42 protein-coding genes and 1 pseudogene are annotated in these 53,626 nt (G+C 63.5%); 23 read left to right on the plus strand and 20 right to left on the minus strand.

Annotation, left to right across the window (positions count from 1 at the left end; translation table 11 throughout):
* Window positions 1-2,998: Ig-like domain-containing protein (locus FJ958_RS31710; RefSeq protein WP_181176531.1), on the plus strand; the 2,998-nt coding region annotated here is incomplete at its 5' end.
* Window positions 2,999-3,097: 99 nt separating this feature from the next.
* Here FJ958_RS31710 and FJ958_RS26895 read toward each other — a convergent pair.
* From FJ958_RS26895 to paoA, 5 genes and pseudogenes are all read right to left on the minus strand, one after another.
* Window positions 3,098-4,444: an HlyD family type I secretion periplasmic adaptor subunit gene (locus FJ958_RS26895; protein ID WP_140747635.1), complete on the minus strand. Its 1,347-nt coding sequence runs from the start codon at window positions 4,442-4,444 to the stop codon at window positions 3,098-3,100.
* Window positions 4,431-6,191, minus strand: coding sequence for a type I secretion system permease/ATPase (locus FJ958_RS26900; RefSeq protein WP_140747638.1), 1,761 nt, complete (start codon window positions 6,189-6,191; stop codon window positions 4,431-4,433). Before FJ958_RS26900 ends, FJ958_RS26895 begins: the two co-directional genes overlap by 14 nt.
* A 282-nt stretch (window positions 6,192-6,473) precedes the next feature.
* Window positions 6,474-8,636, minus strand: coding sequence for a xanthine dehydrogenase family protein molybdopterin-binding subunit (locus tag FJ958_RS26905; RefSeq protein ID WP_140747641.1), 2,163 nt, complete (start codon window positions 8,634-8,636; stop codon window positions 6,474-6,476).
* A pseudogene (locus FJ958_RS26910) lies at window positions 8,633-9,603 on the minus strand (xanthine dehydrogenase family protein subunit M). Before FJ958_RS26910 ends, FJ958_RS26905 begins: the two are co-directional and overlap by 4 nt.
* The gene (gene paoA / locus FJ958_RS26915; protein ID WP_140747644.1) at window positions 9,600-10,217 is read right to left on the minus strand and encodes an aldehyde dehydrogenase iron-sulfur subunit PaoA; all 618 of its coding nucleotides are present in this window, start codon (window positions 10,215-10,217) and stop codon (window positions 9,600-9,602) included. The pseudogene FJ958_RS26910 and the gene paoA overlap by 4 nt, the downstream one beginning before the upstream one ends.
* A 250-nt stretch (window positions 10,218-10,467) precedes the next feature.
* On the opposite strand from paoA, the gene FJ958_RS26920 reads away from it, so the two are divergent.
* Window positions 10,468-11,061 carry a TetR/AcrR family transcriptional regulator gene (locus FJ958_RS26920; RefSeq protein ID WP_210243483.1) on the plus strand — a complete coding sequence of 198 codons (594 nt, stop codon included), beginning with the start codon at window positions 10,468-10,470 and terminating at the stop codon, window positions 11,059-11,061.
* 58 nt (window positions 11,062-11,119) lie between these two features.
* On the plus strand, window positions 11,120-11,671 hold the full coding sequence (locus tag FJ958_RS26925; protein WP_140747650.1) for a flavin reductase family protein: 552 nt from the start codon (window positions 11,120-11,122) through the stop codon (window positions 11,669-11,671).
* Window positions 11,672-11,860: 189 nt separating this feature from the next.
* Here FJ958_RS26925 and FJ958_RS26930 read toward each other — a convergent pair whose 3' ends face one another.
* The 6 genes from FJ958_RS26930 to FJ958_RS26960 form a co-directional block, all read right to left on the minus strand.
* Window positions 11,861-13,180, minus strand: coding sequence for an HlyD family type I secretion periplasmic adaptor subunit (locus tag FJ958_RS26930; RefSeq protein ID WP_140747653.1), 1,320 nt, complete (start codon window positions 13,178-13,180; stop codon window positions 11,861-11,863).
* 3 nt (window positions 13,181-13,183) lie between these two features.
* A complete protein-coding gene (locus FJ958_RS26935; protein WP_140747656.1) occupies window positions 13,184-14,932 on the minus strand; it encodes a type I secretion system permease/ATPase in 1,749 nt (582 codons plus the stop codon).
* A 46-nt stretch (window positions 14,933-14,978) separates the two neighbouring features.
* Complete coding sequence (locus FJ958_RS26940) at window positions 14,979-16,445, minus strand: family 16 glycosylhydrolase (protein ID WP_140747659.1); 1,467 nt, start codon at window positions 16,443-16,445, stop codon at window positions 14,979-14,981.
* 387 nt (window positions 16,446-16,832) lie between these two features.
* A complete protein-coding gene (locus FJ958_RS26945; RefSeq protein ID WP_246679776.1) occupies window positions 16,833-17,627 on the minus strand; it encodes an HdeD family acid-resistance protein in 795 nt (264 codons plus the stop codon).
* A gap of 197 nt (window positions 17,628-17,824) precedes the next feature.
* On the minus strand, window positions 17,825-18,130 hold the full coding sequence (locus FJ958_RS26950) for a preprotein translocase subunit YajC (RefSeq protein WP_140747662.1): 306 nt from the start codon (window positions 18,128-18,130) through the stop codon (window positions 17,825-17,827).
* Between the two features lie 673 nt (window positions 18,131-18,803).
* Complete coding sequence (locus FJ958_RS26960) at window positions 18,804-19,808, minus strand: L,D-transpeptidase (protein ID WP_140747668.1); 1,005 nt, start codon at window positions 19,806-19,808, stop codon at window positions 18,804-18,806.
* Window positions 19,809-20,259: 451 nt separating this feature from the next.
* Here FJ958_RS26960 and FJ958_RS26965 point away from each other — a divergent pair, with 451 nt between their 5' ends.
* Entirely contained in the window at window positions 20,260-21,255 is a 996-nt protein-coding gene (locus tag FJ958_RS26965; RefSeq protein WP_140747671.1) for a YihY/virulence factor BrkB family protein, read from the plus strand.
* Window positions 21,256-21,526: 271 nt separating this feature from the next.
* On the opposite strand, the gene FJ958_RS26970 is transcribed toward FJ958_RS26965, so the two are convergent.
* Window positions 21,527-21,994, minus strand: coding sequence for a phasin (locus FJ958_RS26970; RefSeq protein ID WP_140747674.1), 468 nt, complete (start codon window positions 21,992-21,994; stop codon window positions 21,527-21,529).
* A 305-nt stretch (window positions 21,995-22,299) separates the two neighbouring features.
* On the opposite strand from FJ958_RS26970, the gene FJ958_RS26975 reads away from it, so the two are divergent.
* A complete protein-coding gene (locus FJ958_RS26975) occupies window positions 22,300-23,211 on the plus strand; it encodes a hypothetical protein (RefSeq protein WP_140747677.1) in 912 nt (303 codons plus the stop codon).
* A gap of 32 nt (window positions 23,212-23,243) precedes the next feature.
* Here FJ958_RS26975 and FJ958_RS32570 read toward each other — a convergent pair whose 3' ends face one another.
* Window positions 23,244-23,564 (minus strand): DUF2905 domain-containing protein, encoded by a 321-nt coding sequence (locus FJ958_RS32570; protein WP_348642224.1) that lies wholly within the window; start codon window positions 23,562-23,564, stop codon window positions 23,244-23,246.
* Window positions 23,565-24,428: 864 nt separating this feature from the next.
* Here FJ958_RS32570 and FJ958_RS26990 point away from each other — a divergent pair.
* The 11 genes from FJ958_RS26990 (at window position 24,429) to FJ958_RS27045 (ending at window position 35,612) form a co-directional block, all read left to right on the plus strand.
* Complete coding sequence (locus tag FJ958_RS26990) at window positions 24,429-25,925, plus strand: aldehyde dehydrogenase family protein (RefSeq protein ID WP_140747683.1); 1,497 nt, start codon at window positions 24,429-24,431, stop codon at window positions 25,923-25,925.
* A gap of 155 nt (window positions 25,926-26,080) precedes the next feature.
* Complete coding sequence (locus FJ958_RS26995; protein WP_140747686.1) at window positions 26,081-26,356, plus strand: hypothetical protein; 276 nt, start codon at window positions 26,081-26,083, stop codon at window positions 26,354-26,356.
* A gap of 162 nt (window positions 26,357-26,518) precedes the next feature.
* On the plus strand, window positions 26,519-27,667 hold the full coding sequence (locus tag FJ958_RS27000; protein ID WP_246679777.1) for a GNAT family N-acetyltransferase: 1,149 nt from the start codon (window positions 26,519-26,521) through the stop codon (window positions 27,665-27,667).
* Window positions 27,668-27,792: 125 nt separating this feature from the next.
* On the plus strand, window positions 27,793-28,620 hold the full coding sequence (locus tag FJ958_RS27005) for a MurR/RpiR family transcriptional regulator (RefSeq protein ID WP_140747692.1): 828 nt from the start codon (window positions 27,793-27,795) through the stop codon (window positions 28,618-28,620).
* Complete coding sequence (locus FJ958_RS27010) at window positions 28,604-29,500, plus strand: N-acetylmannosamine kinase (RefSeq protein ID WP_140747695.1); 897 nt, start codon at window positions 28,604-28,606, stop codon at window positions 29,498-29,500. The genes FJ958_RS27005 and FJ958_RS27010 overlap by 17 nt, the downstream gene beginning before the upstream one ends.
* A gap of 72 nt (window positions 29,501-29,572) precedes the next feature.
* On the plus strand, window positions 29,573-30,295 hold the full coding sequence (locus FJ958_RS27015) for an N-acetylmannosamine-6-phosphate 2-epimerase (RefSeq protein WP_246679778.1): 723 nt from the start codon (window positions 29,573-29,575) through the stop codon (window positions 30,293-30,295).
* A complete protein-coding gene (locus FJ958_RS27020) occupies window positions 30,292-31,308 on the plus strand; it encodes a Gfo/Idh/MocA family oxidoreductase (RefSeq protein ID WP_140747701.1) in 1,017 nt (338 codons plus the stop codon). The genes FJ958_RS27015 and FJ958_RS27020 overlap by 4 nt, the downstream gene beginning before the upstream one ends.
* A gap of 64 nt (window positions 31,309-31,372) precedes the next feature.
* Window positions 31,373-32,665: a sugar ABC transporter substrate-binding protein gene (locus FJ958_RS27025; protein ID WP_140747704.1), complete on the plus strand. Its 1,293-nt coding sequence runs from the start codon at window positions 31,373-31,375 to the stop codon at window positions 32,663-32,665.
* Window positions 32,666-32,853: 188 nt separating this feature from the next.
* Window positions 32,854-33,729 (plus strand): sugar ABC transporter permease, encoded by an 876-nt coding sequence (locus FJ958_RS27035; RefSeq protein ID WP_246677088.1) that lies wholly within the window; start codon window positions 32,854-32,856, stop codon window positions 33,727-33,729.
* Window positions 33,729-34,541: a carbohydrate ABC transporter permease gene (locus FJ958_RS27040; protein ID WP_140747714.1), complete on the plus strand. Its 813-nt coding sequence runs from the start codon at window positions 33,729-33,731 to the stop codon at window positions 34,539-34,541. Before FJ958_RS27035 ends, FJ958_RS27040 begins: the two co-directional genes overlap by 1 nt.
* A gap of 9 nt (window positions 34,542-34,550) precedes the next feature.
* On the plus strand, window positions 34,551-35,612 hold the full coding sequence (locus tag FJ958_RS27045) for an ABC transporter ATP-binding protein (protein ID WP_140747717.1): 1,062 nt from the start codon (window positions 34,551-34,553) through the stop codon (window positions 35,610-35,612).
* Between the two features lie 93 nt (window positions 35,613-35,705).
* Here FJ958_RS27045 and FJ958_RS27050 read toward each other — a convergent pair whose 3' ends face one another.
* Window positions 35,706-36,791, minus strand: a complete 1,086-nt coding sequence (locus FJ958_RS27050) for a CaiB/BaiF CoA-transferase family protein (RefSeq protein ID WP_140747720.1) — start codon at window positions 36,789-36,791, stop codon at window positions 35,706-35,708.
* 118 nt (window positions 36,792-36,909) lie between these two features.
* Between FJ958_RS27050 and FJ958_RS27055 the strand changes: the two genes are divergently transcribed.
* The 3 genes from FJ958_RS27055 to FJ958_RS27065 all read left to right on the plus strand — a co-directional run bounded on the left by FJ958_RS27055 (window position 36,910) and on the right by FJ958_RS27065 (window position 40,144).
* A complete protein-coding gene (locus FJ958_RS27055; RefSeq protein ID WP_140747724.1) occupies window positions 36,910-37,932 on the plus strand; it encodes an LLM class flavin-dependent oxidoreductase in 1,023 nt (340 codons plus the stop codon).
* A 537-nt stretch (window positions 37,933-38,469) separates the two neighbouring features.
* Entirely contained in the window at window positions 38,470-39,762 is a 1,293-nt protein-coding gene (locus FJ958_RS32575) for a DUF6880 family protein (protein ID WP_348642225.1), read from the plus strand.
* A 31-nt stretch (window positions 39,763-39,793) separates the two neighbouring features.
* Complete coding sequence (locus FJ958_RS27065; RefSeq protein WP_140747730.1) at window positions 39,794-40,144, plus strand: hypothetical protein; 351 nt, start codon at window positions 39,794-39,796, stop codon at window positions 40,142-40,144.
* A gap of 63 nt (window positions 40,145-40,207) precedes the next feature.
* On the opposite strand, the gene FJ958_RS27070 is transcribed toward FJ958_RS27065, so the two are convergent.
* Together FJ958_RS27070 and FJ958_RS27075 are read right to left on the minus strand one after the other, a co-directional pair.
* Window positions 40,208-42,235, minus strand: a complete 2,028-nt coding sequence (locus tag FJ958_RS27070; protein WP_140747733.1) for an amidase — start codon at window positions 42,233-42,235, stop codon at window positions 40,208-40,210.
* A 112-nt stretch (window positions 42,236-42,347) separates the two neighbouring features.
* Window positions 42,348-43,256, minus strand: coding sequence for a LysR substrate-binding domain-containing protein (locus tag FJ958_RS27075; protein WP_140747735.1), 909 nt, complete (start codon window positions 43,254-43,256; stop codon window positions 42,348-42,350).
* 82 nt (window positions 43,257-43,338) lie between these two features.
* Between FJ958_RS27075 and FJ958_RS27080 the strand changes: the two genes are divergently transcribed.
* From FJ958_RS27080 to FJ958_RS27090, 3 genes are all read left to right on the plus strand, one after another.
* Window positions 43,339-44,169, plus strand: a complete 831-nt coding sequence (locus FJ958_RS27080; RefSeq protein WP_140747737.1) for a class I SAM-dependent methyltransferase — start codon at window positions 43,339-43,341, stop codon at window positions 44,167-44,169.
* Window positions 44,170-44,182: 13 nt separating this feature from the next.
* Complete coding sequence (locus tag FJ958_RS27085; protein WP_140747740.1) at window positions 44,183-44,692, plus strand: hypothetical protein; 510 nt, start codon at window positions 44,183-44,185, stop codon at window positions 44,690-44,692.
* Window positions 44,693-44,947: 255 nt separating this feature from the next.
* Window positions 44,948-45,148, plus strand: coding sequence for a hypothetical protein (locus FJ958_RS27090; RefSeq protein ID WP_140747743.1), 201 nt, complete (start codon window positions 44,948-44,950; stop codon window positions 45,146-45,148).
* A 33-nt stretch (window positions 45,149-45,181) separates the two neighbouring features.
* Here FJ958_RS27090 and FJ958_RS27095 read toward each other — a convergent pair whose 3' ends face one another.
* Both FJ958_RS27095 and FJ958_RS27100 read right to left on the minus strand, forming a co-directional pair.
* Window positions 45,182-46,396: an alpha-D-ribose 1-methylphosphonate 5-triphosphate diphosphatase gene (locus tag FJ958_RS27095; RefSeq protein WP_140747747.1), complete on the minus strand. Its 1,215-nt coding sequence runs from the start codon at window positions 46,394-46,396 to the stop codon at window positions 45,182-45,184.
* Between the two features lie 533 nt (window positions 46,397-46,929).
* Window positions 46,930-47,652 (minus strand): alpha/beta hydrolase, encoded by a 723-nt coding sequence (locus FJ958_RS27100; RefSeq protein WP_140747762.1) that lies wholly within the window; start codon window positions 47,650-47,652, stop codon window positions 46,930-46,932.
* A 292-nt stretch (window positions 47,653-47,944) separates the two neighbouring features.
* On the opposite strand from FJ958_RS27100, the gene FJ958_RS27105 reads away from it, so the two are divergent.
* Window positions 47,945-49,486, plus strand: a complete 1,542-nt coding sequence (locus tag FJ958_RS27105) for a winged helix-turn-helix domain-containing tetratricopeptide repeat protein (protein WP_140747750.1) — start codon at window positions 47,945-47,947, stop codon at window positions 49,484-49,486.
* 156 nt (window positions 49,487-49,642) lie between these two features.
* Here the strand turns inward: FJ958_RS27105 and FJ958_RS27110 are convergent, their stop codons facing one another.
* Together FJ958_RS27110 and FJ958_RS27115 are read right to left on the minus strand one after the other, a co-directional pair.
* On the minus strand, window positions 49,643-51,952 hold the full coding sequence (locus tag FJ958_RS27110; RefSeq protein ID WP_246679781.1) for a mechanosensitive ion channel family protein: 2,310 nt from the start codon (window positions 51,950-51,952) through the stop codon (window positions 49,643-49,645).
* Window positions 51,953-52,219: 267 nt separating this feature from the next.
* A complete protein-coding gene (locus FJ958_RS27115; protein ID WP_140747753.1) occupies window positions 52,220-53,368 on the minus strand; it encodes an amidohydrolase in 1,149 nt (382 codons plus the stop codon).
* Window positions 53,369-53,626: the final 258 nt, after the last annotated feature.

Genomic DNA, 53,626 nt, shown 5'->3' on the forward strand with positions numbered 1-53,626 from the left:
CGACGCCTCGCAGCTGACCGCCACCATCACCGGCACCTCGGGCGGCAACTTCGAACACCTGGTGGTCGGCACCGGCATGGCGACGGCCCACGTCAACGACACCACCACCGACGCGACGGTCAGCCTGAGCACGTCGAATGTCACGGATCACGATGCCAGCATCACCTTCACGGCGACATTGAGCAATACCTCGCACGGGATCACCACGGTTCACACCGACCATGGCGACATTACCATCACCAACGGCCAGACCACCGGTACTCTGGTGATCGCAACCCCCAACGCTTCGAGCCTGACGGCCACCATCACCGGCGCCTCGGGCGGCAACTTCGAACACCTGGTGGTCGGCACCGGAACGGCGACAGCGCAGATCATCGACGCGACCGCGCCAACCATTCTGATCGGTACGGACGATAGCGCCCTGAAAATCGGCGATGTGGCACACCTGACTTTCACTTTGAGCGAGGCGTCCACCACCTTTACCAGCGTCGACGTCGTGGCGACCGGCGGCACGTTGAGCAATTTTATCGGCAGTGGTACCAGCTATACCGCCGACTTCACACCGGCGACCGGCAGCACCACCGCCGCAACCGTCAACGTGGCGGGCGGCACCTTCACCGATGCGGCGGGCAACAACAACATCGCCGCCGCACAGCTGAGCATGACGGTGGACACGGTCGCGCCGACGGTGACGATTACCGACGACGAGCCGGGCACGGCCAACATTGCCGGTGGCAGTGTCCTCTACACCTTCACCACCAGCGAAAGCGTCGGCAGTACGTTCACCATTGCGGATGTGACGGTTACGGGCGGCACGGTCGGCGCGCTGACGCAAGTCGGTACCAGCAACGTATACAACCTGACCGTAACCCCGACCGCCAATCTCAATGCCGGCACGATCAGTGTAACAGTGAACCAGGCTGGCATAACCGATACGGCGGGCAATTCGGGGACCGGCACTGTCAATGCCACCCAGGCCTACGACACCAAGGCGCCGACCGTTTCGGTCGACATCATCGCACCAGACCTGCCGGGAGGCGGGACATCGCAGGTAAAGTTTGTCTTCAGTGAAGTCCCTGCCGGTTTCACGGCGTCCGACATCATTGTCACATCAGGCAGCGGGTCGATTACCAGCGGGCCGACCATAGATGCCACAGATCCAACAGGGAAAACCTATGTCGCAACGTTCACCGCATCTCCGACCTTCGTCGGAAACGCGACCGTTTCAGTGAGCTCGGGAAGCTACACGGATATAGCTCTGAACCCAGGCTCTGGAGGCAGCGACACCGTATTCGAGGGCTTTACCTTTGACGCAGCGACGAAGGAAAGCGGGCAAAGCGGCAATTTCACCCTTTCCGGGCATTACAATACCGGTGTGACGATACGCGCGTACTGGGACGTCGACAATCCGGGTCACGCAATCGCTGTGACGCTGAACGGCGACGGCACCTGGAGCGGGGCTAAGACAAACGTAATCAACAACTCCGGGGCTCATACCTTCTTCGTGGTCGCTACGACAGGCAGCAGTACCATTGTCCAATCCATCGGTGTCACAGCGCCCGCTGGCGTTGCCGGAGAGGCTGTGAACTTGGGGCTTGCCGATCCAGCGGGCTTCGATGGGGCGGTTACGCTCACGATCAGTGGCGTCCCGGACGGGTGGACGATCGGTGGGGGCACTCGCAACGCCGACGGCTCTTGGACCGCAACAACCACGAGTGTTTCCGCCCTGACCGTCACGGCGCCGGTCACCTATACCGGTGCCCATGTACTCAACGTGATCGGGACCTGGAGTAACGAGGACGGGACCACCGGGACCATGACAATCGCTGATAACGTGGAAATCTATGCGAAGGGTTCGCCCATCTTTGCTTTGTCGGGAAATGACTACCTGACCGGATCCCACGGCAACGACCTCTTTGTCTTCTCGCAACCGATCGGCAACGATACGGTGCACAGCTTCGACGCGACAGCGGACAAGATCGATCTTATTGGCTATTCCGGTTTGGCAAGCTTCGCCGATCTCCAGGCGCACATGGCCGACGATAGCAGTGGCAACGCCGTGATAACGCTCGGCACCGGTCAGTCGATCACACTCGAGGGCGTGCACACAGCCGCCCTCACGGGAGATAATTTCGTCTTCGACCAGACCCCGGTGATCAACAATGCCGGGACGATGACGATCGGCGACGGCGCCATGCTCCCGCTAAGCGGGACGATCGACAATTCCGGTCTTATCTCGCTCAACTCGACCGGCAGCGATACGCTGCTGCAGCTCATCCAGCACGGCATAACGCTGCAAGGCGGCGGACAGATCGTCCTGTCCGACAACGCCGCGAACGTGATCTCCGGCACGGCCGCCGATGTCTCCTTGACCAACATCGACAATGTTATTTCGGGTGCGGGCCAATTGGGCGGCGGCATGTTGGCGCTGAACAATCAAGGCACGATCATCGCCACGGGATCCAACGCGCTGGTCATCGATACCGGAGCCAACATCGTCTACAACTCAGGAACGCTGGAGGCGACCGGATCGGGTGGTCTGACGATCAACAGCGCCGTCGCCAATTCCGGTCTCATCTGGGCCAATGGCGGCAACATCACCATCGGCGGCCAGGTTACCGGTGATGGCGGTGCGATGATCGGGAATTTGTCGCAGCTGGAATTTGGCGCGGCTTCCTCCGCCAACGTCACCTTTGCCGTCGATGCCGCCGGCACTTTGCGCCTGGACGACTCTTTCGATTTCAGCGGAAAGATCGGCGGCATGACCAATGACGACAAAGTGGATCTGGGAGATATGTGGTACGGCACCGGCACGTCGGCCGTTTATCATGCGAACCAGGACGGGAGCGGCGGAACGCTGCTTGTTTCCGACGGCACCCATGATGCCACGCTCCACCTCGTCGGCAGCTACGATCCCGGCAGCTTCACGCTGGCCGCCGACGGTTCCGGCCACACCGTCATTGCCTACAGTGCAGCGGACAATTTCCACTTCGTCTGATCCTGGCCGTTGGCATTGAAATGAAGCGGGCGCCGATGATTCGGCGCCCGCTCGCTTTCAGCGTCCCAATGTCGATTGTTTCAGACGGGCTATCGCCGTCTACCTTTCCCTGAATGCGCGCTGGAAGGAGTCCACCAGCGGTCTGGTCAGGTAAGCAAGGAACGTGCGCTCGCCCGTCGAGATGAACGTTTCGACCGGCATGCCGGGATAGATCTGTTCGGGTTTGATCTGAGGCGGCAGCTGCGCGGCCATTTTGAGGCGCACGGTATAGTAGGGCAGCCCCGTGCTGGGCGTGATCAGCCGATCCGCCGAAATGTAGAAGACCTTGCCGGCCACCTTTGGCGTGGTTCGCGCATTGAGCGCCGTGAACATCATGTTCGCGTCCTGTCCGACGCGGATGGAGTCGATGTCTTCGGGCTTGATCTTGGCCTCGACAATCAGATCGTTTGTCGTCGGCAAAAGCTCCATTGCGACCTCACCCGGCCGGATGACGCTGCCTTCGGAATTGTAGACCGAGCGGACAATGATGCCGTCGACAGGCGCCCGGACGGTCGTGCGCTCCAGAACCGATCGAGCTGCACTGATCTGTTCGCCGAGATCGGCGACCTGCGCCCGCGCTTTGTTCAATTCGGTAACGGCATCCTCGACCCGGCTGGTCGTAAGTCGTTCAATCTGCTGACGCGCTTCAATGGTCTGGGTCGCCGAGCTGGCTATTTGCGCCTCCAAGGATCCCGCCTGTCCGACCAGATCAGCGCTGCTGCGCAGCAGATCGGTGTATTCGGAACGGTTTGTAAGGCCCCGCTCCAGCAGCTTCTTCTTTCGTGTCGTCTCGTCGGTGACGATCACAAGCTGACTGTCCGCCGCGGTCTTCTGGGCTTTGAGGCCGCCAATCGCATCCTGGAGGGCCTCCACCCGTTGCTGCAGGATCTGCCGTTCGGCGGCGTAGCGCGCAAGCCGTGCCTGGAATTCCTTCTTTTGCTCGCCAAAGACATCGCTGAATTCGGGGTTGCTTGCGTAGGTACGCAGATCGTCGGGCAGGGCGATTGTCGTCAGCCCGTCACGCTCCGCTTCCAGCCGTGCGATCTCGGCCTTCTGCGCGACCCACTGTTTGAGCACGCGATTGAGCTGCGACTGCGCCAATGTCGGATCGAGCACGATAAGTGCCTGGCCTCTTGTGACCCTGTCACCTTCTCGAACCTTGATGCTGCTGACCACACCTCCTTCGAGGTGCTGGATCATGACGTTCTGACCGGCGGCCGCAACCACCCCGGGCGCGATCATCGCTCCCGCAAGAGGTGCGAAAGTCGCCCAAAATCCGAAAATGAGGACAAAAGCCGCCACGCTTGCATAGCCGGCAAGCGTGATCCTGTCCGTACGTATATCGACGTTGCGCTGCCAGCGATACGTCTTGACGATGGCCTGCGCCGCTTGACTAGGAACCGTCATTGGCCGCCACTTTCACGGGTGATGGGAAACGCACGACAGCTTCATCGCCATTGGGCTGAGAGGCCGCGGGTGAAATCGTTTGGCCTCGCCGCTCGGCAAGCTTGTCGAGAACTTCCTTGGTCGGGCCATAGATCTCGATCTGCCCATTGCGCAGCATGAGTATGCGATCGCACTTGGCTGCAAGAGAGGGCCGATGGGTGATGACGAGCACCGTCGTCTTTCGTGAACGCGCCTGGGTGATCGCACGCTCGAGCGCGGCTTCGCCGTAGGTGTCAAGGTTTGCGTTCGGCTCGTCGAGCACCAATATCTTGGGGTCGCCATAAAAGGCGCGCGCAAGCCCAATGCGTTGGCGTTCTCCTCCCGAGAGGCGAACGCCGGTAGGCCCGATCATCGTCGAGTAGCCATTCCTCTGACCCAGGATAAGCTCATGGACCTGTGCTTGCTGGGCCGCCTGAACCAGTTTTTCGTCCGGCGCATCCGGCTCGAAACGCGCTATGTTCTGAGCAATGGTTCCCGGGAACAGTTCCACATCCTGAGGAAGATAACCGATGTGACGACCGAGCTGTTCCGGGTCCCAATTTCGAATATCGCCGCCATCGATGCGGATCGCGCCCGAACGGGGCTCGATGGCGCCGACGATGAGCCGCGCCAGCGTTGATTTTCCAGCCTGGCTTGGGCCGACGATCGCGATTGTTTCGCCGGCGGCAACTTCGAAGGTAAGCCGCTTTATCAGGGGCAGCGAGCCGTCGGCGGATCCGGGAAGTTGATAGACAAGTTCGTCCGCGCTCAGCGCCCCCTCGGGCGCGGGCAAGGCTATGTTCTCGTGCCGGCCGGGTTTGGACTGGCTGGCCGAAAGCCGCTTCCATGCAAGGTTGGCGTCTATGATCTGCCGCCAACTCCCGACAATCTGATCGAGAGGTTGCAGCGCCCGCGCCGAGATCATTGAGGACGCGAATATCATGCCGGCGGTCATCTCGTTGTGCAGAACCAGATAGGCACCGACGCCCAGTATCGCGATTTGCAGAACCGATCGTATGGCGCGCGACACACCGCCGTAAAATGCGTTGACGCGCGCAAGCCTGTCCGAGGCGCGCAGAGAGCCGGAAAAACTGGTCCCCCATAATTCGATCACATTGGAAACCATGCCGAGTGCACGGACCGTCTCGAAGTTACGGGCGAAGGCCTGCGCAGAATTCATGGCGCCGCCGAGACTGTCCCCAGCCTCCTTGCCCGGACGCGAACTCGCGACCTGATTGAGTACCGCGACGGCAATCATGATGACGGCGCCGACGACCGTCACGAGGAAGAGCAACGGGTGGATAAAATAAAGAAGACCCACGAAGATCGGGCCGAATGGCAGATCAAACAGAAAGAAGATGGTCCGGGAAGCGATGAATCCCCGCAGGGTCGCCAGGTCGCGCAAGGCCTGGACATCGCCTAGCCCGGCGCGTGGGCCACTCATTGCCGCGAGAAAGGATGACGCGCCCAACGAGACATCCAGCCGTGCGGCGAGCCGACTTGCATAGACGCCCCGCACGATTTCGAGCACTCCGAAAAGCACTAGCGACACCAAGGCAAGCAAGGTCAGATAGGTGAGGGTGTCCAGGTTTGCCGCCGGCAAAACACGATCATATACCTGCAGCATGTACAGTGGCAGGATCAACACCAATGTGTTCATCACCGCGGAGAAGAGGCCCATCTCGACCACGCTTCTCGACAGTACTCGCCTGCTCGAATTACCCGTCATCCCCAACAGCCCCCCGGCTAAGCCGTCACATTAGGAATGTTTTATATATCATGCTGGATCGCCGCGCTATCAGATGACCTTCTTTCGATAGCCATGGTAAAGAGCGTAAACGGCGGGCCGGGGCGCTACGCCAAACCTGCTCACCCACAGCGCCGCAAGGATCATCCAGCCGATATCGGTTTGTGCGCGGCGGCCCGAGCTCCGGCCCGCCGCCGATCCGGCGCAGGATCCGCAGTCCCCGCGCCTAGCGCTCCTCGTCCGGTTGCTTTGGCCGCTGAGTTGTCACGCTGCCGTCCTCATCGGCGGAAGCCCCGGCAGCAGCTTGGCCAGAGTGATCGGAAAATCCCGGACTCGTATGCCGGTGGCGTTGAATACCGCGTTGCTGACCGCCGCTCCCGTGCCGCAGACGCCCAGTTCGCCAACGCCCTTGATGCCGAGATGGTTGGCGTGTTGGTCATAGTCGTCGAGCAGCACCGTCTCGATGGCCGGAATATCGGCGTGCACCGGCATCAGATATTCGGCGAGATCGCCGTTGACCCAATTGCCATAGCGCCGATCGACATGGGCGGCCTCGTGCAGTGCCGAGCCGACGCCCCAGATCATGCCGCCCATCAACTGCGAGCGCGCCGTCTTGGCATTGATAATGCGGCCCGCCGCGAACACGCCGGTCATGCGCCGCAAACGGATTTCGCCGGTTGCGACATCGACAAGGACTTCCGCGAACGCCGCGCCATAGGTGTTCTGTGAATAATTCTTGAAGTTCGGATCTTCGGCTTGGCCAATAGTTTGTCCTGTGGCTTCAAGGCCTTGTGGAAACCAGCGGCCGACATCGGCGAGGATGTCGTTGGGAGCGGCCCCCCGACCAGCAGCTTCGGCGATCTTGTTCCTGATCTCTTGGCAGGCGCGGTCGACCGCTATCGACAGGTTGGACGCTCCCCAAGAGCCGCCGGCGCCGGCGCCTGGCGGAAAATCCGAACGGGCCAGTTGGGCTGTCACCAGATTCACGCCGATCCCCAAGGCTTCCGCCGCGATTTGGCAGGCGATGGTGTACGTGCCGGTGCCGATGTCCGGTGTGTCGGAGCGCACGATCACGCGGCCGTCCGGCTCGATGCGGACGATGGCGGCCGTTGGCCCCTGAAAATGCATCCGGATTCCCGCCGCCATGCCGTAGCCGACCAGATGATCTCCCTCGCGACGGCTGCCGGGGGTCTTCGGCCGCTGGCCCCAGCCGAAGCGCTTGGCACCTTCGCGCAGGCAGTCCGCGAGCCGCCGTCCGTTCAGCGGCACGCCCCGTTCAGGATCGGTCGCGGTGTCGTTCTTGAGCCGCAATTCCACGGGATCGATATCGAGGGCATGGGCCAACTCATCCATTGCGGTTTCGAAGGCCAGCAAGCCCGGCAGTTCGCCGGGTCCGCGCACCGCTTCGGCCGCCTTGAGGTCGAGATTGGTGATGGAGTGCCGCGTCAGGCGGTTCGGCGCCGCATAGAGCGAGCGCGCCACTGTCGCAGCCTGCTCGACCCACGGTTCCCCTTCGGTCGCCTGAAGATTGACGTCGTGTCCGAGGCCGGTGAGTTGGCCGTCCGATGTCGCGGCCAGGCGCACGCGGTGGATCATTTCGGGCCGATGGCCGGTGAGGGTGAAGACCTGCCGGCGCGTCAAGGCGACCTTGACCGGGTGGGCCAGCTCGCGCGCGGCCAGCGCGGCGAGAACGGCCTCGGCGTGGAGATAAAGCTTGGAGCCGAACCCACCGCCGACAAAGGCCGCGTCGACGGTCACCTGATCGGCCGTCAACCCCAGCGTTTCGGCGAGGGCGGCGCGATTTGGCGCGACGGTCTGCGTCGCCAGATAGACGGTGAGATGGTTGTCGCGCCAGTCGGCGAGACAAGCATGCGGCTCCATCGGCTGCGAGAAGTGGTATGGCGTCGTGTAGGTCTGGTCGATGGTCACCGGCCCGGCCGACATCGCCGCATCGAGGTCACCGAAGCGCGTCTCGCCCGGAAGGCCGATGCTGAGGGTCGCCTGCGGCTCTGCCCGATCGGCGTGAGTGGCAAGATCGAAGGCCCCGTCTTCGCGAGCATAGGACACTTTCACAAGCGCCGCGGCGGCGCGGGCTTGTTCGAAGGTGTCCGCGACGACAAACGCCACCGGCTGCCCAAAATATTCGATCCGGTCGCTGGTCAGCTGCGGATGCGGCCGGTCGAAGATCGTAGGCTTGTTGACGAAGGACCCCTGTTTGGGAACGTTTCGATGGGTCAGCACCAGGCGCACGCCCGGTGCCATCTCGGCTTCCGCGGTGTCGATGTGGGTGATCTTGCCCTTTCCGATCGCCGCGCCGCGGATGAAACCGTAGAACGGTTGGCCCGCGTCCTGCCGCTCGTAGGAATACACAGCGCGCCCGGTGACTTTTAGCGGGCCGTCGATGCGGTTGATGCCGGGGCCGATCATCTGGAAGCTCCTTCGCGCGCGTGTTCAAGAGTAGCCGAGAGTGTCCGTCGGATGAGCGGCAGCTTGTAGGCGTTCTGTTGGGTTGGCTTGGCGCCGGCGAGCACAATGTCGGCGATCGAGTCGGGGTTGGCGTCGGTCCCCTCGGCCTGTTCGACGCGCCAAGCTTGTGTGCGAGACCGCCGAAGGCAAGCCGGTCAACGGTGAGGCGACCCTCCTCGATCCTGGCAATCAACGCCACCGAGACCGTGGCGAACGCGTATGACGCGCGCTCACGGACCTTGCGATAAAGCTGCATGTCGCCGCGTGGTTTCGGCAGCGTCACCGCGGTGATCAGCTCGCCCGGCTCCAGTACGGTCTCGACATGTGGCGTATCGCCCGGCAGGCGATGGAAGTCGGCGATGGGAATGCTGCGTGTTGCCCCTCCTGGCGCCACCGTTTCCACGGCCGCGTCCAGCACCCGCATGGCGACCGCCATGTCTGAAGGATGCGTCGCGATGCAGGCTTCGCTTGCGCCGAGAATAGCGTGATTGGCGTTGAGGCCACCGATCGCGGCGCAGCCCATGCCGGGCGAGCGTTTGTTGCATGGCATATCGGTGTCGTAGAAATAGGGGCACCGTGTTCGTTGCAGCAAATTGCCGGCAGTTGTCGCCTTGTTGCGGAGCTGCCCGGAGGCGCCCGAGACAATCGCCCTGGACAGCACGCCGTAATCCCTGCGGATCCGAGGATCGGCGGCAAGATCGGTGTTGCGGACAAGCGCGCCAATGCGCAGGCCGCCCTGGTCGGTTGGCTCAATCCGATCGAGGCCGATGTTGTTGACGTCGACAAGATGCGTGGGCGTTTCGATCTGGAGTTTCATCAGATCCAGCAGATTGGTGCCGCCAGCGATGAATTTTGAGCCAGGAGTACGCGCCGCCGCGGCGGCGGCCTCGGCCGCGCTGGCCGGGCGTTCGTAGGTGAAGGCTTTCATGGCCGTTCTCCTGCAACCGTGTGGATCGCTTCGATGATGTTGGGGTATGCGGCGCAGCGGCAGATGTTGCCGCTCATGCGCTCACGGATTTCCGTTTCGCTCAGCACGATTGGTGCAGCGAGATCGGCCGTGACATGGCTTGGAATGCTGGCTGCGACCTCGTTCAGCATTGCCACGGCCGAACAGATCTGCCCCGGCGTGCAGTAGCCGCACTGAAAGCCATCATGATCGACGAAAGCGGCCTGCATCGGATGCATGCGATCGGGCGTGCCCAGTCCCTCGACGGTCGTGATCGCGTCGCCCTCGTGCATGACGGCGAGGGTGAGGCAGCTGTTGATACGCTGCCCATTGACCAGGACGGTACAGGCGCCGCACTGGCCTTGGTCACAACCCTTCTTGCTTCCCGTAAGATGCAAGTGTTCGCGCAGGGCGTCGAGCAGCGTCGTGCGGGGATCAAGCTCGAGCGCGTGAATTTCGCCGTTGACCCGAAGCTCGACCGAATATGGGCCGGACGTGCCGCGGCTTTCGTTACCCGCAATGTGGGTCGGTGAATTGTCCGCAGCCGACGGACTCGGCTGTTTGCGACCGTGTGTCCGCATATGAACTGAAGCCATCTGTCATCCTCCGTTCAGGACGGTCAGACCGCAGTGCCTGCGTCATTCACCAGGATCTGCGGGGTACCGCGCTTTGCCCAGCTAGCCCATTGCAAAAGCTACGATACGTAGCGTACACTTGTCAACCGCGATACGTGGCGTACACTTATCAGGCCGATTCGAGGGTTTGCGCGGGATCAGAGACGCCAGTCTGCCGCTTGCTCTGGCCACGCGGACCGCAGGGGAAGCAACGATGCAAAGGAATGTTCGGTTGGGATCGGAGAAGGTCGCGCATCCGCGCCAGCGTGGCGCGGATGCGACGGCAGCGATTCTGCGCGCTGCGCTGGAACTGGGCGAAGAGGTGGGATTCGACGCCCTGACGATTGAAGGCATCGCGGAAAGGACTGGGGTAGCGAAGACGACCATCTACCGCCGATGGCCGAATGTCTCGGCAATCGTGATGGATGCGTTTCTCACCGAAGTGACAAAGTCGGCGCCAATCCAGGAGAAGGCGACTGCGCGCGCGAGCTTTGCAGCATCCATGAAACTGCTCGCACGGGCTTACCGCGGTAAGCAGGGCAGGATCATGCGGCCGCTGCTGGGCCGTGCGCAAACCGATGAAAGGCTGCTGGACGCCGTAAAGATGCGTTGGGTCGAGCCGCGGCGACGGATTGCCCGCGAGATCGTTCGGCGTGGCATGGCGAATGGTGAACTGAGACCCGGATTGGATCCGGATGTCGTGCTCGATGCTCTATATGGCCCGCTCTATCACCGGCTGCTCGTTCCGTATGTCAACTCCGAGATCTCCGACGCTTACATCGAGGCGATCGTTGAGACGGTATTTGGTGGTTTGACGGCACGCTGAGCCGGTGACCCCGGTGGGGCGGGATCGCGCCTTGTCCATCCACGCAAGGAGAACTCACATGAAGGAAATGCCCGCGTCCCACGCTTACCGACTGCTCGAACCTGGCCCCATCGTCCTGGTCACGACCGCTCTAAACGGCAAACCGAACGTGATGACGATGGGCTTCCACATGATGGTCCAGCACGCGCCGCCGCTGATCGGATGCGTCATCGGACCCTGGGACCATAGCTACCGGGCATTGCGCGAAACCCGCGAATGCGTGATTGCCATCCCCACGGTCGATCTTGCCCGCACGGTGGTCGATATAGGCAACTGCTCGGGCAAGGAGGTCGACAAATTCGAGAAATTCAGGCTGTCACGCCTTCCCGCCCGGGACGTGGGAGCACCCCTTATCGGCGAATGTCTCGCCAATATCGAGTGTCGAATCGTCGACGACAGCATGGTCGAGAGCTACAACCTCTTCCTTCTGGAGGCGGTCAGGATCTGGATCGATCGCGAGCGGGAAGAGCGGCGGACACTACACCACAGGGGAGACGGGTCCTTCACCGTAGACGGCGAGGTCGTCGACCTGAGCGAACGGATGGTAAAATGGCGGGATCTTCCTGCCTGACCACCAGAAGCCTTCGCGCCTCTGCTCGCCGTTGCCGCTCGTCGATTGCGCCTTCGGCGAGCTCGGAGCGCGGTTCGTCTACGAGATGGTCTCGCCCCAAACGAGATATCTCGACGCTCGGTCGAAGGCAGCGGCCGTCCGTCGCGGTCGATTTCCGAAATGGCGCCGTAGTGGCGTCCGCCGTGACGCCTACTGCTCCGTGAAGGCGCGGGCGAATGAATCGAGCATCGGCCGCGCGAGATATTCGAAGAAGGTCCGGTCGCCGGTGTTGATGAACGCCTCGACCGGTGTTCCAGGATAGAGTTGCTCGGCCCTCACGCCGGGCGGCAGGGCGTCGGCAATCTTCAGCTTGGCGCGGAAATAGGGTTCGTGCGTTGCCTGGTCGACCAGCCGGTCCGCGGAAATCTGCGTCACTGTGGCTGAAACCTCGGGCGTCAGGCGCGAGTTCAAGGCGGACAATCTGAGCTTCGCCGACTGGCCGACGCGAACCAGGTCGACGTCTCGCGGTCGCAGCCGCGCGTCGACGATCAGGCCCGATGCGGTGGGCAGGATCTCCATGATTTTCTCGCCGGGGGCGATCACGCTGCCCTTCGAGTTGTAGGTCGACGACACCACGATGCCGGCGGTCGGCGCCTTGATCGTCGTACGCTCGAGCACCGCCTCGGCCGTCCGCGTCTGTTCCCCGATATCGGCGAGCTTGGTCCGAAGCTCATCCAGCTTGGTCAGCGCCTCTTCGACGCGCTGCGTCGTCAGGCGTTCGGTCTGGTCCTGGGCTTCGACGATCTGCGTCTTGGCCGAGGCGAGGTCCGCCTCCAGTGCCCCGGCCTGGCCGACGAGGTCGGCCTCGCTGCGCAGAAGCTGCGAATATTCGGTGCGGTTGGTGAGGCCCCTGTCGAGGAGGTTCGTCTTGATTTCGAGTTCCTTCTTAACCACGCCGGCCTGCTGCTGGATGGCCTGTTGCTGGGCGTTCAATCCCTGCAGCGACTCGCGATGCATGGCGACCCGTTGCGCGAGGATCGATTGCTCTGACCGGAACCGGGCGAGCCGGGCGGTGAACTCTTTCTGCTGCTCCCCGATCAGGGCCTCGAAGTCGTGCTGGAACGGCGTCGGCGCCGTCTCGGTGATCGGCGCCAGCCTGTCCAGTCCGTCGCGCTCGGCCTCCAGCCGCGCCGCGCTTGCCCTGAGGGCGATGGACTGCCGCGTCAGCCGGTTGAGCTCGGCCTGCGCGGCTGTCTTGTCGAGCAAGACCAGATCCTGGCCCTGCCGCACGCGGTCGCCTTCATGGGCCAGCAGCTTGTCCACGATGCCGCCCTCCGGATGCTGGATGAGGATGTTTCCGCCTGTCGCCGAGATTGTGCCCTGCGTGATCACGGCGCCGGACAAGGGCGCGGTCGCCGCCCAATAGCCGAAGCAGCCGACCAGCAGCGCTATCGCCGCATAGCCGGTGAGCGCGACGCGCCGGAAGTTGGTGCGGGGCTGGCCTTCCCAGGCAAGGCTTTGCGTGGTCATCGTCTACGATCCGAAGCGGGCGTTATGCGTGCGGATCATCGTGGCGAACGAGCCGGTCACCGCCGTGTTCGCCGGCGCGGGAGAGCCCTTGGCGGCGACCGGTGGCTTAAGCACGTCGCCGTGCGGGCCGAAGGCCTCGATCACGCCGCCGCGCAGCAGCATCACGCGGTCGCAGGCCATGGCGATCGAAGGCCGGTGCGTGATCACGATGGTCGTGACGCCGGCCTCGCGCGCGGCCGCGAGCATCGCCTGGAGGGCGGCTTCGCCGGTGCCGTCGAGATGGGCGCTGGGCTCGTCCAGCAAAAGGAACCGCGGATTGCCGTAAAGCGCGCGCGCCAGGCCGATCCGCTGGCGCTCGCCGCCCGACAGCGTCCGGTCCGACGGACCGATCCTGGTCTGGTAGCTGTCCGGCTGCGCCAGGATCATCTCGTGCGCCTCGGCGCGCTTGGCTGCCTCGACGATCGAAACGTCGTCCGGGTCAGGCTCGAAGCGGGCGACATTGTCCGCGATCGATCCGGGGAAGAGCTCCACCTCCTGCGCGAGATAGCCGATATGCCTTCCGAGCTGATTTTCATCCCATGTCCTGAGGTCGGCGCCGTCGATCCTGACGAAGCCGCTGGTCGGCTGCGCGGCGCCGACGAGCAACCGCGCCAGCGTCGATTTGCCGGCGCCGCTCGGGCCCACGATGGCCACCGCTTCGCCGGCGCCAATGCGGAAGTTCAGCCGCTTGATGATGGGCGCGGTCCCGGGCCGGGCATTCGGCGCGACGAAGATCAGGTCCTCCACCGAAATCGCGCCCGACGGGTCCGGCAAGGTCAGCTTGCGGGTCTGTGCCGGATGCTCGACAAGCGCTTTTTCCAGGCGCTGCCACGCTCGCCTGGCCTCGACGATCTGCCGCCATGACCCGATCAACTGGTCGAGCGGCTGCAACGCGCGCGCCGACACCAGCGAGGACGCGAAGATCATGCCGGCGGTCATCTTGCCTCCCAGCACCAGCCACGCGCCGGCGCCCAGTATCGCAAGCTGCAGCATCATGCGCAGCGCCCGAGAAATTCCGCTGAAGATCGCATTGGCGCTCGAAGAGCGGTCGTGCAGGGTGAGCGCTTCCCCGACATGCCGTCCCCACACCCCTGCGGCGTTCCTGACCATGCCCATGGCGCGCAGCGTTTCGGCATTGCGGGTGAAGGCCTGTTCCGACTGGCTGGCCAGAGCCGAGCGTTCCGTGGACAAGGCATCGTTGCGGCCAATGGCGAGCTGGTTCGCCATGACCAGCACGAAGAGCACCACCGCGCCGGCGAGCGTCAGCCAGAACAGGACCGGATGGATGAGATAGATGAGCGCGAGGAAGAGGGGAGCGAAGGGCAGGTCGAACAGCACCGCCACGCCGCGTGACCTGATGAAGGAGCAGACCGAGGCAAGGTCGCGCAGCGGCGACAGGCTTGCGCCTGCATACCCAGCGCTGAGCGAGGCGGCGAACGTCCTTGCCCCCAGCCTCCGGTCGACGGTGGCCGCGACGCGCTGCGTGTAGATGGCGCGGACCGCGTCCAGGAAGCCGAGGAAGGCAAGCGCCAGGACCGCGATGGCCGACAGATAGATGAGCGTCTCAACGCTGGAGGAGGGCAGGACGCGGTCATAGACTTGCAGCAGGTAGAGCGGGATGACCAACAGCAGGATGTTGATGAGCAGCGAGAAGAGCCCGACATCGGCGACGACGCGACGGAAAACAAGCCGCAAACCCGACTGTCCAGTCATTCCCGCACTCCCTGTCGAACCCACGGCATGGGGCTGGCCACACGCTTCAGGCCGAATGCTCGCCCGCCATGCCCAAATGGTGTGTGCTGGTCGCCGTGTGGCTGGCCAATTCGAGAGCGTGGCTTGTTGTGTCGTTCAGTGTGTAGGCTCGGATGTAGTCGATCTTCATCTCGGCCGGCGTGGCGAGATGATCCGGCGGCGCGCCGGCGGCGCCGCCGATCGCGAGATTGGCCAGCATGTACATGGGGCCGTGCATGTCGGCCGGCGTGGCTGCCTTGGCGACCTCCATGCCGTCATACGTCCAGACAAGCTCATCGGGAGTCCAAAGCACGCCGTAGGTGTGGAAACCTCCGGTATCCATGACGTTCACCGTGGACGAAACCTGCGTGTGCTGGCCCGTGGCATTCGAATGCGCCGTCATATAGAGCGTGTTCGGATCCTGGCCGCGCGCTTCCATGGCATCCAGCTCCGGAGGCCACGAGCCGTTTTCGGGAAGAAGCCAGAAAGCTGGCCAGGCCCCGGCCGTATGGGGCAGTTCGGCCCGCATTTCGAAATAGCCATAAGTCTGGGAGAAGGATTCGTGCGTCGTCAGCAGGCCGGATGTGTATTCGTAGTTGTTGATGAGGGGCTTGATGTCGGCTGGCGCCTGCGCCGCGGTGATGGTGAGAACTCCGTCCTGCGCGCTGAACGGATGCACCGAGCTGGTCGGGGCGTAATTGGTGTTGATGTACCATTGCAGCTCGCTGTTGCCGGTCAGGGTACTTCCATTCGGTTGGCCCCACCAGAAATTGGAATTCCAGGTGCCGCTATGGCCGTTCCAGAGGCTGAGCGAGTTGAAGTCGTCGTTGAAGGACAGCGTCATGCCGGACTTGTCGATCGGCAGTTCGAACTGGCTGGGCTGCAGCTTGTCGATGGTCGTGTTCTTGAACTCGAGGATCTCGCCGGATCCGAGGTTCAGCACAACATTCGGTCCCGCCTGGATCAGGTTGGAGTGGATGGCATTGAACGAAGTGAAGCCGTAGCCATCGAGGCGGACGGTATCGTTCGCGGCGAAATTGACGATCAGATCGCTTCCATTGCCCTTCGAGACGATAAAAGTGTCGCCGCCGCCGCCACCATCGATCAGGACATCATTCCCCCGGCCGCCGTCCAGCGTCTGGCCGCCGGCCGTGGCGGTGATGATGTTGTCCAGCGCATTGCCGAACGCATAGTTGTTGGCGTGGGTAACAACGAGGTTCTCGACATTGTCCGGCAGCGTGTAGCTCATCCAGGTGCTGATCGTGTCAACGCCCGCCCCGCCGGACTCGACCACCTTGTTGCCCGCCCCATAGAGGTAATAGATGTCGTCGCCCGCGCCGCCATACATGGTGACGTTGGCGCCGCCGGCGCCCCAGATGGAGTCGTTACCGGCGGTGCCGTATAGCACCGGCCCGACCCCGGCCGCCGAAAACCAATGGTTGGAGGCGCCGCTATAGGGGAGAGGGACACCTAGCGCGTTGACGACGAAGCTCATCGGACAATCCTTCCTCGTGGTGCCTGGCCCGCCCCGCCGCTCGATGCAAGTTCAAGCGACCGCTTCAAACAAACCTGTAACTCATCCTATCGTTCCAAGGAATAAGTAAATAGTACAGGGGAAAAATATCTTATCTTTCCGTCGAGGCTCCGCGTGAATGGAATAAGCGACGGCTAATGCAATTATGCCGTGAGGCTTCGCCAATTTTACTTAACTTTACTTAATATTGCGAGGTTTTCTGCAGGAAAACTATGCAACCTGCCGTAGATGGATACACTTGTTGCAGCCGGGTCTTTTGATCTAAGCGGAAGGTCCGAAATCGGCTGGGTTGCCGCGGCGCCGCATGCCTGGAAGGCGGACGTCGGCTCGAGAAGTCCGTATCGTCGTTCAACTCTTCCGTATCCGCCAAGCGAGGTAAGCAGTCGCCGCGCCCACGCTGATCAGCTCTATCCCCAACAGCAGCCCAATCAGCCACATGGCCGTCAGGGGAATCCTGATCCACACTATCAGGGAAAGAAGAATTCCAATCAGTCCACTCCCCAGGACCCAGCCCCAGTTGGGAAAGGGACGGATGGTGAGGGCGAAAACCACCTTCAAGATGCCCTCGATCATGAAGAAGACGATCAGCAGCAAGGTGATGGTCAGCAGGCCGTTTCCAGGATGGCGCAGAAAAAGCAGACCAATCATCACGGCAAGGATGACGGAGATGAGTTGTAACCAGAAATGAGGCACGTGGCCCGCGCCGACCAGGCTTATGCCTTGCAGGGCTCCGCTGATGATCAGCAGCCACCCGAGCAGGACCACCACGGCAACCGACGAGATCATAGGAAAGATCACGGCTAGAATTCCGGCCGCGACCAGCAGCACGCCCTCTACAAGATACCAGAGCGAGTACCGCTTGACAGTCTGCCGCATGGCCTCGCGAAAGATCTCCGCGGCAGCATCCAACGAGTTCGAACCGGCCCGCCTCCAAAAACCGTCTGTATCTATGGTAGCCTCAAGCCGGTCCGCATGCGCTTTTGCAATTTTCAGGAGAGTTGCCGCCGTTTCCTGGGCTGTCCATCCGCGCGCTTGCGACGCTGCGACCAGTTCCTCGAAGGCGGGCTCTAACGCGACCTCACAGTTGACTTCCCGACCGGGGCTGTTCTCTCGCAGGATTGGCAGTTCAACCTTCGGGGACATGCAAAGGAAGTGCATCGCGGACGAAAGGTTCCGAGGCACCTCGATAGTTGATCGGATTCTGAAAGCGGCCGGCTCATTGGCCAGCGTAGCGTCGCCCGCGGTGATCGAGCGCGGTCCTCCGCGCCTGAAATGGGTGTTCCGTTTTACGGTGCCCGCCTCGCATTCCCAGAGGCTTTTCCAACTTTCTGCCTCGCACCTCAGCCCGCTGAGGTTCGGCGGTGCTTCCTCAGCCTCGTGATCGCGGACTTGTCGACGGTAACCACGCCGCCGCAGTCGATCCGCACGGTGAGCTTATTGGCTTCGCGATCAATGCGGATGACGTCCCCAACAAGCACAACCTTGTCTCCGGCGCGGGTTTTGGGCGGCGGGTCGATCGCATAAGGATGGCCATACGATGGAATGCCGGCTATGGCGCGTCCGCTGGGGAGAATGCTTATGACGGTACTCGTCAGCGCGACTTCGTCACCGATCTCATATTCCTCAGGCGTGTTGGTTTGGAGCATGGTTTTTCCTCCCGATGCTTTTCCCAATAATGTCGGCAAATTGAGTTGGTTGCCTGAAATCGCTTTTGTACGGTTCCGCACAGACCGGGGTCTTCGAAGCACTGGTTTCGCAGCGTCAACGGATAGGTGCAGCGCCTTGCCGCCCCTTGCGGACGCGTTCGCATGGAAACGGCGGACTGGGTCCGCCATCGGATTCAGTCAATGGAGTTGCGCAGGTTCGTGCGTTCCAGATTAGCGATGCGATCCTATCCGCTGTAACGACAACCACGCGTCATTTGCGCGTCCAGCCGCCAACGCTGCTCTGGTCACTCGTCGGGCTCGAATGTCTTTGCGACGTCGTCGATCTTACGCCAGTCATTGCCGTGGCGCCGCAAAACATCCCGAGCTTGCTTGGGTGACAGGTTCGTCGTGGCGGTAAGGTGCTGGACCTCCGCGTCCTCGCCTTTCAGGGGTCGGGTGCGAGGTTGCGCATTGTCGTCAGGTGGCGGTGGCGCTTCCACCGATCGTTCTTTTTTTCGCAACGTAGAGACTCCTTTAGTCCAATTAATCGGCGAACAAGGAAAAGGTTGCGGATGACGGTCCGCCCCAGGTCTGAGACCGGGTCGTGATAACCGTCGCGGAAGCCGCCGAGTTTCTGCCGCGAAACTGGCCCGCACGCACCGGGAAAGCAAGGCTAGTGAGACCCTTCGCCGCCAGCGTCCGCCAACCCCTCCGTGAAGCTGACCTTGGTCTCCTGCTGGACCATGGAGCCGAGGTCTTCCGCATCCCAGTTGGTCAGCCGGATGCAGCCGTGCGAGAAGGTTGTGCCGATCTTGCCCGGTTCGGGCGTGCCGTGAATACCATAGCTTTCGATGGAGAGGTCGATCCAGATCGATCCCACGGGATTGTTCGGCCCGGCAGCGATGGTGAACGGCCGCTTGGTCTTGACACCCTTGAAAGCAAAATGCGGATCATAATGATAGGTGGGGTTGTGAACCACGCGTTTGACTTCCGCCATGCCGCTTGGTGCAGGTTTCTCCTCGCTCCCGATCGAGGCAGGGTAGACCGCGAGCCATTTGCCCGAAGGATCGAGCACGCGCACCAGACGAGCGCCTTTGTCGACCTCGACGCTCGCAACGGCGGCGGGAGGGCCGTCCCGGCCGACATCCGGCACCACCAACATTGTGCCGGCCTTCCTGAAGCCGATGCCGGGATTGAGCCTCCTCAGCAATTTTTCGCTGATATGAAAGCGCTCCGCCAGCTTCTCCACCGCGTTGCGATAGCCGAGCCTCGGCAGACGGGCCATCTTCTCCATACGGTTCGGAATGCGCTTGGTGAAGGGCCCGCGCACGTCCTTGCGCGTCACCTCATAGGTTACCAGCACGGGATTGGCGGAGGTTGCCATGAGTTTGTCCCAGGTTTCCTGAGTGAGCTTGCCATCCGACGGGAGTCCGCTCGCCGTTTGAAAGGCTCCGACTGCCTTGACGAAGTTTTCTGAAATGCGGCCGTCGATCAGGCCCGGCGAGAAGCGGGCCCGGTCCAGAAGGATTTGCGCCTTCAGCACGGCCGGATCAACGTCTTTTGGCTCGCCGGCGGCGAACTGGGCTTGATTGACGGTGGTCATATCCAGCTTGGCCGCCCGCGCCACGCTACAGGCGAGGGCGAACACAGCGAAGACGACAAGAAGGAGCCGGATCATCGATGTCACTCTTGGACCGCAACAGGAACCTGCTTCTATGACGCGGGTGCAGGCCCTCTGGTTCCCCTCGCGGGCAACTTCGTCGTCGGAGCTCCCCGGATGGGATTTTCTGCGCCGTCTGGCCGACCGCCTGTTCTCCGTCGGAGATGGCGATGCCGGCGGCGCCGCGAACGCCTGCCGCAGGCTTGCCGACTGGCCCACCCGATGAAGCTCGGTCCGGCTGGGGAACAAGCGGAACCCGACCGCCTCACCAGTTGTTAGAAGCCGTGTGTGCGTGACGAGCCATGACGAAGTCGATACCGACAGGGATAGTTAGGCCGAGGTCCGCAAGGCCACCTGGCGCTCGCTGAAGCTGTCGCGAGACGGCGCCGGATGATCCCGTCCATAGGGACGGAACTCGATGATGCTCGCGCGCGATAGCACGGCCGATATCGGCGGCAGGTGAGGAAAGATGCCAGGCTGGGTCCGTGAAGGCTGGGTTCTGCTAAGCGAGAGCGTCAGCGGCTTCGTCAACGACAAGGCGTTGAGCCATGGCGCAGCGATGGCCTTTTACGCCGCCACCTCGCTGGCGCCGATCCTGCTCATCGTGGTGGCGATCGCCGGTCTGGTATTTGGCCACGATGCCGCCCAACTCGCGCTGTCGGCCCAGATATCGGGCGTGATGGGAGCACAGACTGCCGACCTCCTGCGGGCGACGATCGAAACAGCGTCGCACAAATCTTCCGGCACTCTGGCCACTATCCTCGGGTTGGTGACGCTCTTCGTCACCGCATCGGGCGTCTTCGGCGAAATGCAGCTCTCACTGAACGAGATCTGGAAGGTCGAGCCCAAGGGCGTCTCGCTTTCGCGGCTGGTGCGGGCACGGGCGGCAAGCCTCGGCCTCGTCGCTGCCCTTGGCTTCATGCTCCTGGTGTCGCTGGCGGCGAGCACGGCGGTCTCGGCGCTTGGCGAGTTCATCAACGCCCGCCTGCCGTTCGGCGCGCTGATCGTCAGCGCCATCAACACCGTCGTTTCCTTTGTCCTGATCGCCTTGCTGTTTGCGGCAATCTACAAGGTGCTGCCGGACAGAACGCTCAAATGGCGTGACGTTGCCATCGGCTCGGTCGTGACCACGCTCCTGTTCACCGTCGGCAAGTCGCTGATCGGCTGGTACATCGGCACAAGCGCCATAGCCACGTCATACGGAGCAGCCGGCGCGCTGCTGGTCGTGCTGCTCTGGGTCTATTATTCGGCGCAGATATTCCTGTTCGGCGCCGAGATAACGCGGGCCTACTCGGTCAGGCGCGGAAGCCGACCGGACCTCGCGCCGGTGGTCGCGGCTGACTCCGGCAGGAATCTCGCACGGCGCGGCCGCGGCGCGTCTGAAACCGAAGTCGTGGCGTGGATGGTCTTGAGTAGCCTCATCACCGCGCTGGTCTCGCAATTCTGGCGGGGGAGGCGCAGCTGAGAGCAGCTGCAAGGCACCGCCAAGTGCCGGCGCGTGACTGTCGTCGAAGCGTTGGACGACGATTTCCATGCAGGCCTTCGAGACACTGGAAATGCCTGCGTTTGCCCGGCCCGCGACGGTGCACGATCCGGAGGGCAATTCCAAATGCCTTCATACGCGTCGCTTCAGGGCCGGCACAGATGTTTGCCTCGAGCAAACTTGCCAGATGGCGGCGCTCGACGCGGCCATCTGGATCGTCGACACGGGTGGCGGGCCGCCTCCCGTAGGACGGTCAGGCGACCTTGAGATCCTTGAGCGCCTTCTCGAAGGCATCTTTGACCGGTCTGGAAACGTCGGTTGCCGCCTTGGTGGTGAGCGCCTGGAATTCCTTGGCTTGCTCGACACCCATTTCGACGCGTTTGCGCAGGAAGGCAGTCTGCAACTCAAAAATTTCCGACAGCGACTTGGCACGGACCAGAGTCTCGAGGTGCGAGAAGTCAGCCTCGGCATTGACACGCAGTGCGGCAATCATCTTCAGCGACAGCTCGCTGCCGGCCGATTTCGCGGTTTCGGCGGTCGACTCGAGCGCCTTCTGGGCGTCTTCAGTGCCCGACTGGAATTTGGCGAGAGCTTCTTTCGATTGCTCGACGCCCTTTTCGGCGACCGCGCGGAGCTGATCAGTAGCCTTGCCGGGGTCGAATGACGGAGATTCGACGGTTTCGGTGAGCTTGTCGGCGGTCTTGTCGGCGGTCTTGGACATTTCCTTATTCCTCTTGGTTGACGATGGTTGTCTTGCCGCCCGGGCATATTGAGGCAGATATGTGACAGTCTTGTGTGCGATGCAGCATTTATGTTGCGGCGCATTATTTTCGACCGCTGCAAGGCCTGGTTCGCGCGGGAGAGGGCGATTGAACGGGGATACCTGTTCAGCGTGTCATCCCGGGGGCGCCCGGTGGTGAAGCCCGGCAGCGCAATGAGGCGTCCCGGCTGGCTGCCATGGAGCACGATGAACTGTCGAGCGTCGTGACGCGTTTCATACCGAGTGAACAGCGGTGGAAGCAACCCATGGAGGATTTCAAGCGACGACGTGTGAACAAGGGAGCGGAAACGCCCGGCGCTTTCGCGGCATTTCCATATGACCGGATGGCTGTCGAGCGGTTTCGACAGGCCTTTCCCCGGGCGAGGTGGAATGATGAACGCCGGAGCTGGTTTATCCCAGGCAAGACCGGAGCTCGCCGGTTCGACCGCTGGCTCGCGCATGAAGCCGAATTTGTGGATAGATATGGCGATCTGAAGGGTCGAGATGCCTATGCCTTTGACCCGATTATGAGCCCGTACCTGGAAGTCGGCGAAGATCTTCAAATCCGAACGCCTTATTCGAAGACCATTGTCGAACAGTTGCGGGCAATCCCGTGGGCACGCTGGGACGAAGACCTGCGGCTTTGGCATGTGCCGTTCAGTTCCTATGAGGAGTTACGGCGTCGTTGGCACGAGATCGAGGCGGCGGCTCGACGAAATGAACCGGAGGAGAGGAGGCGGCGACGGGAGGCAAAAAGGAACTCGGAAGAACAAAAAGCCGCCCGCTTGCGTTCCGCGGAACGCAAACGGCGTCGCTATCCCTTGCCGCCTGGGGAGCTGCCGCCGCTGGGTCGGCCTGTCGCAACAGCACGGTACGGAATTGTTGTCTTTACCCACATAACGGGCGAGCTTGCCGAGCAGCCGGCTGCGTTGGCGGACTTCTATTCTCACGCGGCCCACGCAGGTTTCGATCCTATATGGGGTATCTGGCGTTCGCCGACGCTATCGGAGCTCGTCGCGACCTGGCCCGCTCGTCATGAACCCGGCCTGGCGGAATACGGGCGGGGTTGGTGGCAACCAACACTTGCCGAACTCAGAACAGCCCGTCGAAACGCGCGTTCCATGGAGCGTCGAAAGGAGAGGAGAGAACTTGGTCGAGTGCCACCGGTGGGAAGATGAATTTGTTCTCCCGCGGAAGGTGGCGGATGCAGCTACCGGTTGACCAGCCACAGAATGATCGACAGCACGATGCTGATCAGGATTCCCGTGGAGATCGGGGCATAGAATGTGAAGTTCTCACGCTCGATCACGATGTCACCAGGCAATCTGCCAAGGCCGATCCGCGACAACCACGGCCACAACAAGCCCACGGCAACCATGATGAGACCAACGATGATCAGGGCTCGCGACATGACCGCTTCCTGCCGGGCGAAATACAAGCCACCGGTCGAAGCGCCGAACGCGATCGACGTCGACAGCGGCATAGTTGAGGCGAAATCATCGTCGCAGGCAAGGTGGCGCGACGCGCCCATCCGCAGAATGTCGGCCCCAGCCGGTCGTGGTAAAGGCCGAGTGGGCAAAGCCCGGTCTGGCCGGGCGCTGCGACGCCCATGGTCATGCCTAACCATTGAAATCTTGCCGCTTGCGAATTGACCGAATGAGATCATCGACGCGGCCCATTGAAGCGCTCGGTGCGTCCTGTCGGACCGATCGAGCGTCGAGCCGATTGTCATAAATCCGCCTCAGCAGGTCACATGCACTCCTGGCGCGCTCCCATGTGCGGCCAACGAGCTTGCGTCCTCCCAAGGTCGCGGGTTCGTCGGCAACGTGATCCCAGACGGTCCAGGTGCCAGACGGCGCGGGACGACAGCGAAATCTAGGTTGGCGATCTTCCATGACCTTGAACGGCCAATACCGCTTCGAGTTCGATTCGACGTGGGAAGATGGTTAACCGCCGCGGCGTGTCCCTTAGTCTAAAGCGCGTGGCATCGAAGAGGCTGATTGTCCGGTTCGGGCCGATGTCGTGCCGAACCGACGACGCATCGTCTCGACCTCGCATGAAGACTGGCAGCAGTGGAGGCGGACAGGCACGTCGAGATCGCGCGGCATCGGCGGTCCGAAGCTGCCGCCGGGTCGTTCCGGGGGCTCCTCCGCTCCGGAGCTTGGCGCGAACAATTCGACTTGAGAACCGCCTACCGCAAACCGCGGGCGGATAGGTTACTTGCGGTTGGATTTGTCCAAACTGGACAAATCCCGTGACAAGGTACGCGGTTTTCGGGCTACCTTCCCCGAGCCACGGCGCTTGGAAGAATGAATTGACGCCCTTTTTGCTCTCCTTGTTTGAGGGCGCCGGCGCCGGGAGTAATAATCGCCACGGAATTCGTGAGGAAGAAGAGATGACGCTGAATTTCGACCCCAGGGCGAAGGCGACCACGCTTTACCACGGCGAATTCCGGCCGATGTTCATCGGCGGCAAGTGGGTTCCGGCGCAATCCGGCCAGGAGATGCGGGCGCTCAACCCGGCGACGGGCGAAGTGCTGGCCACGGTGCCGCGCGGGGGAGCCGCGGATATCGATGCGGCGGTCGCCGCCGCGCGCGCGGCCTTCGAAGGACCGTGGTCAAAATTCTCGCCCTACGAGCGGCAGTGCGTGCTTCTCAGGATCGCGGACCTGTTCGAGACGCATTGGGAAGAGCTCAGCGTTTCCGACACGCTCGACATGGGGCTGCCGATCACGCGCACGCTCGCCAACCGTCGCCGTGTCATCGGCATGCTGCGCTTCTACGCCGGCATGGCGACCGCGCTGCATGGCGAGGCGATCGACAATTCCATTCCCGGCGAGATCGTCTCCTTCACCCGGCGCGAGCCGGTGGGTGTCGTCGGCGCGATCATCCCCTGGAATGCGCCGACCGCCTCGTCGATCTGGAAGATCGCGCCGGCGCTCGCCACAGGCTGCGCCATCGTGCTGAAGCCTTCGGAAGACGCATCGCTGACGCCGCTGCTGATCGCACGGCTGATGCAGGAAGCCGGTGTGCCCGACGGCGTGGTCAACATCGTCACGGGAACGGGTGCGGAGGCCGGCGCGCGGCTGGCCGAACATCCCGACGTCAACAAGATCGTCTTCACCGGTTCGACGCAGACCGGGCAGGCCATCGCGCGGGCGGGCGTCGCCAACCTCAAGCGCGTTTCGCTGGAGCTTGGCGGCAAGTCGCCTGTTATCGTCTGCCGTGATGCCGACATCGATAAGGCTGTTCCAGTCGCGGCGATGGCGGTGTTCGTGCATTCGGGCCAGATCTGCATTGCCGGTTCGCGCCTGTTCGTGGCGCGCGAGATCCACGACGAATTCGTGCGCCGGGTCGCCGAGTTCGCCGGCAAACTGCGCATCGGCCACGGCATCGAGGCGGAGACCGAAATCGGGCCGCTCATCAATGCCCGCCAGGCCGCCAAGGTGGAGGGCTATATCAAGGCCGGCAGCGACGAAGGCGCCGAACTGGTCGCCGGCGGCTCGCGGCTGACGGGTGCGCTCTATGATGGCGGCAATTTCATCGCGCCGACCGTCTTCGGTTCGGTGTCGGACATGATGACCATCGCGCGCGAGGAAATTTTCGGGCCGGTCATTTCCGCCATGCCCTTCGACACGCTGGACGAAGCGGTGGCGCGCGCCAATGCGACGCCCTACGGGCTGGCCGCAGGCATCTTCACCACCCATCTGGGCACCGCGCACAAGCTCGCGCGCCGCATCAAGGCCGGCTCTGTCTGGGTCAACATGTATCATGCCATCGACCCGGCGGTGCCATTCGGCGGCATGAAGATGTCCGGCTACGGCCGCGAGGGCGGCATCGAGCACCTCCATGAGTATCTGGAGACGAAGTCGATCTGGATCCAGACCGACTGAGGGTAGTGGCGGTCAAGTTCATCAACCGCTCCGAGAAGCCATGGCGCACCATAACCATGCTACGGGGGAAATCCGCTGGCGCCGCCGTTTCCCAGGAACTTTTCTTCCTCTGGCGATTTTCGATATAAGATGGAATCGGAACGGCCAGGAGGGTGTTGCCGATGAAACGGGTTGCGATCTCAGCTCTTGCCCTGGCTGTGGCTTGTGCCATGTCCTCGTCGGCGCTCGCCGGGACCAGGCATCGCCACTATCAGGCCGAACCGGTCCGTTACGTTCCCGCCGATGACGACCTCATCGACTTCCTGTTCGGTGGCCCGCGCTACTATGACCAGCAGCTGTTCACCACCGCCGCCGGCGCCTGCTCCTACGATCGGATAGGTCCGGACGCGAATGCGCTGAACAAGATCAACGACCATCATTGCGGAAAATAGCCGGCGCGCGGTCGTCGATGCGCAAACGCTGGTCTCTTCACCAAAGTCTGCGGGAGATCCCGGCAACGGCTTGATGCCGCTGCCGTTTCGCGTGCCGCCCTGCGGCCCGTTGCACATTGGCGTTTTCAGGGTATGATGAAAAGCGCCAATCGTGAGATTAAGATGAAAAAAAACTTCAGTCCTATCGACGTCGAGGCTGCAACAGCCAGCGACGTCCCCGACATCGCGCGCCTGCTGAGCTGGGCCTTCGGCTTCGGCAAGGCGCGATCGGACGAATACATCGCCCATGTCGGCCTCGGCTCGCTCAGGCTGCTGCGGGGCGAGGGCGGGCGTCCGGATGCCTGCGCGGCGCTGCTCGAGACAGCGCATGTCTTTCATGGAAGGTCGGTGCGGGCGGCCAACATCGCGCATGTGGCGATCGCGCCGGAGCGTCGCGGCCAGGGTCTGGCCGTTCCCTTCGTGGATGCCCTGTGCGCGGAGGCGCAAGGCAAGGGTGCCGCGATTGCCACGCTGTTTGCCTCGACGCGCCCGGTCTACCGCAAGAGCGGCTTCGAGCTCGCCGGCCACGAGATCGTCTATGAGGCCGAGACGGCCAGCCTGCCGGCGGCGAGCAAGCTCGCCTTCGAGCGTGTCGAGCTGGACGATCCACGCATTGCCAAAGCCTATGCCGCCAAGGCGGGCCGCGAGGCGGGCCTGCTCAGCCGTGGCCCGGCGCATTGGAATGAGTTGTGGTGTGAGCCAACCGACGCGCTGGCCGCCTACCTGGCCGAAGGCGACGCGGCCTATCTGATCCTCGATATGGGCGAGGAGGCCCGTCTCGATGTCCGCGACTGGTACGCCGCTTCTCCTGAAGCCGCGCGGGGCGTGCTTTCCTTCCTGGCCCGGTTCCGCTCGGTCTACCCGGCCGTGCGCTGGCATGGCGGTCCGCAGGACGATCTGGTGGCGGCAATACCGGACAAAGGCTGGCGGCTCGCCCATCAGGAGGAATGGCTGCTGCGGGTGCTCGATCCGGCCGCGGCCCTGCGCCAGCGCGGCTACCATGTCGATGCCGCCCGATTGGCGCTGCGCATCGAGCCAGCGGAGACGGCGCTGGAGATCGGGATCAGGGATGGCGCCTCCGAGGTGGGCGAGGCGACCGGCGGATGCCCGACGGTTACCTTGCGGGCTCCGGCATTCGTTCAGCTGTTCACGGGCTTTCGCAGCGCCTCGAAACTGGCGCAGTATGGCCAGGTGATCGGCGAGGCGGCTGACATACGTCTGTGTGACCAGCTGTTTGCCGGACCGCCGCCCTGGGTGGCGGAGCATTTCTAGAGCATGATCCCGAAAAGTGGGAACCGGTTTTCGGACGAGATCATGCTCAAGCAAAGACCGGGCATGATCCCGAAAAGTGGGAACCGGTTTTCGGATGAGATCATGCTCCAACAACGAGACATTTCATGACACATGCGCTTATTGCCTCGCTTCGGGCGGCGGCTGGGGACATGACGCCGGCGCTGGCGCGCGTCGCGGATACGGTGCTGGCGCAGCCCGAAGCCACCTTGCGCCAGAGCATAACCGAACTTGCCGAGGCGTCCGCATCGTCGGAGGCCAGCGTCATGCGCTTCTGCCGCGACCAGGGTTTTACCGGCTTCCAGGATTTCAAGCTGGCCTTGGCCAAGGAATTGGCGACCGACGAGCGGGCGAGGGATATCGGCTCGCCGACCGACGATATCCAGCGGCTGGTCGAAACCGCCATCATCTCGCTGCGCGAAACAGAGCAGCTCATCGTCCGGGAGGATATCGCCACGGCCTCGCGGCAACTCCTGGCGGCGACGGCGATCGACTGCTTTGGCATCGCCGCTTCCGCCATCACGGCGCAATATCTCGCCTACAAGATGACCCGCATCGGCAAGCTCAGCCGGGCGCTCGGCGATGCGCACCTGGCTGCCATGGCCGCAGGCACCACGCAGAAGAGTACGGTGCAGGTGGTGATTTCGAGTTCGGGCTCGACCATAGACGCGGTGCGCATTGCCGAGCTCGCGCGCGCGCAAGGCGCCTTCGTGATCGGCATCTCCAACCGCTCGAAGAGCCCCCTGGTCGCCGTTTGCGACCTTGCCCTGATCGCGTCATGGCCGGAGACGCCGCTGACCGGCGGTGCGTTCCCGTCGAAGATCAGCCAATTGCTGATCGTCGATGCGCTGGTGGCCGAGATGACGCGGCAGGATCCGGCGCGGCTGGTGCTGCTTGGCCGTACGGCGGAGGTCGTGAGTGACCGCAGCTTCTGACCGCGCGGTGTTTGCCGTCGACATTGGCGGGACCAAGATCGCCGCCGCCGAAGTGCACGGGCGGCATTTGCTCGACCGGCGCCAGACGGCGACGCCGAGGACGGGCAGGGGCGACGATCTTGTCGCCGCGATTGCCGGTCTCGCGCCGAAGCATGCGGTCAGTGCCGTCGCCGTCGCCACCACCGGCATCGTCCGCGACGGCGCGCTGACCGCGCTCAACCCGCGGACCTTGCCGATCGAGAACGGCTATCCTCTGGCCGAGGCGCTCGAAACGGCGCTCGGCGTGCCGCCGCTGGTCGTCAATGATGCCCAGGCGGCGGCCTGGGCCGAATTCACCGTCGGCGCCGGCCGGGGTTATCGCAACTTCGCTTTCTTCACAGTCTCCACCGGCATTGGCTGCGGCCTGGTGATCGACGGCCGCCTGCAGGTGGGCGCCACGGGGCTGGCCGGCCATGCCGGGCACACCATGTCCGACCCGGGTGGCGTGATCTGTGGTTGCGGCCGGCGTGGCTGCCTGGAGACGATCGCCTCGGGCACCGCGCTTGCCCGTCGCGGCAGCGAGCGGCTCGGTCGTAAAGTTGGCGCGCCGGATCTGTTCGCGGCCGCCAGGCAGGGCGACAGAATCGCCGCCGAGGTGATCGCCTCCGCCGTCGACGCGCTGGTCAACGGCTTCGCCGACCTGACGGCGGCCGTCGACATCGATTGCTTCGCGGTCGGCGGCGGCGTCGGGCTGGCGGAGGGCTTCATCGAGGCGCTGAGCGCGCGCTCCCTGCAGCTTCCAGCCGTCTTCCAGCGCCCGATCGTTGCCGCGAAGGCTGGCGCCGATGCAGGTCTGTTGGGGGCCGCGCTGCTTTTTGACGGAAATTTTCATCTAAAATAATTTCTTGACAAAAAGTTTCATCCGCGATTGTCTGGAGGGGCAAATGCTTCCCTATGCAAGGAGATGCTCCAGGTGCAGGCCCCCCAGGCGCAAGGTGATGTGCTCGCCCGGCTCGATGGAACGCTGGTCGTGTCTTGCCAGGCGGAATCCCGCATGCCGCTTGATGCTCCCGAGCATATCGCCGCCATCGCCCGGTCGGTCGTCCTCGGCGGCGCTGCCGGTGTGCGCATCGAGGGTGCCGCGAACATAGGAGCCGTCCGCAGGCAGGTCAGCGTTCCCATCATCGGCCTGATCAAGGCGCGCCGTGCCGGCACCGAGGTCTACATCACCCCGACGCTCGCCAATGTGGCCTCGATCGTCGACGCCGGTGCCGATATCGTGGCCCTCGACGCCACCAACAGGCCGCGCCCGACCGATCTCAAGATGATGTTCGATGCGATCGCGCAGAAGGGGCGCCTGTCGATGGGCGATGTCAGCACGCTCGACGAAGCCAGGCTCGCCCTCGATGCCGGCGCCTCCCTGATCAGCACCACAATGGCCGGCTACACGTCCTATTCCAACCAGCAGGGCGGACCGGATTTCCCGTTGATGGAAGAGCTCGCCGGCGCTGGTCTGCCGTTTGTCGCCGAGGGGCGCATCTGGACGCCGCAGGAGGCGGTCCGCTGCTTCGAGCTCGGCGCCCGCTTCATTGTCGTTGGCGGCGCCATCACGCGGCCCGACGCCATCACCCGCCATTTCGCCGACAAGGTCGCCGCCTGGAGCGCCGGCCCGCTATTGAAAAGGAACCAGTCATGATCAAGCGCCGCCGCGTTGCCGTTATCGGTGCGGGCTTCATGGGCTCCATGCATGCCGCGATCTTCGCCAACATGGTCGGCTACGAACTGGCGGCGATCGTCGATCCGAATCTGGAACTGGCCGGCGCCGTTGCCGCAAAAGCGCCGGGCTGCAAGGTCTATGCCGGCCATGAGGCGCTGCTGACGGCCGAGCGCGATCTCGACCTCGTCTCGATCTGCACGCCCGACAATCTGCATCTGGCGCCGGCGGTTGCCGTGGCCAAGGCCGGCATCAACATTTTCGTCGAGAAGCCGATCTCTTCCACCGTCGAGGATGCGCAGGCCATCATCGCGGCGTGCGATGCGGCCAAGGTCAAGCTCGGCATCGGCTATCTCCTGCGCTTCGATCCGCGCTACGCCGCCGCCAAGGAACTGATGATTTCAGGCAAGATCGGCGAACCGATCCACATCTATGCCCGGCGCAACAGCGCCCGCACCGAAGGGCCCAAGCGTTACGGCGGCAAGCTGCCGCTGGCGCTGCATGTCACCGTTCACGATGTCGACATGGTGCTGTGGATGCTCGACGGGCAATGGCCGATTTCGGTCTATGCCCAGCAGACCAACAGACTGCTCGGCGCGTCGGGCACGCAGGACAGCCTGGCCGCGATCGTACGTTTCTCCGACGGCACGGTGGTGAATTTCGAAAGCGCCTGGTCGTTGCCGGCGGGCGCGCGCCACATGATCGATGCCCGCATGGAGCTGATCGGCACCGAAGGGTCGTTCGAGGTCCAGTGCGGCGACAGCGGCCTCTACTACGCCAGCAATGAGACGTCGCGCGAGATCGATACCCAGCATTGGCCTGTCGTCAATGGCCGTCTCGACGGCGACCTGGCGCGTCAGCTCGGCGGCCTGCTGGCCTGGCTCGATGGCGCCGACATGCCGATCGCCAGCGGCCGCGATGCCCTTCGTTCGCTCGAACTCACACTGGCGATGATGCAGTCGGCGCAGAGCGGCGAAATCGTGCGCCTCGCTTAGGGGGTGAGAACCACGGTCGGAATCTGAAACGAGGCCACAGCGGCCCAACAATGGGAGATGAGAAATGCTAAACAGACGCAACGTGTTGATGCTTGGCGTGGCCGCAGCCGCGCTTGCCGCGGCCCTGCCGGCCTCGGCGCAGGACAAGCCGTTCGCCGGCGTGCAGCTGTCCGTCCTGCTCGAAGGCCATCCGACGACCGACGCCATCCAGAAGCTGCTGCCGGCCTTCAAGGAAGCGACCGGCATCGACGTTGCACTCGAAGTGGTGCCCGAGCAGGACATCACGGCCAAGGAACTGCTGGAGTTCTCCTCCAAGTCCGGCCGCTATGACGTCGTCCAGAACAACATCATCTATCTGCCCGGCTTCGTGAAGTCGGGCTACATCGTGCCGCTCGACGATTTCCTGGCCAAGCACAAGGAGAATTTCGACAAGGCCGATTTCGTGCCCGGCTATTTCAACACCAACATTGTCGACGGCAAGGTCTACGGACTTCCGGTCTATGGCGAAAGCACCTTCGTCATGTACCGCAAGGACCTGTTCGAGCAGTATGGTCTCGCCGCGCCCAAGACGTTCGACGACATCGAGAACGCGGCCAAGACCATTTCGGAAAAGACCGACAAGAAGATCGCCGGCATCACCATGCGCGGCCAGCAAGGCATCCAGGGCGTCTATGTCTGGGCGGCCTATCTCTGGGGCTTCGGCGGCTCGTTCCTCGACGCCAGCGGCAAGTCGGCGCTGGCGACGCCGGACGGTGTCTCGGCACTCGAGGCCTTCACCAAGGTGCTCAAGGATTACGGCCCGGTCGGCGTCGCCAATTTCGGCTGGGAGGAAAACCGGCTGCTGTTCCAGCAGGGCAAGGCGGCGATTACGCTCGATGCCACGGTCAACGGCGCCTACAACGAAGACCCCACTGTCTCCACGGTCGTCGGCAAGGTCGGCTATGTGCCGGTGCCGATGAAGTCGTCCTCGCCCAAGGGCGGTTCGTCCTCGCTCGCCGTGCACTCGATGTATGTCTCGGCCGAATCCAAGAACCAGGAAGCGGCCGCCCTGTTCGCCGCCTGGGCGACCGCCAAGGAGCAGCAGTTGAAGGCGATCGAAACCGATCCCAATTCCGGCGTGACCTCGCTTTCGGTGTTGAACGGCGAGGCCTTCGGCAAGCGCTACGGCGCCTTCAAGGAGGGCATGATCGCCGCCATCAACGCCGGCAATCCGCAATATCTGCCGACGGTGGAACAGGCCAACGAGATCATCAACAACACCGGTATCGCCGTCTCCAAGGCGCTGGCCGGCACGGCCAGCGCCGCCGATGCCTTGAAGGAGGCGGATGAGGCCAACAACGCCGCGCTCGCCCGCTAGAGCATGATGCCGAAAAGCGTGAAGCGGTTTTCGGACGACATCATGCTCTATCTCTTTGACTTAGAGACGGATTCAGATTTCAGGTCGATTCGACCTGAAATCATCCGGCTAGGCGGGCAGGCGTGCCCTGCCGCGTGCGCTCCCTGTGCGCGGCAGGGCGAAATCCCCTTACTGATGGATTGAGCATCGTGACGACAACAGCGTCGGATCCGACGAGGCATTTCTTCCAGCCGATTATCGTCTGCCTGACCGTGGCATCGGTCGCGCTGACGCTGTTCGTGATCTGGATTTCGCTGCACGATCTGTCGCTGATGCGCGCCGGGCGCGAGAAGTTCGTCGGCCTCGACAATTACCTGCGCTTCTTCGGCGATCCGCGCGCCATGGCGGCGCTGTGGCGCACGGTGCTGTTCACAGCGCTGGCGACGGTGATCGAGATCGCGCTCGGCCTTGCCGTCGTGCTGTTCCTCGACCGCGACTTCGCCATGAAGCGGCTGGTGAGAACGCTGCTGCTGGTGCCCATCATCATGACGCCGGTGGTGGTCGGGCTGACCTGGCGCTTCCTGTTCGATCCCGCCACCGGCATGGCGAATTACCTCCTGTCGCTCGCCGGCCTGTCCCAGATCGACTGGCTGGGCAGCCCGCGGATCGCGCTGTTCTCGGTGCTGATAGCCGACATCTGGCAGTGGACGCCCTTCGTCATCCTGCTGGTGATGGCGGCCCTGGAGTCCGCGCCCACTGATCCCCTGAACGCCGCCCGCGTCGACGGCGCGCGCGAATGGCAGGTGACCTGGTACGTGCTTTTGCCGATGCTGCGCCGGGCGCTCGCCATCGTCGCGCTGATCCGGGCGATCGACAGCATCAAGGCCTTCGACCTGTTCTACATCATGACGCGCGGCGGCCCCGCGCTGTCGACCGAGACGCTGAACTACTACGGCTACATCGTCGCCTTCACCAATTTCGACATTTCCTATGCGCTGGCCATCGCCGTCATCCTGACCATCTTCACCAACGTCGCTCTGCTGACCATGTACAGCGTGCTGTTTCCGAAGGCGGGAGAGCGCTGATGGGCCGGCGCGCGGTTTTCTATCTTGGCCTGCTGCTGCTTTTGCTGGCGGTGCTGTTCCCGCTCTACTGGGTTGTGGTGACCTCGTTCAAGACGACGCGCGACGCCTTTGCCATCCCGCCGGTCTGGCTGTTCAGCCCCACGCTCGACAACTATCGCACCGTCTTTGCCAACCGCGGCTTCCTCAGCGCCTTCGCCAACTCCTTCATCGTCTCCATCCTGTCCAGCGCGCTGGCAGTGGCCATTGGTTCGGTCGCCGCCTACGGGCTGGCGCAGCAGCCGGGCGATCTGCGCCGCTCCAAGGAAAAATTCATCCTCAGCCTGCGCATCGCGCCGGCGCTGCTGTTCGTCATCCCGATGTATTATCTGGCGACGCGCATCGGCGCGCTGAACCAGCATTGGCTGCTGATCGCCGCCTATGCCTTCGTCAACGTGCCGTTCGCGATCTCGCTGCTGATCACCTTCTTCGACGACATTCCGAAGGAATTGCGCGATGCGGCCCGCGTCGACGGCGCGCGCGAATTCAGCGTGTTCTGGCATGTCTATTTGCCGGCGGCGCGAGGCGGCATCGTCGCGACGCTGATCCTGTGCGTGCTGTTCACCTGGAACGAGTTCTTCGTCGCCCTGGTGCTGACCGGCCGCGACACCCAGACGCTGCCGGTCTCCATCACCTCGTTCCTGACCTTCCAGGGCATCCAGTGGGGCGCGCTGACGGCCGCTGCCACGCTCATCATGCTGCCGATGATCGTGCTTGGCGTTCTGGTGCAGGGGCAGATCGTGCGCGGCATGACGCTGGGCAGCGTGAAAGGCTGAGGGGTTCCGATGGCGAAACTGTCGATAAGGTCGGTGTCGAAATCCTACGGCGCGGTGCGCGTGCTCGACGATGTCTCGGTCGAGGTGGAGGAGGGCTCCTTCGTCGTGCTGCTCGGGCCGTCGGGCTGCGGGAAATCGACGCTGCTGCATGCCGTTGCCGGGCTCAACCCGATCGATTCCGGCACGATCATCATCGGCGACCGCAACGTCACCAACCTGCCGGCGCGGGACCGTGATGTCGCCATGGTGTTCCAGTCCTACGCGCTCTATCCGACCATGTCGGTGGCCGAGAACATCGCCTTTCCGCTGAAGATGCGCGGGCTCGACCGCCAGACATCGCAAGAAAAGGTCGCCGCGGTGGCCAGGCTGCTGCAGATCGAACCGCTGCTGGAGCGCCGACCGCGCGAATTGTCGGGCGGCCAGCGCCAACGCGTCGCCATCGGCCGGGCGCTGGTGCGCGATCCCCGGCTGTTCCTGTTCGACGAGCCGCTGTCCAACCTCGACGCGGCACTGCGCACCGAGCTGCGCGCCGAGATCAAGCGCCTGCACCAGTCGATCCGCCGCACCATGGTCTATGTGACGCACGACCAGACCGAGGCGCTGACGCTTGCCGACAAGATCGTCGTGCTGAAAGCCGGCAAGATCGAGCAGATCGGTACGCCGCTGTCGCTCTATGACGATCCCGACAACGCTTTCGTCGCCGGCTTCATCGGCTCACCGCGCATGAATTTCCTCAAGGCCCGCGTAGCCGAGTACGGGAAAGCCGTGCTGGTCGGCGATACCAGGGTCGACGTCTCGCATCTGGCGACGCGGCTCGTCGATGGCCAGGAGGTCACTCTGGGCATCAGGCCGGAGCATCTCGATGAAAAGCAGGGTGTCGAACTTACGCTTGCCGTCGATGTCACCGAGCGCCTGGGATCGACCTCCTACGTGCACGGCGCGCTGCCGGGCGGCGAAACGGTGGTCGCCGAACGGCGCGAGGACCAGCCCCGTTTCGGCGAGACGATCACGCTGCGTTTCCTGCCCGGCCGCACGCGCCTCTTCGACGCGCAGGGCCTGCGCATTCGCTGAATCAGGCCGGCGTCGCTCCCCACCCGGGGAAGCGGTCCGGGCGGAGCCATTGCTGGCGCGATTACGTCGCCGGAGAACACGGCGTCGACGTCGTCACGGCTCCGCCAGGGCCGCGCGGATTTCGGCATCATGTTCGCCGCGCGCCGGGCTTCCGGCCGGTGACCATCGCGCCCCTGCCGAAAAACGCGGTGCCGCCGCCGCTTGAAGAGCACCGTCCACGGTCCGCCATGTGCCGCGCGCGGCCATGTGCGGATGCGATGCCGCTTCATGCGGGCCAAGTACCGGGCCGACGCAGGCGTCCGAGCCCTCGAACAGGCTGATCCATTGGTCGCGCGGTTTGGCGGCAAAGATCGCCGCCAGCCGGTCTCCGAGTTCGGGCCAGAGGTCGCGATCGAACTGCCTGGCGAATTGCCGATCGCCGGCCAGGCCAAGCCTGTCGAGGAAGAGCGCGTAGAATTTCGGCTCCAGACACTGGACGCTGATGAAACCATCATCGGCGGTGCGGTAGACGCGGCACCAATGTGGTCCGTCGAGCAGGCTCCGGCCGCGCTCGGCGGCCAGCGCGCCCGACTGGCCGAGCGACATCAGCAGGTTCATCAGATGGGCTGACCCGTCGACGATCGCCGTGTCGACGATGGTGCCCTGTCCGCTGGTGCGTGCGTTCATGATGGCGGCGAGCATGCCGATCACCAGATAGAGCGCGCCGCCCCCTATGTCGCCGACCAGGGTCGGCGGCGCCATTGGCGGCTCGCCGGGCAAGGAGGCGTACCAGAGCGCGCCGGACACGCCGATATAGTTCATGTCGTGGCCGGCGGTGCGGGCAAGCGGACCATCCTGCCCCCAGCCGGTCATGCGGCCATAGGCCATCCGCGGGTTGACCGCGAGGCAGGCCTCCGGGCCAAGCCCGAGACGCTCCATGACGCCGGGGCGGAACCCCTCGATCAGTCCGTCGGCGGTGGCGATCAGGCGCATCAGCACGGCGACGTCGTCTTCATTCTTCAGGTCGAGCGCGATGGAGCGTTTGCCGCGATCGAGCAGCGAGCGCTCAGGCTGGCCGGACGCGAATGCGTCCTTGCGGTGGACGACGATGACATCGGCGCCGAGATCGGCGAGCAGCATGCCGGCGAAGGGCGCCGGCCCCAGCGCCTCGATCTCGACGATGCGGATACCCCTGAGCATCCCACCCTCCATGGCGGTCAACCTTTCGGTGGCGTGGCTTGATATTGCGTTGGACGACGGTGTGTAACCCCGCGCTTTCGCCATTGAAGCACGTGCCGGTCGCATATACTTCAGGGCCATGAAAAAAATCGGTTTCCTGTCATTCGGGCACTGGACGCCCTCGTCGCAATCGCAGGTGCGTTCGGCATCGGACGCGCTGCTGCAATCCATCGATCTAGCGGTTGCCGCCGAGCAACTGGGCGCGGACGGCGCCTATTTCCGCGTGCATCACTTCGCCCGCCAGCTCGCCTCGCCATTCCCGTTGCTGGCGGCCATCGGCGCCAAGACCAGCCGCATCGAGATCGGCACGGCGGTCATCGACATGCGCTACGAGAATCCGCTCTACATGGCCGAGGATGCGGGAGCGGCCGACATCATCGCCGGCGGGCGGCTGCAGCTTGGCATCAGCCGTGGCTCGCCTGAACAGGTGATCGATGGCTGGCGCTACTTCGGCTATGCGCCGCAGGAAGGCAAAAGCGACGCCGACATGGCGCGGCATCACGCCGAGGTCTTCCTCGACACGCTGCGCGGCGAGGGCTTCGCCCAGCCCAATCCACGGCCGATGTTCCCCAATCCGCCCGGCCTGCTCAGGCTCGAGCCGCATTCGGAAGGCCTGCGCGAGCGCATCTGGTGGGGTGCCGCCACCAACGCCACCTCGGAATGGGCGGCCAGGCTCGGCATGAACCTGCAGAGCTCGACGCTCAAATTCGACGAGAGCGGCAAGCCGTTCCACGTCCAGCAGGCCGAGCAGATCCGTGTCTATCGCGAGGCCTGGAAGGCGGCCGGCCACCAGCGGGAGCCGCGCGTCTCGGTCAGCCGCAGCATCTTCGCTTTGGTCGACGATCGCGACCGCGCCTATTTCGGGCGCGGCAATGAGAGCCGCGACCAGATCGGCTTCATCGAGGAAAACACCAGGGCGATCTTCGGGCGCAGCTACGCCGCCGAACCCGATGTGCTGATCAAGGAACTGGCGCAGGACGAGGCGATCGCCGAGGCCGACACGCTGCTGCTCACCGTGCCCAACCAGCTTGGTGTCGACTACAACGCCCATGTCATCGAGGCGATCCTGACCCACGTCGCGCCGGCGCTCGGCTGGCGCTGACGGCCGCGCCGTGTAACCATCGGTCATGGCGGGGTAGTTCAGGGAGATTCACCCGGCATGCCGAAGGAAGCCGTGATTGCCGGGGGATGGCGCTGATCGTGGAGCGCGATTTGCTCCGGGCGGCGCGTGGCTAGTTCCAGATCGAGCTATCGGGTCGAGGTCACAAGCATGGCAGCAAAAGCGGGGCTTCGGTTTGATCCCGATAGGTTGCGAGAACTGGCTGGTGGAAAGACATTCGCGCGCGGCGAAGACTATTGCCGTGACGGACGCGTCGAAATTGTTTCTCTCACCGCCAGGCGCGTCGTCGCGCAGGTTGCCGGCACGGAGGACTATCATACGGTCGTCACCGGGCGCGGATCGGCGATCGATGGCGAATGTTCCTGCCCCGCTTTCGAGGATCTGGGTTTTTGCAAGCATATGGTTGCGACGGCGCTCGCCGCGAACGACGGCAGCGCCGGCACTGAAGCCAAAGCGGCCGATGCATCGGCGCGAATACGGAAATATCTGAAAAGCAAGGGTGTCGACCGGTTGGTGGACATGGTCCTCGAACTGGCGGAAGACGATCCGGAGCTGTTGCGCAAGCTGGATATGGACTCGGCTCTCGCGCAGGCCGACGACAAGACGCTGGAAGCGAGTTTGCGGAAAGCGATCGGGGCGGCAACGCGCACCGGGACCTATATCGATTACCGGCAGGCTCCGCGCTGGCAAGCAAGGATAGATGCAACGCTCGATGCGGTTGCCGATCTTGCGTCCGGACCGCGCGCGGAAATCGCACTCAGGCTTGTCGAGCATGCGATGGATCGCATTGAACAGGCTTCCGGGTCGATCGACGATTCCGATGGCATTCTTGGTGCTCTGCATTTCCGTGCCGGCGAGATACACTTGGCCGCAGCGCACATGGTGCGGCCCGATCCAGTTGCGCTCGCACGCGACTTGTTCAAGCGTGAGACGAAAAGCGATTTCGACACGTTTGCCGGCGGATCGATCACCTACGCCGACATACTCGGCGGCACAGGTCTCGCCGAATACAAGCGGCTTGCAATGGTCGCGTGGGAAGACCTTCGATCGATGCCGGACCCAACCCACTTCACCATCGAATTCCAGCTTGATCAGTTGACAGGTATTCTCGATTCCTTTGCCGAGCGAGACGGTGACGTCGAAGCGCGAATTGCCCTGCGTCTCAACGATTTGTCTTCGCCGTGGAGGTACCTGGAACTCGCGAGGCTGTGCCTGTCGCAGGGGCGCGAGACACAGGCCCTGCAATATGCGGAAGAGGGGCTTTGGCTGTTCGAGGATCGCCAGCCTGACGAGGCGCTGTTGTTCTTTGCCGTGAAGCTGTTGGAAAATGCGGGACGCAAGGCGGACGCCGAAGCGCATCTGGAGCGGGCATTCGGCAAGGCGCCGAGCCTCGAGCTCTACAAACAGATTGGAAGCAGTGCCGGTCGCCCGGCGGCGGCGCGTGCACTGGCGTCATTGGAAGCCGGACTGGCCAGCGCCAAGAATCGACGTGACCACGCCGACCTGCTCGTGAACATACTTATCTATGAAAAGAAGTTCGACGCGGCGTGGTCGGCGGCACGCAGGCCAGGCGTTTCGGAATATACTAGGGAAGCGCTCGTGGAGGCCTGCGAAACGAAGTTTCCAAACGAGGCGATCGAATTCTACGCGGCGCAGATCGAACAACTCGCCGTTGCCGGACTATACGCGGAAGCGGTGAAACGGATCGCCCGGATGGCAAAGCTGCGGTCGCCGGCGGAGCAGGCCGATTTTGTCGCGGATGTGAAGTTGCGCCATCGCCGCAAACGCAGTTTCATGAAACTCCTGGGTTGAAATTACCGCCATAGATATGTGGAGGCATCCAATGGATTTCAGAGAACTTAGCTGGTCCGGATCTGAAAAGAAGGTGGCACGAAGGGCTTATGATGCTGCCGTCGAGGTGGCGCTGGCGAGGATAATGGCCGAATTCAAGGACAAGGCCAGCGCCGTGGCGACTCCGGCCGAGATGTGGGAAGTCGAGGACTATTTGCGGGGCAAGCGGCGCGAATTCGACGATATGTTCGACTACCGCTATTCGCAGCTTCTTTTCGTCTTTCCCCACCTCATTCAGGCAGGATATCTGAACGAAAGCGCGCTTGCCGGCCTGGCGCAGGACAAGCTGGAGAGCATTCGCGAGACCCTTGCCTTTTTCGCGAAGCGCTCCGTCCAAGCGTGACAAGACTGCGCCGCGTCGCTTCGCTCCTTGCTTCGCCCTGGGACGACGAAGTGGCCGCTGTCCTCACCCAATCCCGCCGGTAACCGCATAGGCTCCGGCGGTGCGCCCGTCCTGCAGCCGCACCACCGCCGTGACGATTGAGCCGTACGAGCCGCGCCAGACGCTGTGGAAGCGCCGATGTTCGGCGGCCGGAACGAGCGCGCGGCCGGTCAGGCGTGTGCCATCCCGCTGCATGGCGATTTCCTCTCCGTTGACATGCACCTTGACGCCGGCTTTCTCCGCCTCGGCTGCTTCAACGGGCAGGTCCAGCGTGACAACGATTTCGTCCTGATCGCCCAAAGTGCGCGTCTCGGCGGCCAATGCGATGGCGAGGGGAGGCGCTTTGCCGCCGCCGGTTTGGACGGGGCGGCGCGAAAACACATCACCATCCAGTTCCGGCGTGCGCGGCGGGCTTGTGCGGCGCCGGGTCGATCGCTCGTAGTCGCCGGCCATGCGCAGCAGCCTTTCGTCGTCATAGGCCTTGCCGGCGAAGGTGAGGCCGGCCGGCATGCCGATGTCGGCCATGGTCCCCATCGGCACGGTGACGGTCGGAATGCCGAAATGGCGCCAGACCAGATTGCCGTTGGCGACCCAGGTGCCGTTGCGCCAGGCAAGCGCGGCGGAGGCTTCGTTGACGTCGGCGTCGGCCGGCCCGACATCGGCGGCGGCGGGCAGCACCACGGCGTCGATGCCCTGCGCGTCCAGCCAATCCTCGAAGTCGATGCGCCTTGTTGCCTCGAGCCCCTTCAGCCCGTCCTCCATCGTCGGGATATCCCTGAAGGGCGTGACGCCGGATTTCGCCCGCTCGACATATTCCGACAGATCGAAACCACCCTCATAGCGGTCGGGCAGCGTGCCCGGCGGCTGGGGAAAAATCTTCGGCCCGTCGACCGAGGCGAGATCGGGCAAAGCGGGGTCGGCATTGGCGCGCAGGAAGTAGTCCCAGCCCCAGATGCAGAGGTCCCAGATTTCGCGGTCGGCGAAGTCTTGCGGCACCAGCCCACGTTCCACCATGGTGCGCGCGCCGGGGCGGTCACGCTCATAGTTGGAGACGACGGGAAAATCGACTTCCACCACCTCGGCGCCAAGCTGCTTGAGATCGGTCGCCGCCTGCTCCCACAGCGCAAGCACCGAGGCACGGGTTTCGATCGGCCGGTCGGCCTCGCTGTCGCTGCCGATATACATCCTGGGCACGCCGAGCCGCATGCCCTTCAGCGATCCGGTGAGCGTCAGGTCGGTATAGCGTCGCGGCCTTGTCTCCGAACTTTTCGGCAACGCAACCCAGGGCTGCGCGCGCCAGAAATCGCCCCGCGTCATGGGATCGTCGGCAACGATGACGTCGAGCAGTTCCAGCATGTCGGGCACGCTGCGCGTATGCGGCACCACGACATCCATGGTCGGCACCAGCGGCCAGTTGCCGCGCACGGAAATGACGCCGCGCGAGGGCGTGTAGGCGACCAGCGCGTTGTTGGTGGCCGTCGCCCGGCCCGACGACCAGGTCTCCTCGCCGAGCCCAAAGGCGCAGAAGGAGGCAGCCGTCGCCGTACCCGAGCCGTTGGACGAACCCGACGCGAAGGCTGCGGTCAGATAGTCGGCATTGTATGGGCTTTCGGCACGGCCATAGACGCCACGCTGCATGCCGCCATTGGCCATGGGCGGCATGTTGGTGAGGCCGATCAGCACCGCGCCGCCGGCCCTGAGCCTGGCGATGGTGAAGGCGTCTTCATTGGCGACGAGATGATCGAAGGCCGGCGAGCCGGCGGCGACCGTCAGGCCCTTGACCTTGTAGCTGTCCTTGGCGGTGTAGGGGATGCCGTCAAGCGGTCCGAGCGTGGCGCCATCGCGCCGCCGCCGGTCCGAAGCGGCGGCCTCCTCGAACATCGCCGGATTGAGCACCGGAACGGCGTTGAGGCTGATGCCATGGCGATCGAAATGCGCGATGCGGCGCAGATAGGCGGCGACCAGTTCGACGCTGGTGACGGCGCCGTCGTCGAGCGCGGTTCGAAGTTGGTCGATCGTCGCTTCGACAAGGTTTAGGCTGGCATCGGTCATCATTGGTCCCAGGCTGTTTTCCGCACGCCATGGATGGAGGCGGCGGCTCGTTTCGGCAAGAGCCAATCGCGTTTCGTTGCGAGCCACACTCGGGCGCGGAGCGGCTCCAGCGTCACCCTTGGTGCCTGACATGGTCGATGAACGCGCGCAGCTTGGGCAACATTTGCCGCTTTGCCGGGTAGTACAGGAAAACCCCCGACGAGGTCGCGGCGAAGGGCTTCAGCACCTCCTGCAAACGGCCGTCGGCGATTGCCGGCTTGGCGAGCGGCGCGGGCACCTGGGCAAGCCCGGCCCCCTTTAGCGCCGCCCCAAGCAGTGTTGGATAATCATGCGCGATAAGCGGCCCGGAGACGATGACCTCGACCGGTTTGCTGCCGTCGAGAAAGGGCCAGGGCGCGATCGATCCGTTTGAGCGGCGCATGCGCAGGCAGGCATGGCCGCGCAGATCCTCGATCTGTTCGGGCACCTTGCGCTGGCGCAGATAGTCGGGGCTGCCGACGACCGCGAATGGCAGCGGTGGCGTCAAGCGCACGGCGACCATGTCTGCGGCGACAAACTGGCCGGGCCGGATGCCGGCGTCGAAGCCCTCGGCGGCAAGATCGACGAGTTCTCCACCCGCCACGATCTCCAACTCGATTTCCGGATAGGCCTGGCAGAAAGAGGCGATGAGCGGCTCCAGCAGGACCGGCACGATCGATGGCGGCACCGAAAGGCGCAGCAGTCCGGTCGGACGCTGGCCAAGATCACGCGCGACTTCGCTTGCCGCGACCAGTTCCTCGAAGGCTGGCCCCGCGCGCGACAGGAAACGCTCGCCGGCTTCGGTGAGGCCGACGCTGCGCGTGGTGCGGATGAAAAGCGCCGCCCCGATGCGTGCCTCGAGCGTACGGATCGCCTGGCTCATCGCCGACGGGGTCACTTTCAGCTCCGCCGCCGCCTTTCGGAAATTGCGATGGCGGGCGACGCTCAGGAAAGCCTCGACGCCATCAAGCGCGCCCTGCCTTACTGTGAAGTTCTGCTTCATGACACATCGACATTATCGCGGATAGTCGCGGCCCGGAAGCGGTCCTATGTCTCCAGCAAGGACGAAACCAGAGGAAACCGCGATGACAGACAATCTCGACGGCGTGCGCGCCCACTACCACGCCAGCGGCCTGACCGAGCGTCTCAAGACGGCGCTGGCGGCTCTTGGGCCGGAGGACCAGCGGCTCATGCCGGAGCAACTGGCCGGGCTCGACCAGTTCCACACCCGAGGGCTCGCGGCGACCGCCGAGCTTGCCGGCCTGGCCGGGATCGGGCCGGACACAACGGTTCTGGATGCCGGATCGGGACTTGGCGGGCCGGCCCGTTTTCTGGCCGCGACTTATGGCTGCCGGGTGACCGGCGTCGACCTCAGCGAGCCGTTCGTCGAGGCGGCGGACTACCTGTCCGAACGTACCGGACTGAGCGCAAAGGTGACATTCGAGGCAGCCAGCGCGCTGGCGCTTCCCTTCGATGCCGGCCATTTCGATGTCGTGCTGCTGCAGCACGTGGCGATGAATATCGCCGACCGGGACGGGCTCTACAGCGAGATCAGGCGGGTGCTGAAGCCGGGCGGCCGGTTTGCAACCTATGACGTCGTGCTGAATGGCGGCGACCCTCATTACCCCGTTCCCTGGGCGCGCACTCCAGCGGAGAGTTTTCTGCTCACAGCGGCCGAAACGCGGACGCGGATCGAGCGGGCGGACTTTGAGCCGCTGGTTTGGCAGGACGACACCGCAACGGCCAAGGCCTGGTTCGCCCAGCTGCGGGCGTCCGGGCCGCCCGCTTTGCTCAATCTTGGCGTTGTCATGGGGTCGGGTTTCGCGGGCGTTGCCGCCAACCTTGGGCGCAACCTCATGGAAGACCGGCTGGGCATCCTGACGGCGGTCTTCGAAGCCGTTCCGGGCAAGGCCTGACAGGAGGCGTGAGATGTCACCGGCAACGATCTTTGATATCCATCTCGCCTTGGGCTACGTGCCATGGTTGCTGTGCTTCGGCTATTATGTCTGGCCGAGGCTCAGATCGATGGACCCGATCGAGGCGCAGCGCGCCATCGCCACGCTGCACAGTTTCCGTTTCTTCGGGCTGGTCTTCATCCTTCCCGGCATCGTCGGCACCAATCTGCCAGCCGGTTTCGCGGTCTTCGCCGCATACGCCGACTTCGCCACCGGATTGCTGGCGATGCTGGCGCTTCTCACGGTGCGGATGCGTTCAGTCTTCTGGCTGTTCGTCGTCGCCTTCAATCTGGTCGGGGCAGTCGACATCGTCGTCGACTATTACCATGGGGTTCTGCTCGGCCTTCCCGATCTGGCGGGAGAACTGGGCGCGGCTTACGCGATTCCGATCATCTATGTTCCCCTGCTGATGATCACGCATGTCGCCGCCTTCTATTTGTTGACGCGGCGCCGGCCCGAGGCGGTTCAGGGCTCCTACCCGTGATGAAGGACGGGAGAGCGGCGGCCTCGCTTGCCGCTGGCCCTGCTTGCTGCAATTGAAACCGTCGAGCCCGCGACGGCTGGTGTTGCGGTCGCTTTCGCAGCTGAGCGGTTGCCGGGCCGTTCAAGACGAAGATCCACAAGACGACCTGGATCCACAAGACGACTTGCAAGCGTAGGCCAAGGCTCGCAGAAGTTGCATCCAAGGCATATTATTGAAAAAAGTTGTGCCGAGATCCCAGCATGAGAGAGGGGAATCATGCCTGACCAGAATGCCCTTGTCCGCGCGGCCATCGGACGGCTGCTGTCCGAGAAAACCGGAGTTGCGGCTATTTCCATGAAAGAAAGTATCGCGGAGCTGACAGCAACAACCGGCACGGCGCCGACCCTCGAAAGCCTGCAGGACCTTCTGCTCGAAATGGCCGAGGTCCGGGGCATGACGGTCGTGCTCGACGTTTAGAGCAGTTCCAGCAATTGTGGAACGGCTTTCCGTTTACAGCAATTCAAGGCCGGCGGTCGCCCGTTCAACCTGAGGATGTTGCGCATTTCGCGCCGATGTAAGCGTGCCGTCGCCATAGATCATGCGGCCGGCGCGGAAGGTGGCGCGCACACGCGGCACGGGCTGGCGGTCAGCCACGACCAGATCGGCCAGCAGCCCGGGCTCGATGGCGCCACGGTCGGTGAGCCCCAGCGCCGCGGCCGGGTTGGCGCTTGTCAGCGCCGCCGCCGCCACGAGGCCATCGTCGCGCGGTTCCGCCAGGCCGAGAATGGCCGGCAGGATCGAGGCCGGGTGGTAGTCGCTGGCCAGCATGTCAAGCAACCCGGCCTCGTAGGCCTCGCGGGCGGAAAGATTGCCCGAGTAGGATTCGCCGCGCAGCGCGTTTGGGGCGCCCATGGCGGTGTGCATGCCAAGCCTGCGGGCTTCCCGCGCCGCTTCCAGGGTCACCGGGAATTCGCTGAGCGTGGCGCCGAGGCCGTGGACGAGCTCCACCTTTTCCAGCGTGTCGTCATCATGCGAGGCGAGCACGATGCCACGAGCCCGCGCACGGGCTGAAAGGTCCTGCAGGGCGTTCAGCACATCGCCCTGGCCCTTGCGGCCGGCCATGCGCTTGCCGACGACCTCGGATGCCGCGGCAACCGACATGCCGCGCTCCTTGGCGATGCGGGCGATGTAGAGTTCGACGTCGCGGTACTGTCCCTGTCCGGGCGTGTGATCCATCAGCGAGATCAGGTGCAGCCTGCCTGTGTCCATCAGCTTTTGCAGCATGGGAACCGCCGGGGTGAAGGTCACCTCGAAGCGGGCATGGATGCGGTGATCGACCAGCAGGTCGTCCTTCATTGCGGTCATGGTGTCGATGATCGTGCTCGTATGATCTTCCGAACGCAGCACGCCGCTGGTGACGCTGGCACCGATGAAGGAGAGCGCGGCATAGGCGGTGGTGACGCCGCATGAGGCGAGCTTCTTGTCGAGCTCGGCGATGCCGATCCGCATCGGCACGTGGACGCCGATGCGCGGCTCGACTTCCCGCTCCACCATGTCGCCATGCATGTCGATGAAGCCGGGCAGCAACAGGCGGCCGCCACCCGATATGTCGGCCTGCTCAACGGGTTCGTCGCGAATCTCGGCGATCCTGCCGTTCTCGATCCTGATGGCGCCGCAGGCAACGACGCGGTCGCGCAGGACAATTTCGAATTCACTCAGCCACATCTAATGTCTCTCGCTGTCATATCGCTTGCAAAGGAAGCGGTTTCAAAGATGGATTTCGCGGTCGACGAGGCCGGCGACATCGTCGCGGACGATTTATCGCGAACATGCGTGTCTATCGCTAATGATACCTGAAGCTTGGCGTGAACGAGTTGCCGGGTGTCGGGGCTGCCGATTCTGGAGATCTGCTCGGCAAGCCCATCGTCATAGTGGGGCCGGCTATCGATCTTATGACAGTATAGTCATAAGAGGCCAGCATCATGGTGATGCGGCGATCGTGCTGCGGCCTATCCGAAAAAAGCGCCCATCTTGGCGCGCTTGGGACGTATGCGGTGTTCGATTTGGCGCATCGTGGTGCCGGATCCGGTTCTCGGGCCTGACGATTGTCCTGGCGATGCTTTTCCTGCCGCAGGAGCTGATGCGGAGTTTGGGGCAGGGTGGCCGCCTCGGTTTAGGGCGGAGCTCGATCGGCGGGCTGCCGCTGGCGGTGGATGGCGGGAGTAAACCCGCCATCCTTCTCCGATAGGGGAGCCGGACTAATTTCCGAGCGGCTTCGCCGTCTGGGCCGCCTCTTCGATGAGTTCGGCAACCGCACCGGGTTTCGACACGTATATGGCGTGGCTGCCCGGAACCTCGACGACCGTGGAGCCGGCGCGCTTGGACATGGCGCGCTGGGCATCCGGCGGGATCATCTTGTCTTCCGTCGCCACCAGGTACCAGCTCGGCTTCACCTTCCAGGCAGGCGCGCTGACCTTGCCCTCCAGCGCGGCCACGGCCCAGGGAACCTGGGAGTCGGCCATGAAGGAAGCGAGGTCCGGGCGGACATCGGCGGCGAACGACGCGGCGAACTTGCCCCGATCGAGGAACAGGAATCCATCGACCGGCGCCAGGATCGGCGGCACCGGAGCGCCGGGCGGCGGGTTGGCGATCAGGCTCGAGACGGATTCGCCGGCATCCGGCGCAAAGGCGGTGATGTAGACCACGCCCGCCACCTTGGGATCGGTGCCGGCTTCCGAAACGACGACGCCGCCATAGGAATGGCCGACGAGGATGACGTTGCCCGATGCCGCGGCGATCGCGCGCTTGGTGACGGAGACGTCGTCGGCGAGCGATGTGGTCGGGTTCTGGACGATGGTGACCTCATAGCCATCCTTCTTGAGGATGTCATAGACGCCTTCCCAGCCGGACCCATCGACAAATCCGCCATGGACCAGCACGATGGATTTCACTGGGGCGGCGATTGCGCCGGTTGCCGACATGCCCAGTGCAAGCGCGGCAGCCGAGACGAGTGCGGTTAAAGCAGTCGACATTGAAGTTTCTCCTTTGGAACCTGGTTGCGGCGGCAAGTTCATCGCGAACTCTTCACCGGCCCACGGTAGGGCTGCTTTCAGCATCAGCCGATTGAACGATCCTGCGGTGCAGGGGTCCCGGCGGATCCTTGGCCGGCCTTTGGTGCGGCGCTGGAGAAGGTGTCTTGAAACGGCACTCGCGTATTGAAGCGATGCCGAATAATCTGCGAACAATTTCCTAAGGCGCGCCAGCACCCAGAAAATGTCGAAGCAAGCAATCGTTTTTGGCCCGTTTACGCTGGACCCTTACAAGGGGACGTTGCTGCGCGAGGGAGAGCCCGTGGCGCTGGGCCGCCGGGGCATTCTGCTCTTGGACGCACTGCTCAAGCGACAGGGCGAGATCCTGACCAAGACCGAGCTGATGGACGCCGGCTGGCAGGGCAGCGTCGTCGAGGAGAGCAATCTTTCGGTGCAGATCGCGCTGCTGCGCAAGGCGCTTGGACCGATGCCGGACGGCGGGGAATGGATCGCGACGGTGCCCCGCATCGGCTATCGCTTTCTCGGGCCAGGCCTCGATGAAGCCAACAAGACGATCCAGCCGCAGACGAAGCCGTCGCTTGCCGTTCTTCCGCTCACCAGCCTCAGCACCGACATCGAACAGGAATATTTCGCCGACGGGCTCGCCGAGGAGATCATAACGATGTTGTCGAAGCTCTCCGGGCTGGTCGTCATCGCCCGCAGCTCGAGCTTCGCCTACAAGGGAAAATCGGTCGACATCCGCACCGTCGCCAGGGATCTCGGCGTCCGCTATGTCCTGGCGGGAAGCGTGCGCAGGAGCGGCAGCCGCCTGCGGATCGTCGCGCAGCTGAGCGACGGCGAGACGGGCGCGCACATATGGGCCGAAAGCTACGACCGCGAGCTGGCGGACATGTTCGCGGTGCAGGAGGAAGTGGCCCGCAAGATCGTCGGCGAACTCCACATCGCCTTGAACCCGAAGGAAGCGGCCCAATGGCCTGGAATCACCTCGGCCGGAACCACCGACATCGAGGCGTATGACTGCTTCCTGCGAGGCCGCGCGATGCAACGTGGGGCGACGCAGAATGCCGATGTCTTCAGGCGGACGGCGGAGCTGTTTCGCGAGGCGATCGACCATGATCCCGCCTATGCCGCGCCCTACGCCGCGCTCGCGATGGCAATGGCGCATGCCTATTACAATCGCTGGGTGAGCGAACCCGGTTGCGCGCTGGCCGAGGCCGGCAGGCTGGTCGATGAAGCCATCGATCGAGACCCGAACGACCCGTTTCCGCATGGCGTTGCCGCCCTGGTTTCGATGTACCGGAAGGACTTCGAACGCTGGACAGCGGAGGTCGAGATGTCACTGGCGCTCAATCCCAACTTCGCGCCCTCGCTGTCGCTGCGCGGCATGCTCAACATGTATTCGGGAAAGCCCCTGGCGGCGATCGCGGACATGGAGCGGGCAATCCGTCTCGACCCGCTCTATTCGCATCTGTATCTGCACCAACTGGGAGTGGCGCACCTGATCGCCGGCAAATACGAAACCGCGGCCGCCTTGCTGCGCGAGCGCATCCTGCTGGTTCCCAAAACCGACATGAGCCGCGCCTATCTTGCGGCGGTGCTTGGCCTGCTGGACGATGGCGAGGGCGCGCGCCAGGTCTGGAGCGAATTGATGGCGGTCAACCCGGATTATTCGTTTGCGGAAGCCATTGGCCAGATGCCCTTCAGGAACCCGGAGGATGTGGAGAGGATCAAGAGCGGGCTTCAAAGGGCGGGCCTGCCTGTTTGAAAGCTAGGCCAGTCTGAAGGCCAGGCCGGAGTGCTGTCGGCGTGGCTTCGATATACCGCCACAAAGCATTGAAATAAATCGTTCGTTGGCGTTCGGCATCCAAGGAGTATCCCTGCCACGGGCGCTATGTGGAAGCCGCGCCGTGACCGGAAGGCGTCACGGCTTTCCTGCTTCTTGTGCTACCTTTCTTCTGCGCCGATTGGTGTGCGACTGCGCGACGGCTATCTTTAGCTCGGGTGTGATCTCCAACGGCGCATTCTCTGCCCCATGGGGGGTCTGCAGCCCCTGGACGTGGACGGTCGGAAATGGCAGTTCGATACCCTGCTCCTTGAAGGCTTGGCGGATTCGTACATAGAATTTGCGTTTCATACCGAAGGCGCCTCCAGGTCTGGTTTTGACCTTGACCCTCAATACGATGCCATACTCGCCGAACTCCTGTACGCCCTGCATCTTGATCGGTTCGAGCACCCAGTTTTTGAATTCGGGATCTTCCGCCAGTTCGAGGCCGATCCGCTTGATCAGCTTGCGGGCGAAGTCGATATCGGTGTCGTAGCCGACGGTGATGTTGAATTTGTCCGTGACCCAGTCACGGCTCTGGTTCTGGACCGCCCCGAGTTCGCCGAAAGGTATTGTGAACAGCGGGCCACGATGGTGGCGCAGCTTCACCGAGCGCAGTGAAAAGCTCTCCACCGTTCCGACATAACGGCCGGATGTAATATATTCGCCGACGCGAAACGCATCGTCGAGCAGAAAAAACACGCCTGAAATGACATCCTTGACGATGGTTTGAGCCCCAAATCCGACGGCGACACCAACGACGCCGGCGCCAGCGATCAACGGGCCGATCTGGATACCCACCGAGGCGAGTATCATCAGCACCGCCATCACCACGATCAAGGCGAGCAGAATGTTCTGGATGATCGGCAAGAGCGTGCGCAGCCGCGCCTGCTGAGGATCGAGGGGCGGGACCTCCTCGTCGCCGATCACCGCGTGCGGCGTTTCGATGCCCAGCTTTCGTTCGATCAGGGCTTTGATGATTGACCAGCCGAAATCGGCGGCAAGCGCAATGACCATGACATTGATCAAGCCGCGCAATATGAGCGTGGTCGTCGGATCGCTGCCTTCCATGGACTGCATGTCCAGGCCCCAGACACGCGCCAGAAAATAGGCCGCGGCCAGGATCAAGATCATCCGGAGTCCACGATCGATGGCAGCGATCGTCACCGCCGGGATCGTCGGCCGGCCAGCATCTTCCGAACCCGGCCGCAGGACGAAATTGACCCCGCGCTGCGTCAGCACGATTGCCAAGGGCAGGAAGAACGCGGCGAAGGTAAACCAGAAGAGTGTACTGAGGCCGGCGATGCGCTGCAGGAACAGAACGACGAAATAGCAAGTCAATAACCACGTCGCTGCCGTGTGACCGCTTTGGTGTGCAGCCTCCCGCTGTGTCCTTGGCCGACGCCAAACGGCAAGCAGCAAGAGCAGCAGCAGCACGAAATCGGCGCCCGTCGACAGCACTAGCATTCCGTCCCGATCGATGCCGAGACCCGGCAAGAGGAGAAACGCGGCGGCGAAGAAGGCGAAGACGCCGACGATCCGGGATAGCCAATAGGTCCAATGGTCGGCCGTTTCGTTGGTGATCGGCAAGGCACGAACCTCGACGGCGTTCTCGACGTTCATGAAGGAAGGGACGAGCAGGGCTGTGACGTACATGCGCACACCCCATGTAACGACCGCAGCCATCAGAAATGTCAGGACAATTTCGCGGATAAGCATCGGCCAGTCGAACAACATGAACGCGCCGGCGCTGCCCAGGGCGAACGAGACGATCAGCATGCTGGAATAAAGCGTGCGGCCGCCAATCTTCTTGGCTCGCCCAGCGGGGGTGTCCTTCGGCTGCGCGATGATCCAAAGACGAAATGGACGGGTGAGCCTGTACGTTGCCCAGGTGAGCGCCAGCCCGGCAGCGATGAACATCGCAATCAGCAAGAGTACGCCGGCAGATCCCTTGCTGGACATATCGTCCATGGTCGCTGCCCGAACGCGAGCGAACTGGCCTGGCAGCGAGGGCAAGGTTCGCCCGATTCTTTCGATATGATGCCTGATCCGATCGAGCATCGAGGATGCCATCGTATTCATTTGGCCTGGTGCGGCCACCGCATCCGACGATACGCCGGCCGGCGAAGCTCCTGCCTCGGCAGGCGCTTGCGTCGCCCCGGCGTCCTGATTTCGTTGTGCGGCCACCCAGGCCTTCACCGACGGGTCGTCGAGAAGCTCGAACAGCTGTTTGACCTTTTCAGTCGGGACACTCGCCGGCGCCTGCGCCTGCGTCGGACCAGCCAACAAGAGGGCGATCCCAAAAACGAGCGGCCTGGCAATCAGGGCAAACATCGCCGTCAGAACTCCGAGACGCCGTGCCGGGCGCGCCAGGTTCCTGGCGCCCAGTCGTCGAATCGTGAGTGGCATGGTGCTGTAGCCTTCCGGTCAAATCGACGAGCAACGACTTTTATGTCCGTCGTCGCTCCTACCTTGAAGAAACCGATGTTGTGGTGCAAGCCTCATCGTTCCGAGCCAGACCGTTGCATGACGGTCGATAATGCGGACGGACGGCGAACGCACCACCGGGTGGTCTGTGTCGGTCAAGGATGGTCGCAGTCGAAAGCAACCCGTTGCACGTCCGCTATTGCTCTCTGATTTGCCATCAGACGCCGCGGAAGCTGATCTAAGCCAACCTCACCCCAGCAGATTGCGCGCCGTGCGCATGAAAATCCTTGACCCGATCGGGATCAGGTCATCGGGAAAATCATAGTCCGGATTGTGCAGGGCAGGGTGCTTCTCGCCGGCGCCGAGGAAGAACATGGCCGAAGGGGCGCCGTGGCCGAACAGGCCGAAATCTTCCGAGGCGCGCATCGGCAGGGCTTCCTGCCCGTGCACGACGCCTTCTTCGTCGAGGGCGCGCCGCAGGTGCTCCACCGCGTCCGGCGCGTTGACGCTGGCGACGAAGATCTCGTGATAGTCCCAGCAGGCGGAGAGGCCGTGGCGGGCGGCGATCTCCTTGACCAGCGCCTCGGCGGCGGCGCACAGATCCGCCATGCGCTCGTCGCGCCGCGTGCGCAGCGTCGCCCAGACTTCCGCATGGGCAGGCGCGATGCCGAACACGGCTTCGCCCATCTCGGCATGGGTGACGGTGACCATGGAGAAATCGTCATCGGCGAAGGTCGCGCGGCCGAGTGCGGGCAAAGCCGGCATCAGCTCCGAGATCGCCGGCATCGGCGAGATGCCGGTTTCGGGCATGGAGGAATGCGCGGTCTTGCCCTCCAGCACGATGCGCATGCCGCGCGAGGCGCAGTTGACCACGCCGGGTTTCAGCCGCACCTCGCCGAACGGCACGCCGGGCAGATTGTGCAGCGAAAAGGCGAAATCCGGCGCGATCTCGCCGAAGCGCGGATCGGCGACGACGCCGGCCGCGCCATTGCCGGTCTCCTCCGCCGGCTGGAACATCAGCACGACGCGGCCGCTTGCCGGCCGCTGGCGGCCGAGCTGGCGGCCAAGCGACGCCAGGATCGCGGTGTGTCCGTCATGGCCGCACATATGCGACTTGCCGGGCACCTGCGAGGCATGCGGCACGCCGGAAAGCTCCGCGATCGGCAGTGCGTCGAGTTCGGAACGGAACAGCACCGTAGGCCCGGTCTTGCCGCTGTCGTAGATGGCGGCCACGCCATGCCCGCCGAGGCCGGTCAGCACCTTGTCCGGCGCGGTATCGGCAAGGAAGGCGACGACCTCCTTGGCCGTGTTCTCTTCCTCGTTCGAGATTTCCGGCTGCCGGTGCAGCTTGCGCCGCCATTCGGTTAGCTCGACGATGTCCCGGTTGGTGAGGGTCATGCTTCTTGGCCTCCGCTGCGTTCTTCGTGACATGCCGGTCACAAGGCGAGGACAATCGCATAGGGCGCTCCCCCTCTCCGTCCGCTGCGCGGCCACCTCTCCCCACTTTGTTGGGGGCGAGGAACCAAGCCTCCCAAAGCCGCGACTTCGGAGATTGGCGTTTCCTCGCCCCCATGTAATGGGGGAGAGGTGGCCGCGCAGCGGACGGAGAGGGGCCGGCGCTGCCGTATGCGATTGCACTGCCCTTTGGCCGGAGAG

It is taken from the genome of Mesorhizobium sp. B2-3-5, assembly GCF_006442395.1.
Classification (GTDB): domain Bacteria; phylum Pseudomonadota; class Alphaproteobacteria; order Rhizobiales; family Rhizobiaceae; genus Mesorhizobium.

Bases quoted from the DNA above. Each gene is read 5' to 3' on its own strand.
- FJ958_RS26895 (WP_140747635.1), bottom strand. From the start codon at position 4,444: ATGACGGTTCCTAGTCAAGCGGCGCAGGCCATCGTCAAGACGTATCGC.
- FJ958_RS26900 (WP_140747638.1), bottom strand. From the start codon at position 6,191: ATGACGGGTAATTCGAGCAGGCGAGTACTGTCGAGAAGCGTGGTCGAG.
- FJ958_RS26905 (WP_140747641.1), bottom strand. From the start codon at position 8,636: ATGATCGGCCCCGGCATCAACCGCATCGACGGCCCGCTAAAAGTCACC.
- paoA (WP_140747644.1), bottom strand. From the start codon at position 10,217: ATGGCTTCAGTTCATATGCGGACACACGGTCGCAAACAGCCGAGTCCG.
- FJ958_RS26925 (WP_140747650.1), top strand. From the start codon at position 11,120: ATGAAGGAAATGCCCGCGTCCCACGCTTACCGACTGCTCGAACCTGGC.
- FJ958_RS26930 (WP_140747653.1), bottom strand. From the start codon at position 13,180: ATGACCACGCAAAGCCTTGCCTGGGAAGGCCAGCCCCGCACCAACTTC.
- FJ958_RS26935 (WP_140747656.1), bottom strand. From the start codon at position 14,932: ATGACTGGACAGTCGGGTTTGCGGCTTGTTTTCCGTCGCGTCGTCGCC.
- FJ958_RS26940 (WP_140747659.1), bottom strand. From the start codon at position 16,445: ATGAGCTTCGTCGTCAACGCGCTAGGTGTCCCTCTCCCCTATAGCGGC.
- FJ958_RS26945 (WP_246679776.1), bottom strand. From the start codon at position 17,627: ATGTCCCCGAAGGTTGAACTGCCAATCCTGCGAGAGAACAGCCCCGGT.
- FJ958_RS26950 (WP_140747662.1), bottom strand. From the start codon at position 18,130: ATGCTCCAAACCAACACGCCTGAGGAATATGAGATCGGTGACGAAGTC.
- FJ958_RS26960 (WP_140747668.1), bottom strand. From the start codon at position 19,808: ATGATCCGGCTCCTTCTTGTCGTCTTCGCTGTGTTCGCCCTCGCCTGT.
- FJ958_RS26965 (WP_140747671.1), top strand. From the start codon at position 20,260: ATGCCAGGCTGGGTCCGTGAAGGCTGGGTTCTGCTAAGCGAGAGCGTC.
- FJ958_RS26970 (WP_140747674.1), bottom strand. From the start codon at position 21,994: ATGTCCAAGACCGCCGACAAGACCGCCGACAAGCTCACCGAAACCGTC.
- FJ958_RS26975 (WP_140747677.1), top strand. From the start codon at position 22,300: ATGGAGGATTTCAAGCGACGACGTGTGAACAAGGGAGCGGAAACGCCC.
- FJ958_RS32570 (WP_348642224.1), bottom strand. From the start codon at position 23,564: ATGGGCGCGTCGCGCCACCTTGCCTGCGACGATGATTTCGCCTCAACT.
- FJ958_RS26990 (WP_140747683.1), top strand. From the start codon at position 24,429: ATGACGCTGAATTTCGACCCCAGGGCGAAGGCGACCACGCTTTACCAC.
- FJ958_RS27000 (WP_246679777.1), top strand. From the start codon at position 26,519: ATGAAAAAAAACTTCAGTCCTATCGACGTCGAGGCTGCAACAGCCAGC.
- FJ958_RS27005 (WP_140747692.1), top strand. From the start codon at position 27,793: ATGACACATGCGCTTATTGCCTCGCTTCGGGCGGCGGCTGGGGACATG.
- FJ958_RS27020 (WP_140747701.1), top strand. From the start codon at position 30,292: ATGATCAAGCGCCGCCGCGTTGCCGTTATCGGTGCGGGCTTCATGGGC.
- FJ958_RS27025 (WP_140747704.1), top strand. From the start codon at position 31,373: ATGCTAAACAGACGCAACGTGTTGATGCTTGGCGTGGCCGCAGCCGCG.
- FJ958_RS27040 (WP_140747714.1), top strand. From the start codon at position 33,729: ATGGGCCGGCGCGCGGTTTTCTATCTTGGCCTGCTGCTGCTTTTGCTG.
- FJ958_RS27045 (WP_140747717.1), top strand. From the start codon at position 34,551: ATGGCGAAACTGTCGATAAGGTCGGTGTCGAAATCCTACGGCGCGGTG.
- FJ958_RS27050 (WP_140747720.1), bottom strand. From the start codon at position 36,791: ATGCTCAGGGGTATCCGCATCGTCGAGATCGAGGCGCTGGGGCCGGCG.
- FJ958_RS27055 (WP_140747724.1), top strand. From the start codon at position 36,910: ATGAAAAAAATCGGTTTCCTGTCATTCGGGCACTGGACGCCCTCGTCG.
- FJ958_RS32575 (WP_348642225.1), top strand. From the start codon at position 38,470: ATGGTCCTCGAACTGGCGGAAGACGATCCGGAGCTGTTGCGCAAGCTG.
- FJ958_RS27065 (WP_140747730.1), top strand. From the start codon at position 39,794: ATGGATTTCAGAGAACTTAGCTGGTCCGGATCTGAAAAGAAGGTGGCA.
- FJ958_RS27070 (WP_140747733.1), bottom strand. From the start codon at position 42,235: ATGACCGATGCCAGCCTAAACCTTGTCGAAGCGACGATCGACCAACTT.
- FJ958_RS27075 (WP_140747735.1), bottom strand. From the start codon at position 43,256: ATGAAGCAGAACTTCACAGTAAGGCAGGGCGCGCTTGATGGCGTCGAG.
- FJ958_RS27080 (WP_140747737.1), top strand. From the start codon at position 43,339: ATGACAGACAATCTCGACGGCGTGCGCGCCCACTACCACGCCAGCGGC.
- FJ958_RS27085 (WP_140747740.1), top strand. From the start codon at position 44,183: ATGTCACCGGCAACGATCTTTGATATCCATCTCGCCTTGGGCTACGTG.
- FJ958_RS27090 (WP_140747743.1), top strand. From the start codon at position 44,948: ATGCCTGACCAGAATGCCCTTGTCCGCGCGGCCATCGGACGGCTGCTG.
- FJ958_RS27095 (WP_140747747.1), bottom strand. From the start codon at position 46,396: ATGTGGCTGAGTGAATTCGAAATTGTCCTGCGCGACCGCGTCGTTGCC.
- FJ958_RS27100 (WP_140747762.1), bottom strand. From the start codon at position 47,652: ATGTCGGCAACCGGCGCAATCGCCGCCCCAGTGAAATCCATCGTGCTG.
- FJ958_RS27105 (WP_140747750.1), top strand. From the start codon at position 47,945: ATGTCGAAGCAAGCAATCGTTTTTGGCCCGTTTACGCTGGACCCTTAC.
- FJ958_RS27110 (WP_246679781.1), bottom strand. From the start codon at position 51,952: ATGCCACTCACGATTCGACGACTGGGCGCCAGGAACCTGGCGCGCCCG.
- FJ958_RS27115 (WP_140747753.1), bottom strand. From the start codon at position 53,368: ATGACCCTCACCAACCGGGACATCGTCGAGCTAACCGAATGGCGGCGC.